The 54141-nt window shown below is 59.1% G+C and carries 41 protein-coding genes and 1 pseudogene; 12 read left to right on the forward strand and 30 right to left on the reverse strand.

The features are described 5' to 3' along the window. Positions 1 to 100: 100 nt before the first annotated feature. The 3 genes from feaR to ACW9IB_RS18560 form a co-directional block, all read right to left on the reverse strand. On the reverse strand, positions 101 to 1042 hold the full coding sequence (gene feaR, locus ACW9IB_RS18550) for a transcriptional regulator FeaR (protein WP_457367331.1): 942 nt from the start codon (positions 1040 to 1042) through the stop codon (positions 101 to 103). 113 nt (positions 1043 to 1155) lie between these two features. Then, complete coding sequence (locus ACW9IB_RS18555) at positions 1156 to 1722, reverse strand: DUF3156 family protein (protein WP_457367330.1); 567 nt, start codon at positions 1720 to 1722, stop codon at positions 1156 to 1158. After that, positions 1685 to 3184 carry an APC family permease gene (locus tag ACW9IB_RS18560; protein WP_457414835.1) on the reverse strand — a complete coding sequence of 500 codons (1500 nt, stop codon included), beginning with the start codon at positions 3182 to 3184 and terminating at the stop codon, positions 1685 to 1687. The genes ACW9IB_RS18555 and ACW9IB_RS18560 overlap by 38 nt, the downstream gene beginning before the upstream one ends. A 217-nt stretch (positions 3185 to 3401) precedes the next feature. Here ACW9IB_RS18560 and ACW9IB_RS18565 point away from each other — a divergent pair, with 217 nt between their 5' ends. After that, entirely contained in the window at positions 3402 to 4724 is a 1323-nt protein-coding gene (locus ACW9IB_RS18565; protein ID WP_457367328.1) for a hypothetical protein, read from the forward strand. Positions 4725 to 4756: 32 nt separating this feature from the next. Here the strand turns inward: ACW9IB_RS18565 and ACW9IB_RS18570 are convergent. Beyond that, positions 4757 to 5236 (reverse strand): annotated as a pseudogene (locus ACW9IB_RS18570) (flavin reductase family protein); the annotation flags it as partial. A gap of 57 nt (positions 5237 to 5293) precedes the next feature. Then, positions 5294 to 6463, reverse strand: coding sequence for a p-hydroxyphenylacetate 3-hydroxylase oxygenase component (locus ACW9IB_RS18575; protein ID WP_457414836.1), 1170 nt, complete (start codon positions 6461 to 6463; stop codon positions 5294 to 5296). A 249-nt stretch (positions 6464 to 6712) separates the two neighbouring features. Between ACW9IB_RS18575 and ACW9IB_RS18580 the strand changes: the two genes are divergently transcribed. Next, positions 6713 to 8200 (forward strand): aldehyde dehydrogenase family protein, encoded by a 1488-nt coding sequence (locus tag ACW9IB_RS18580; protein WP_457414838.1) that lies wholly within the window; start codon positions 6713 to 6715, stop codon positions 8198 to 8200. A gap of 321 nt (positions 8201 to 8521) precedes the next feature. Here the strand turns inward: ACW9IB_RS18580 and ACW9IB_RS18585 are convergent, their stop codons facing one another. The 4 genes from ACW9IB_RS18585 to ACW9IB_RS18600 all read right to left on the reverse strand — a co-directional run bounded on the left by ACW9IB_RS18585 (position 8522) and on the right by ACW9IB_RS18600 (position 11987). Further along, a complete protein-coding gene (locus ACW9IB_RS18585; protein ID WP_457414840.1) occupies positions 8522 to 9454 on the reverse strand; it encodes a flavin-nucleotide-binding protein in 933 nt (310 codons plus the stop codon). Positions 9455 to 9533: 79 nt separating this feature from the next. Beyond that, complete coding sequence (locus tag ACW9IB_RS18590) at positions 9534 to 10418, reverse strand: LysR family transcriptional regulator (RefSeq protein WP_457414841.1); 885 nt, start codon at positions 10416 to 10418, stop codon at positions 9534 to 9536. Further along, positions 10418 to 11338, reverse strand: a complete 921-nt coding sequence (locus tag ACW9IB_RS18595; RefSeq protein ID WP_457414843.1) for a LysR family transcriptional regulator — start codon at positions 11336 to 11338, stop codon at positions 10418 to 10420. The genes ACW9IB_RS18590 and ACW9IB_RS18595 overlap by 1 nt, the downstream gene beginning before the upstream one ends. 16 nt (positions 11339 to 11354) lie before the next feature. Continuing rightward, positions 11355 to 11987: a glutathione S-transferase family protein gene (locus ACW9IB_RS18600; RefSeq protein ID WP_457367322.1), complete on the reverse strand. Its 633-nt coding sequence runs from the start codon at positions 11985 to 11987 to the stop codon at positions 11355 to 11357. Positions 11988 to 12369: 382 nt separating this feature from the next. Here ACW9IB_RS18600 and ACW9IB_RS18605 point away from each other — a divergent pair, with 382 nt between their 5' ends. The 4 genes from ACW9IB_RS18605 to ACW9IB_RS18620 all read left to right on the forward strand — a co-directional run bounded on the left by ACW9IB_RS18605 (position 12370) and on the right by ACW9IB_RS18620 (position 20562). Next, the gene (locus tag ACW9IB_RS18605; protein WP_457414845.1) at positions 12370 to 16476 is read left to right on the forward strand and encodes a hypothetical protein; all 4107 of its coding nucleotides are present in this window, start codon (positions 12370 to 12372) and stop codon (positions 16474 to 16476) included. 34 nt (positions 16477 to 16510) lie between these two features. Continuing rightward, positions 16511 to 17347 (forward strand): 5'-nucleotidase, lipoprotein e(P4) family, encoded by an 837-nt coding sequence (locus ACW9IB_RS18610; protein ID WP_457414846.1) that lies wholly within the window; start codon positions 16511 to 16513, stop codon positions 17345 to 17347. A gap of 96 nt (positions 17348 to 17443) precedes the next feature. Next, the gene (locus ACW9IB_RS18615; RefSeq protein WP_457414847.1) at positions 17444 to 19783 is read left to right on the forward strand and encodes an AAA family ATPase; all 2340 of its coding nucleotides are present in this window, start codon (positions 17444 to 17446) and stop codon (positions 19781 to 19783) included. Continuing rightward, positions 19780 to 20562 (forward strand): HNH endonuclease, encoded by a 783-nt coding sequence (locus tag ACW9IB_RS18620; protein ID WP_457414849.1) that lies wholly within the window; start codon positions 19780 to 19782, stop codon positions 20560 to 20562. The genes ACW9IB_RS18615 and ACW9IB_RS18620 overlap by 4 nt, the downstream gene beginning before the upstream one ends. Before the next feature lie 52 nt (positions 20563 to 20614). On the opposite strand, the gene gspD is transcribed toward ACW9IB_RS18620, so the two are convergent. The 14 genes from gspD to ACW9IB_RS18690 all read right to left on the reverse strand — a co-directional run bounded on the left by gspD (position 20615) and on the right by ACW9IB_RS18690 (position 34476). Beyond that, a complete protein-coding gene (gspD, locus tag ACW9IB_RS18625) occupies positions 20615 to 22735 on the reverse strand; it encodes a type II secretion system secretin GspD (RefSeq protein WP_457414868.1) in 2121 nt (706 codons plus the stop codon). 5 nt (positions 22736 to 22740) lie between these two features. Then, positions 22741 to 23259 carry a hypothetical protein gene (locus tag ACW9IB_RS18630; RefSeq protein ID WP_457367317.1) on the reverse strand — a complete coding sequence of 173 codons (519 nt, stop codon included), beginning with the start codon at positions 23257 to 23259 and terminating at the stop codon, positions 22741 to 22743. Then, positions 23256 to 23855 carry a type II secretion system protein GspM gene (gspM, locus tag ACW9IB_RS18635; protein ID WP_457414850.1) on the reverse strand — a complete coding sequence of 200 codons (600 nt, stop codon included), beginning with the start codon at positions 23853 to 23855 and terminating at the stop codon, positions 23256 to 23258. Before gspM ends, ACW9IB_RS18630 begins: the two co-directional genes overlap by 4 nt. Continuing rightward, on the reverse strand, positions 23830 to 24822 hold the full coding sequence (locus tag ACW9IB_RS18640; RefSeq protein ID WP_457367315.1) for a type II secretion system protein GspL: 993 nt from the start codon (positions 24820 to 24822) through the stop codon (positions 23830 to 23832). Before ACW9IB_RS18640 ends, gspM begins: the two co-directional genes overlap by 26 nt. Next, positions 24819 to 25520, reverse strand: a complete 702-nt coding sequence (locus ACW9IB_RS18645) for a type II secretion system minor pseudopilin GspK (protein ID WP_457414851.1) — start codon at positions 25518 to 25520, stop codon at positions 24819 to 24821. The genes ACW9IB_RS18640 and ACW9IB_RS18645 overlap by 4 nt, the downstream gene beginning before the upstream one ends. Continuing rightward, a complete protein-coding gene (locus tag ACW9IB_RS18650) occupies positions 25517 to 26098 on the reverse strand; it encodes a prepilin-type N-terminal cleavage/methylation domain-containing protein (RefSeq protein ID WP_457414853.1) in 582 nt (193 codons plus the stop codon). Before ACW9IB_RS18650 ends, ACW9IB_RS18645 begins: the two co-directional genes overlap by 4 nt. Next, entirely contained in the window at positions 26095 to 26427 is a 333-nt protein-coding gene (locus ACW9IB_RS18655) for a type II secretion system protein (protein ID WP_457414855.1), read from the reverse strand. Before ACW9IB_RS18655 ends, ACW9IB_RS18650 begins: the two co-directional genes overlap by 4 nt. Continuing rightward, a complete protein-coding gene (locus ACW9IB_RS18660; RefSeq protein ID WP_457367311.1) occupies positions 26424 to 26849 on the reverse strand; it encodes a prepilin-type N-terminal cleavage/methylation domain-containing protein in 426 nt (141 codons plus the stop codon). The genes ACW9IB_RS18655 and ACW9IB_RS18660 overlap by 4 nt, the downstream gene beginning before the upstream one ends. Before the next feature lie 7 nt (positions 26850 to 26856). After that, a complete protein-coding gene (gene gspG, locus ACW9IB_RS18665; RefSeq protein WP_457367310.1) occupies positions 26857 to 27267 on the reverse strand; it encodes a type II secretion system major pseudopilin GspG in 411 nt (136 codons plus the stop codon). A 13-nt stretch (positions 27268 to 27280) separates the two neighbouring features. Further along, entirely contained in the window at positions 27281 to 28477 is a 1197-nt protein-coding gene (gene gspF / locus ACW9IB_RS18670; protein WP_457414856.1) for a type II secretion system inner membrane protein GspF, read from the reverse strand. Next, positions 28474 to 30171: a type II secretion system ATPase GspE gene (gspE, locus tag ACW9IB_RS18675; protein ID WP_457414857.1), complete on the reverse strand. Its 1698-nt coding sequence runs from the start codon at positions 30169 to 30171 to the stop codon at positions 28474 to 28476. Before gspE ends, gspF begins: the two co-directional genes overlap by 4 nt. 333 nt (positions 30172 to 30504) lie before the next feature. Next, positions 30505 to 32910: a TonB-dependent siderophore receptor gene (locus ACW9IB_RS18680; RefSeq protein WP_457414859.1), complete on the reverse strand. Its 2406-nt coding sequence runs from the start codon at positions 32908 to 32910 to the stop codon at positions 30505 to 30507. Between the two features lie 91 nt (positions 32911 to 33001). Further along, positions 33002 to 33697: an aquaporin Z gene (gene aqpZ / locus ACW9IB_RS18685; protein WP_457414860.1), complete on the reverse strand. Its 696-nt coding sequence runs from the start codon at positions 33695 to 33697 to the stop codon at positions 33002 to 33004. A gap of 167 nt (positions 33698 to 33864) precedes the next feature. Continuing rightward, on the reverse strand, positions 33865 to 34476 hold the full coding sequence (locus tag ACW9IB_RS18690; protein ID WP_457414861.1) for a glycoside hydrolase family 19 protein: 612 nt from the start codon (positions 34474 to 34476) through the stop codon (positions 33865 to 33867). 390 nt (positions 34477 to 34866) lie between these two features. On the opposite strand from ACW9IB_RS18690, the gene ACW9IB_RS18695 reads away from it, so the two are divergent. The 4 genes from ACW9IB_RS18695 to tnpB all read left to right on the forward strand — a co-directional run bounded on the left by ACW9IB_RS18695 (position 34867) and on the right by tnpB (position 40094). Beyond that, on the forward strand, positions 34867 to 36321 hold the full coding sequence (locus ACW9IB_RS18695; protein WP_457414863.1) for a tyrosine-type recombinase/integrase: 1455 nt from the start codon (positions 34867 to 34869) through the stop codon (positions 36319 to 36321). A 365-nt stretch (positions 36322 to 36686) separates the two neighbouring features. Then, complete coding sequence (locus tag ACW9IB_RS18700; protein WP_084317900.1) at positions 36687 to 39257, forward strand: AAA family ATPase; 2571 nt, start codon at positions 36687 to 36689, stop codon at positions 39255 to 39257. Between the two features lie 220 nt (positions 39258 to 39477). Next, positions 39478 to 39795, forward strand: coding sequence for an IS66-like element accessory protein TnpA (gene tnpA, locus ACW9IB_RS18705; protein ID WP_084317901.1), 318 nt, complete (start codon positions 39478 to 39480; stop codon positions 39793 to 39795). Positions 39796 to 39872: 77 nt separating this feature from the next. Next, the gene (gene tnpB, locus ACW9IB_RS18710) at positions 39873 to 40094 is read left to right on the forward strand and encodes an IS66 family insertion sequence element accessory protein TnpB (protein ID WP_139273005.1); all 222 of its coding nucleotides are present in this window, start codon (positions 39873 to 39875) and stop codon (positions 40092 to 40094) included. A 43-nt stretch (positions 40095 to 40137) separates the two neighbouring features. Here tnpB and ACW9IB_RS18715 read toward each other — a convergent pair whose 3' ends face one another. The 6 genes from ACW9IB_RS18715 to ACW9IB_RS18740 form a co-directional block, all read right to left on the reverse strand. Then, positions 40138 to 40701, reverse strand: coding sequence for a condensin complex protein MksE (locus ACW9IB_RS18715; protein WP_024678242.1), 564 nt, complete (start codon positions 40699 to 40701; stop codon positions 40138 to 40140). Next, positions 40685 to 42091 carry a hypothetical protein gene (locus tag ACW9IB_RS18720; RefSeq protein WP_084317902.1) on the reverse strand — a complete coding sequence of 469 codons (1407 nt, stop codon included), beginning with the start codon at positions 42089 to 42091 and terminating at the stop codon, positions 40685 to 40687. Before ACW9IB_RS18720 ends, ACW9IB_RS18715 begins: the two co-directional genes overlap by 17 nt. Next, complete coding sequence (locus tag ACW9IB_RS18725; protein ID WP_169717220.1) at positions 42088 to 45036, reverse strand: hypothetical protein; 2949 nt, start codon at positions 45034 to 45036, stop codon at positions 42088 to 42090. The genes ACW9IB_RS18720 and ACW9IB_RS18725 overlap by 4 nt, the downstream gene beginning before the upstream one ends. Before the next feature lie 2 nt (positions 45037 to 45038). Beyond that, a complete protein-coding gene (locus ACW9IB_RS18730; protein ID WP_084317904.1) occupies positions 45039 to 45911 on the reverse strand; it encodes a hypothetical protein in 873 nt (290 codons plus the stop codon). A gap of 546 nt (positions 45912 to 46457) precedes the next feature. Then, on the reverse strand, positions 46458 to 47174 hold the full coding sequence (locus tag ACW9IB_RS18735; protein ID WP_084317905.1) for a toll/interleukin-1 receptor domain-containing protein: 717 nt from the start codon (positions 47172 to 47174) through the stop codon (positions 46458 to 46460). A 75-nt stretch (positions 47175 to 47249) separates the two neighbouring features. Then, positions 47250 to 47396 carry a hypothetical protein gene (locus tag ACW9IB_RS18740; protein WP_162947744.1) on the reverse strand — a complete coding sequence of 49 codons (147 nt, stop codon included), beginning with the start codon at positions 47394 to 47396 and terminating at the stop codon, positions 47250 to 47252. Between the two features lie 374 nt (positions 47397 to 47770). Between ACW9IB_RS18740 and ACW9IB_RS18745 the strand changes: the two genes are divergently transcribed. Next, the gene (locus tag ACW9IB_RS18745; protein ID WP_084317906.1) at positions 47771 to 48682 is read left to right on the forward strand and encodes a helix-turn-helix transcriptional regulator; all 912 of its coding nucleotides are present in this window, start codon (positions 47771 to 47773) and stop codon (positions 48680 to 48682) included. A gap of 104 nt (positions 48683 to 48786) precedes the next feature. Here ACW9IB_RS18745 and ACW9IB_RS18750 read toward each other — a convergent pair whose 3' ends face one another. Beyond that, a complete protein-coding gene (locus ACW9IB_RS18750) occupies positions 48787 to 49035 on the reverse strand; it encodes a hypothetical protein (RefSeq protein WP_259244141.1) in 249 nt (82 codons plus the stop codon). Positions 49036 to 49695: 660 nt separating this feature from the next. Between ACW9IB_RS18750 and ACW9IB_RS18755 the strand changes: the two genes are divergently transcribed. Beyond that, positions 49696 to 53898, forward strand: a complete 4203-nt coding sequence (locus ACW9IB_RS18755) for a radical SAM protein (protein WP_457414867.1) — start codon at positions 49696 to 49698, stop codon at positions 53896 to 53898. Positions 53899 to 54141: the final 243 nt, after the last annotated feature.

The following is a 54141-nucleotide window of genomic DNA, read 5'->3' on the forward strand; positions in this document are numbered from 1 at the left end:
GGTGGTTCAGCCAACCTATTCTTTGACTGACACACCGCATTCGCGAGCAAGCCCGCTCCCACATTGGTTCTGTTTCGGTTTCAAGATCGCATACGCAGGTTCATGCCCCCACCGCCTGCATCCGGCTCGACCGGAAATCCTTGGGCGACTGTTCGAACTGCTTCTTGAACGAGCGGCTGAAATGCGCCGAGTCGGTAAACCCCCATTTGTAGGCAATCGAGGTGATCGACTCGCTGCGCAGGAACGGGTTGGTCAGGTCATCGGCACTGCGTTTGAGCCGGGCGCGCTGGATGTAGCGGCAGACGCTGTCGTCCTGCTCCTCGAACAGGCGGTACAAATGCCGCACCGAGATGTTCAGCCGATTGGCCAGGCCGATCGGGCTCAGGCCTGGCTGGCTCAGTGACTCGTCGATGACTTTCTGCACATAGCTGCGCAGGTTGGTGCCCTGCAACGAGGCCAGGGCTTCACGGCACTCATCGCCATGCTCCAGGGCCGAGCCCAACAGCGAGACGAACGCCGTTTGCAGGGCCTCCACTTCACCGCCGCCGTCTTCGGTGTCGTCCTTGCACAGTTGGTCCATCAGCACATGCAGCATGCGCCCGCAGGCCTTGGTCGAGGAGATCTTGCCGAAGGCCCGAGCCTCGCCGCCCAGGTGCTTGCAGACCTCGGGGCGCGAAAGCGACAGGGAGGCGTGTTCGATCAGGCCGAAGGGGGTGATTTCGATGGAGCCCACCGAGTCCATCAACAGCATCTCGCCGGGGGCCAATTGCAGGGTCTGGCCGTTCTGCACGATCTGCGAATAACCACTGCGCTGGCTGACCAGGAAACAATCCTGGTCATTGTCGTGATCAGCGTGGTGCGCCGGGCGTTTGATCAGCCCGGCATTGGTGCGCAGGATGGCCAGGCCGCGCGGGAGGTTGTGGATCTCGCCAATGAACAGCGAGCGGTTGAACGCCAGCTCTGTGTCGAAATGCCCGCACGCGTCGCGCAGTTCGCGGTTCCAGGTGTCGAGCCCATCGTGTACCTGCTGTGGAATGCTCATGGGGTGTCTCCGCAATGGCTTCTTTTTGTTGTTCTCGCGCAATAGTTAACATGTTATCTATATGCACGCAACACTTAACCTGACGGCCATTACGCAAGCATTAAGAGTGCCATTCAGAGGTGAGATAAAACCCGCTGCAAACCTGCCAGGCTCGTCAGCAAATGTTCGCGCTGTACGAGGCTCAAGGCGATGTAACGTCGGAATGCGGGCAGGCGATTGACCACCTCGCTGCCGCCCATGTGCTCCAGGCGCACGCACCATTGCTGGTCCTCGAGTTCGATGCGCAGGCGCTTGAAATCCAGAGGCATCAGCGCCTGGAACAGCTCGGTGTCCGCCTGCAATCGCGCCTGCAATTCACGGCCCAGCGCCTGGTTGCCCGAGCGGCGGCGCACGCGCAGCCCGCTGCGTCGAATCGCGCCGCCATGGTGCACCTCGAAGCTGCCGGTACCACCTGTCGAAGCAGGAATGCGCAGCACGAACTCGGTCAGCACCAGGTGCATCAGCCATTGCGACTCGGTGCGCTCGACAATCTCGAACGCCCGCCCCTCGATTTCCAGCGTCGCCAGCCCCAGGTTGCGCCGCAGGTGGGCCAGGGTCACCCCGGGCCGGTAACCGGTCGGGGCGCGGTCGGCGCGCAACAGTTCAAACAGTTTTTGCCGCAAAGTCGCCATAGCCATCATCAGCCTGCCCTGGTTGATTGCTGAATTCCTTCGCCAGCACCTCCTCCACGGAGGCCGGCTTGAACGGGTTGACCTTTTGCACCACGAGGGTCCAGAACAGCGCATACGCCGCCGTACCACCCAGCATCACGCCGAACGGTACGTAAATGTCGGCCGGGTTCATCCCGGGGGGTGTGATGAACCACATGCCCAGCAGGATGCCGATGCTCGACACAATCTGCGGCAGCGGAAACCACGGTGAGCGATACGCCCGTGGCAGGTCGGGCCGACGAATGCGCAGGCTGATCACCGACACCGTCACCAGCAGGTAGGCAAAGCTCCACGCGCACACCGCCGCCAGCACCAGGTGCAGGATGTTGTCGGTGTTGCCGCCCAGGTACAGCGCGTGCAGGCAGGGAATCAGCATCGCCACCAGAATGCACACCAGCGGCGTCTTGAAGCGCGGGTGCAGGTAGGTGAACACCTTGGGCAACGCCCCGTCCACCGCCATGCCGTAGAGAATGCGCGGCACGCCGGCCATCAAGGTGTTGATGGTGGCCGCGCCGGCAAACAGAAAGCCGATGCCCAGCCAAAGCGGTCCAATCTGCCCCATGACCTGTTCGGCGAACCGGGGAATGGCCATGGGCGTGTCCAGCAGGTGCACACCGGTGGCGGCGTCGAGTACCAGGTTTTCCACCTGGCGCTTCATCGCGGCGCCATAGATGAACATGCACGAAGCCACCCCCAGCAGCCCGAGCATCATCGCGCGCGGCATCACCTTGGCCGACTGGCGCAGGTCCGGCGCCAGCGGGGTGACGAACTCGCAACCGACGAACATGAACATCGCCATGCCCACCAGCGACAGCACCGTCACCAGGTCGGTGCCCACCAGCGATTCACCGAACCAGCCGTCCAGTTGCACCGCCGGCGCGGCGATCAGGCCCAGCACACCGAAGACCATCAGCGTGGTCCACATACCGAAGGTGAGGATGATTTCCGCCCGGCCAAACGCACTGACACCGAAGGCATTCAGCACGCCGAACACCACCACGAAGCCCACGCCCAGCAACCATGAGCCACCGGCCGATTCCGCCAGGGTATTGAGGTGTTCGAAGTTCACCAGCGCCATGACCCCGGACAGGATCGTCTCGGCGGTGCCGGCGAACACATGCACGATCAAGTAGGCCGACAAGGTGCCGGTGATCGCAAAGAACCGGCCCATGCCGCAGTTGATGTAGTCATACACCGAACCGGTGGTGGGCAATATCGAGGCGGCTTCGGAAAACGTCGTGGCCTGCGCCAGCATCATCACCACGGCAATCAGCATCGCCAGGGCAAACGCACCGCCACCGATGCCGAACCCCGTGGTGGCGGTGAGAATCACCGGGCTGGCCATGATCAGGCCGATGGTGCTGGCCAATGCGGTGGGGAAACCTACCGTGCCCCGGTTGAGGTGCGCGGTGAGTCGGTCGTTGATCGACATGGTGGGGTCCTCGAAAGCGGTTTTTTTTAGTGTGTTGGCACTCTGCGCCCCACCCGGGTTGGTCGTCTTGCCCCTGTCTGCCGCCGATTTTGTTGCTGCCTGCCACGCCACGCGGCCTGGCGGCCAGGGTCAATTCCCTGGCACGCAGAGGAAAGACTTGCCCCTGTGCCACTCGCCCTAATGCGCCCTCACTCTAACCAAGCTGGGGACAATAACAATGGAGCACTCACTGAAAAACCGTCGCTTGCGCCAGACGGTCGGCCTGGGCATCGCCCTGCTCGCCGGCCAGGTTCAGGCCATCGAGTTGTACGCCGATGCCGACACCAAAGTCACCGGCAACTTCCTTGCCGTATACGGTCTGTTCAACAGCCCGAAAAACTACGATGGTCGCACCGGCGGTTCCACTTGGCGCGAAGCGTTCATCAAGTACGGCCTGAGCGTGGACCAGAGCCTGGGCCACTTCGGCGGGGTGTACGGCACGGCCAACCTGGTGAGTTCCGGCACCTGGGGCGATGGCGATGCGTCCGGGGTCACGACGGGCAAGGAGCGCACCACCAAGTTCGACGAAGCCTTCGCCGGCTGGCGCTCCGGCGAGCTGTTCCCGGCGCTGGGCAAGGACGGCGTGGACCTGTCGTTTGGCCGGCAGATCATCACCCTGGGCGACGGTTTTATCGTCAACGATGACGGCCCCAACCTGGGCAAGGGCGTGGGCGACGGGCAGTTCAATCGCGGCGGCGCCTACTACATCGCCGCGCGCCATGCGTTCGACAAGACCGCGGTGATTCGCCTGGGCGGCAAGGACGGCGTGCACGGCAGCCTGATGTGGTTCAAATCCGACAACCCGGCCCAGGCCATGAGCGAAATGGCCGCCGGGACCCTGGAATACAGCGCCGCGCCAGGCACCCTGGGGCTCACTTACCTGCACGGTATCGATGTGGACGAACGCTACGCCACCGACCTGCAACGCCAGCGCAAGGGCATGAACCTCTACAGCGTGCGTGGCAGCGGCAGCGCCGGCATCGACAACGCGCACTTCGCCTTCGAACTGGCCCGCCAGGACCGTCGCGACAGCCAGCAAAATGCCGGCTACGCCGAAGCGGGCTACACCTTCGCCGACCTGCCCTGGTCGCCGGACCTGACCTACCGCTACGCGCGCTATTCAAAAGATTGGGACGGAATGTTCGCAGGTTTCAACCGTGGCTACGGCACCTGGGTCCAGGGCGAAGTGGCGGGCAACTATTCCGGCCCGTACAACAGCAACACGGCGGTGCAACACGTGGCGTTGAAGGTCAAGCCCGTGGAAAACCTCACCCTGGGCGCGTTGTTCTTCGACTACAACACCGTCAGCACCCGGGGCCAGTTGAACCTGGATGGCCGCGAGCTGGACCTGTACGCCGAATGGGCGGTGAACGAACACCTGATCATCACGCCGCTGCTCGGCCTCTACAAACCCGACAAGTCGGCAGAGACCGGCGGCAACCAGGTCGGCGGCAACGGCACCAACGTCTACAGTCAGTTGGTGGTGGCCGTGCCGTTCTGACCCCCCTCGGGCGCGCACGGACGCAGCGCCCGCACTTCCGCGTATGCGCCCTGGTGATACAACAGCGGCGAGCGGCCAAAATCGTCGAAGGCCACCACCTTGCCGATCATGATCCAGTGGTCGCCGCCGTCCACCTGCTGGTACTTCTCGCAATGAAACCGCGCCGAGCAATCGGCGAACACCGGTGATCCCCCTTCTCCCGGCTCGTACTCGATCAGGGCGAAGCGGTCGTCACGGGGGCGCGCGAAGTTATTGGACAGGTGCACCTGGTCGGCTGCCAGCACATTCACCGCGAAATGGCTGGCCTCCTCGAACACCGCGTGGCTGTTGGAACGTTTATCGATGCTCCACAGTACCAGCGGCGGGTCGAGGGATACCGAGTTGAAACTGTTGGCGGTCACGCCCACCTTGCGCCCGGAGGCAGTGGCGGCGGTGACGACGGTCACGCCAGTGGCGAAGTTGCCCAGGGCGCGGCGAAAGGCCCGTGGGTCGAAAAGGCGGCTGTCAGACATGCAAGGCTCCCGGGCACCGTCGAGGGGCGCCCTGATGGTTGTAGTGAAAAGTCGTTGTCACACCATGCTCGGGTCGGGCTCCAGGCCCATCAGCTCACGGCCAAGGATCTGCGCGCAGACGTCGTAGTCGGTATAGGCATGGGCACCGGTCATATGGGAGTCGCGGAACAGGCGCTGCATTTCGTTGTGTTCGAACCAGGCGTTGCCGCCGGCGGCGGCGAACAGCCGGTCGACGGCCTCGATGCACATCTTGGTGGCATAGGCCTGGTTGGTGCGCCAGAACGCCAGGGTTCCGCGGCTCGGATAACGCTGCGCGGCGCTGTGTTCGGCGTGTTCCTGCCAAGTCTTTTCGAGGAAGGCACGGGCGGCGGCCACCTGATGGGTGGACTCGGCCAGGCGCATCAAGGCCGGCGTCGCCGCGCCTACCGCTGCGCCGGTATAGGCACGCACGCGGTTTTTGGTTTTTTCGCGGAACACCTCGAGCATGCGCTCGGCCACGCCCAGGCTGACGGTGGAAAAACCACTGGCGAAATACGGACGGTACGGCGCGTAGAAAATCTGGCTGTCGGGGTAGAGGCCAAAACCTGCGGACTTGCCTTCCATCATGTCCCTGGCTTTCTGGATGCGGTGTTCGGGCACCCAGGCGTTGTCGATGATCAGGGTCTTGGTGCCGCTGCCTTTCATGCCGGCGGCGTGCCAGTCATCACGGATCTGGTAGTCGCTGCGCGGCAGCACGGCAAAGCAGTAATCCAGAGTGCCTTCGGCGTTCTGTCGACGGCAGCCGACAATCGCCCACTCGCCGTGGTCGCAGCCGCTGCTCCAGCCCATTTCACCGCTGAAATACACACCGCCCTCACCTTCCACTACCCGGCCAAACGGCGCGATGCTGCTGCTGGCGGTGGCATCCGGGTTATCGCCCCAGACCTCTGCCTGCAATTGCGCCGAGAACAGCGCCAACTGGTGACTGTGGGTGCACAGCAGGCTCATGGCCCAGGCCGTGCTCGCGCAACTGCCGGCGAGCAAGGCGATGCAATCGGCGAACTGCGGCAGCGACAGCTCCAGGCCACCGAAAGCCTTGGGTTGAAAAGCCCGGTGCAGGCCGATGCTTTTGAGCAGGGCGATGTTTTCATCCGGCACTTGGCGTTGTCGCTCGGCAAGGCTGGCGTTCGCGGCAATGATCGGCAAGAGAGGCTTGAGGTCTTCAAGGAGCGGGTTTGGCTTTTTCATGGACGGCCCTGCTTGTTATTAGTAGCCCGACGCTTGATCCCTCTGAAGGAACAGCGCGGGGTGCAGGGCCAGTATCGACCGCGTCGCCCAGGCCGAAAATGCACGTTCCACAGGCAAGGTTGTACTTTTCACAGGGCGCCGTCAGCGCGGTGGCAGCCACAGACATAGCCTGCGGCAGGCACAGACAAGCGCCTCGCCCCCGCGCTGGTTACCCTCGGTTTTTCCTTTGTGAACTGCCAGGACCCTGCCATGAGCGATCTTCCGCTGCTGCCCCACGTCGAAGCCTTTTTGCGTCGCCGCCATGGGCTGTTTATCGACGGCGTCACCGTACGCAGCCATGGCGACCAGACCCTGGCCGTGACCAACCCGGCCAACAATCAGGTGATCGCAAGGGTCGCGGACGCGGACCTGGCCGACATCGACCTCGCGGTCGACTCGGCCACCCGGGGTTTTGAGGTCTGGTCGCAAACCGCGCCCGCAGCGCGCGGCAACGTGCTGCTCAAACTCGCCGATTTGCTGGAGCGTCATCGCGAAGAACTGGCGCAGATCGAGACGTGCCAGTCGGGCAAGATCATCCAGGTTTCCCGCGCGTTCGAGGTCGACCAGGCCGCACACTTCCTGCGCTATTACGCCGGTTGGGCCACCAAACTCAGTGGTCAGACCCTTACGCCGTCGCTTCCCTCGTTCAACGGCGAACGCTACACCGCCTTCACCCTGCGTGAACCGGTAGGCGTGGTGGTGGGCATCGTGCCGTGGAATTTTTCCACCATGATCGCCATCTGGAAACTCGCGTCGGCCCTGGTGACCGGTTGCAGCATCATCATCAAGCCCAGCGAATTCACACCGCTGACGATCCTGCGCATCGCTGAACTGGCGATCGAGGCCGGGTTGCCGCCTGGCGTGCTCAATGTGCTCACCGGCGGTGGGCATGTGGGCAGGGGCCTGGTGGAACACCCGGGCACCCACAAGGTGTCGTTCACCGGTTCCGTGCCCACCGGCATTGCCGTCGGACGCAGCGCCATGGGCGCCGGCCTGACCCGTGCGACCCTGGAACTGGGGGGCAAAAATGCCGCCGGTTTCCTGCCCGACATGGACCTGGACAAGATCGTGGAGGGCGTCATCGAAGCGGGTTTCCTGCACTCCGGGCAAATCTGCGCCGCCGCCGAGCGCTTCTACGTGCACCGCTCGCAGATCGAGGCGGTGCTGGAAAAACTCAAGCAGCGCCTCAGCCGTCTGACCATCGGTTCGCCGCTGGACGAACGCACCGAATTCGGCCCGGTGACCCATCGCCAGCACCAGCTGAAACTGCTCGGTTACTGCGCCCAGGCCCGCGCCGAACACAACACGATCATCCATGGCGGCACCCTGATCGACCGTCCCGGCTGCTACATCGAACCCACGGTGATCCTGGCCAACAGCCCCAGTGACACCCTGCTCAACGAAGAAACCTTCGGCCCCATCGCCACCTTCCTGCCCTACGACAGCGAAGACGAACTGCTGGCACTGATGAACCATGGCCCCTACGGCCTGAGCGCCAGCCTGTGGACCAACGACCTGGGCAAGGCCCTGCGCAGCGTGCCGACTCTCCGGGCAGGCACCGTATGGGTGAACATGCACACCCTGCTCGACCCGGCGGTACCGTTTGGGGGCAATCGTTCTTCAGGGATGGGCCGCGAGTTCGGCAGCGCATTCATCGAGGACTACACCGAGCTCAAGTCGGTGATGATTCGGTATTGAGCTGAATCCCCTTCCTGTAGTGAGCGGGCTTGTCCCGTGCTGGGGCGCAGCGGCCCTGAAACCAGGCGCCGCATGGGTATCAGGAAAAATGCGGCGGGCTTGTTGGGGCTGCTTCGCAGCCCAGCGCGGGCGGTGCGACGATTCGACAAGCCCGCTCACTACAAAAAACGCGTCCTTCCCACATCCATCTGGCTCAACACAGAACCACTGTGGTGAGCAGGCTTGTCCTGCGCTGAGGCGCGCAGCGGCCCCAAACCGGGCGCCGCATGGGTATCAGGAAAAACGCGGCGGGCTTGTTGGGGCTCATCATGGGAGCTTGGCTTACCACGATCCCTGGGCCAGGCTGTGCGGCGAAAATTCGCTGAACTGCCAGCGCAGCGCCAGCGCCGCCGGGCGGCGGACCAGCTGTTCCACGGTCACGGTCCACAGACGGTGTGCGCCTTCGAATGCCGCCACTTCCGGCCCGTCGAGGATCAGCGAGGTGCGCCCGAACAGTTGCAGCACGTCCCCCGACTCGAAGTCGATGAACAGCAGCCCCGCCACCGGGTTGACCTGCAGGTTGCCAAGGGTGTTGAAGAACATGTTGCCGGTGAAGTCGGGGATGGTCAGCACGTTGCCGTCGACCCGCACGAAGCCGGTATTGCCGCCACGGTGGGACACATCCACCGAGCGCTCGCCGTCGTTGTCCACGTAGGTGGCGACGAAAAACGTGTCAGCCTGGCGGATCAGCGATTGAGCCGCCCCATCGAGGCCGCTGACGCGTTCAACCTGGGTGCCGGGTTTACGCGCAATCGAATCCACCGGCCGCAGTTGGATGTACTTGGGGCAGTTGCCGTAGGTGTGCACCACGTCCACGGAAAAACCCTCGTGATCCAGGTTGCCGATGTGGCCGTTCATGCGGTTGCGGCGGCGGGTATTCAAGTCGATGCCCAGCAAGCCCACCGAAGCGCCGGGGTGCAACGCCCCGTGTGCCGGGTCGCTGCTGGACGGCAGGCTGTCGATCTGCAACGTCTGCGGGTCCGGTGAGTGCACGAACCCCGGCGCACCCTCCACCAGGGTGGCCCACGGCACGCCCTGCTCATCCACCGCGCCCAGCACCAGGTAAGGCAGCAACGGGTAGAAATCCCGGTGCTGCTCGGGCAGATGGTCGCGAATCACTTTGGGCCCGACCACGGCCATGCGGTCGACGACGCCGGCGCTTTCCTGCAATTGCAGTTCACCGGCATGCCAGGGGGAGCGTTCGATCGGGTTCATGGCAGTCACCTCAAGTTGGATGGGCCCATGCTGCACCCTGCCCGCCGCCGGAGGAATGCACACGGCAGGCAATCCACTGTTACGCCAACTGAAATGCCGGGTGCTCGCGCAGTGCCGTTACGCAATGATCGACAAAACTGCGCACCCGCATCGGCGCATTGCGACCCTCGCGGTAGACCACGTGCACCGGCAACGCCGGCAGTTCATAGGCAGGAAGTACCCGTTGCAACTGGCCATTGAGCAGATGCTCGTGAACCGCGTAACTCTGGCAACGAATCAGCCCGGCGCCATGCACCGCCGCATTGATCGCGCCCTGTACCGTGGCGCAACTGAGCCGTGCACGTGCCCTGAGCTGTCCGCCCTGGAAGTCCCAGTGCACCTGGTCGGCACTGGCGATCAGACGGTGTTGCTTGAGGTCTTCGGGGTGCCGGGGCTCGCCCTTGGCCGCCAGGTAAGCCGGGCTGGCGCAGAGGACATACTTGATATGCCCCACAGGCCGTGCGATCAGCGATGAACTGGGCAGCTCACCGACCAGAATCGCCACGTCCAGCCCTTCTTCGTGCAGGTTCGGGTAATAGTCGTGATAACGGGTGACCAGGCTGACGTCGGGGTACTGATCCATATAGCCGGCCAGGATCGGCGCCATCACGTAGCGGCTGAACAGAAACGGCAGGAACACCCGCACATTGCCCTGGGCCTGCACGTGCAAGCCCTTGGCCGAGGCTTCGGCGGCGTCCACGGCGGCGAGCAGGCGCACGCAGTCGCCCATGTAGGCGTTGCCGGCGTCGGTCAGGCTTACACCCCGGGTACTGCGTTGCAGCAACGGGACTCGCAGGCGTGCTTCGAGCCGCGCAATCGCACGCACCAGGGTCGGGCCGGAGACGTCGGCATCACGCGCCGCCGAAGCCAGGCTGGTGTGCCCGGCCAGGGCCGCGAACAGTTGCATGTCGCGATAACGTTCCATCAGTCGGGCCGCTTGGGCGACGGGTTCAGCGCGATATCCTGGCTGAGGCGATGGGTGAGGAAATCCACAAACGTATTGACCTTGGCCGGTACGCGACCGTTCTTGAAGTACACCACCTGGATCGGCAGCGGTGCCGGCTCGAACGCTTCCAGCACGATCTCCAACTCACCCGCCGCCACGGCCGCCGCGATCTGGTAGGACAGCACCCGCGTCATGCCCCAACCCAGGCGGGCCAGGTTGATCGCGGCGTTGTTGGCCGTAACCACCAGACGCGGTTCGATGGTCACGGTCAGCGGCTGGCCGTCATCGACAAATTGCCACTCGCTCACCAGCAGGCTGGAGGACGACGTGGCGATCTTGGCTTCACGCAGTTGCGAAGGGTGTGAAGGCCGCCCGTGTCGGTCGAGGTAAGCCGGCGATGCGCACACCACCCGGCGTACCTCGCCGACCTTGATCGCATGTTGCCCGGGCTCGTGCAAATGGCCGATGCGCAGGGCCACGTCCACACCCTCGTCAGTCATGTTGACCACACGATCGACCAGCAGCGCATTGAGGTTCACCAGCGGAAAACGGTCGAGGTAATCCCCCAGCACCGGGGCCACGAACAGCTCGCCGAACAGCACCGGCGCGGTCACCGTGAGGTGGCCGCAGGGGATGGAATAACTGCCCGCCGCCGCCTCCTCGGCCTCATCGAGTTCGGCGAGGATGCGTCGGCAGTCTTCCAGGTAACGCTGGCCGGCTTCGGTCAGGTGCAGGCTGCGGGTGGTGCGCGCCAGCAACTGCGTGCCGATGCGCTCTTCCATGGCGGCGATGGCCCGGGTCACACTGGGCGGCGAGGTTTTCAGGCGGCGCGCGGCGGCGGCGAAGCCCTCCTCCTCGGCCACCGCCAGGAATACCTGCATTTCATGAAATCGATCCATCGGCGCCTCTGAAAAATTACTGGGATTGCAGACCGACCGGCGTGCGAACCATGCCGACGAAACCTGGCAGGGCTTCGATGCTGGCGAGCCAGGCGCGTACATGAGGGTAGTCGGCCAGCGACACATTGCCTTCCGGCGCGTGGGACACATAGGTGTAGAAAGCAACGTCGGCGATGGTCGGTTGCTCGCTGGCCAGGAAACGGCTCTGGCTCAGTTGCTGCTCCAGCAGTTGCAACAGCGCGTGGGAACGGCTGATGGCCGCCACGGTGTCGAGTTCGGCACCGAAGACCACCGCCAGGCGTGCGGACGCAGGCCCGGCATGCAGTTGGCCGGCAGCGGTCGACAACCAACGCTGTACGCGAGCCTGCCCGACCGGATCGCTGGGCAGCCATTGGCCCTTGCCGTACTTCGTGGCGAGGTAGACCAGAATGGCATTGGAGTCGGCCAGGACAGTGCCGTTGTCATTGATCGCCGGCACTTGGCCGAAGCTGTTGATCTCGGCAATGAATTGCGCGGTTTTGTGGGCACCCTGCTTGAGGTCCACCAGCACGAATTCACTGGGCAGGCCCAGCAGGGACAGCATCAGTTCCACCCGATGGGAGTGGCCGGACAAAGGAAAACCGTAGAGTTTGATCGCAGGCTGGGACATGGGAAGCTCCAGAGAGTGGGTGGTTGACGACGGGCATGTTCCCCTGCTGCGCTGATCGATGGAATCACCAGGATTTACAATCCAGCATTTCATTCGACGAAACAATCACTCACCGAACCATTCCAGGATGAGCGTGATCTTCAGCGGCCCGTCCGGTTCCGCCCGCATGAAGTCATCGTAGCCCCCCCGGCGCCTGACACCGCGCCAGAATATACACCGGAACCTGGCGCCACAACGAAACCCCACGCGGCGATGCCCGCTGGCTTGCCTCCACAAGTCCGCTTTTACAACCCCATTTCTCCATTTGAGTGGCCGGCAAATCGAGTATGCTTTGCCGCTTTCGATTGCTCGCCAATCGTCACGTTCATGATGGAGTCGCTGCATGCCCAACCTGGATCAGGGCCAACCTGTGCCGATGGACGATACGCCCGTGCGTGTGCCTGACAGCCTGCTCAGCGACCAACTGGACAAGGTTTTGGCCAAGCCTGCGCTGGACGCAGTGCCTTGGAAGGTGCCGGTCGAGGTGCTGGACGACAGGGAGTTCGAGCTGCTGGCTTACCGTTTGTTCCAGGACGGCCAGGGCTCCCATGCAAAGACCCAGTGCAACCTGGGCATCGACCACGACGACACGGCCTTGATGCAAGGTTCGGGCGATATGGGCCGCGACGTGACGCTCTATCGCAAAGGCACTGCGGTCGGGGCTGTGCAATGCAAGCACTATGCAAAGCCATTCGAGCAACCCGACGCCCTGCGCCAGATCTGCCGGTTCATTCTGGCGGCCCGACAGCATCCCGAACTGATGCCGGACCCGCAGAACTTCACCTATGTGCTGATGCTGTCCAGGTCGGCCAACGACAAAACCTCGTCGCTGTTCCGCGAGACAACAACCACCCTGAAGAACAATCCCGACCTGTTGCCCAACGCAGTGCGCGAAGCGCGCGAGGCGTTCAAGAAATTGCAGGCGGTAAGCGAGGCCGAATCGCTGGCCTATGCACGGGACATTCTGGGCAAGATCAAGCTCAAACTGGTTCAGGGCATTGACCTGGCCATCTGGCTCACACAGCGCGACGCCATCTTCGCCAGCTTCTTTCAAACCCGCGTGGTGGTGGACAGGGACGAGGTGCTGGCGCATCTGCTGGATATCAAAAACGCCCTGCGGGGCGATTTCTCCATTGCGTTTCTGGACCGCGCCCGGGATACCTCCGCGCTGGCCATCGCCCGGGCCAACGAGCAGGATGGCGGTCACCGGCAGATCATGCTGGAAGAGGTGTACACCCCGCGAAGCCTCGAAGCCGAGATCGACCGAAGGATCGAAGCTGTGGACCTGGCGTCGGGCGAAGGCACACTGATCGCAGTCATTGCACCCGCCGGCTTCGGCAAGAGCAGCCTGCTCTGGGGGTGCCACCGCCGCTGGAGTGCGCGTGGCGATACCGCAACCCTGACGCTGGCGGCAACGCAACTCGCCACCTTGATCGAGCAGGGGCAGTTCGACAGGGTCCGCGGCACCCTGCTGAACCGTGCGGCCACCCTGCGCGATGGTGGTGTTCGCTTCGTGGTGTACCTGGATACCTTCGACGTACTGATGCACAGCGTGGAACTGTCCACACCCGCATTGGCGCTGCTTTACGAGCTCGTGGAGCACGGGGCCTCGCTGGTGTTCTCCACCAGACCGGAAGAAGTGGCCGACATCAAGTTCGAGAAACTGACGCAGCAAGCCGTCAGGCTATACCTGGGTGAATACGACCCCGAGGAATTCGCCCAGGCATTGAAGACCTATTGCGCGGCGTTCTACCCGAATGCAGACGCCAACGCGCAAGCTGCCCTGCATGCGACGCGACTGACAGACCTCGTTGCCCTGGGCCGCCCGGCTCGGGAGGTTTGCCTCAACCCTTTGGCGTTGCGCATGCTGTTCGAAATCTACGCGCCTGCCGAAGTCCCGGAGAACATCAACTCCGCACAGTTGTATTGGCAATATTTCAAGGAGCGGGTCGCCGGGGATCAACGCGCGGGCATTCCCAAAGCCGCCAGCGCCGGCAAGGACCTTTCAGAGGCAGCCAAAAAAATTGCCCTGGCCATGTTTTCATTACGCGTTCCCGCGCTCAGCCAGCAGAAATTCAATCAGGCGGAGAAACTGGGGATCACCGAGCACGACCGCGCCGAACTGATCAGCCGTCACCTGCTGCGGCGAACCGCCTCACGGGTAGAGTTCTTTCACCAGACGTTCTTCGAATACATCGCGGGCCTGGCATTGGCCGAACAATCGGGCTACGACCCGGCTCACTGCATGGATGACCTGCTGACCCACGCCGATGACAGTTTCGAACTGCCCATTCGTGAACACCAGCTCTGGCACTGCGCCCACCAGCACACATTCGAACCCCATGCGATGGACGCCACGCTTGAGGCCTTGCTCAATCAGTCCCATCCCGGACCGCAAGGTGCAGCCCTGCGTCTGCATATGATGAGTGAAGATGGTTATGAGCCGGCGCGTGCGTATGTGCTGAACAAGGCACGCGAGGGTTCTGTCGAGGTCCTGAAACGTTACTGCCAGTTGATCCATCACTTGGCACCGACCCGGGCCGGTGAAGTCCATTCAATAATCCTGGCCAGCCAGGCTTATCAGAGTTGGGAGGTCGTGAACTGGACATCAAGAATGATGATCTGGCTGTCGCCCCTCGACTGGCCGGCGTGCAAGGCTTTGATTGATGATGATCTGGTAAGTCGCTTGCGCCATGCAGCAAAAGACAGCGGGTATCTTGTTCAGATCGTGACGAATATTCTTCGGGGAGGATTGCGCACGGATGCCGACCTTGTATTGAACATTGCCATAAGCTGCCTGCACCAGTTAAGAGAAAAAGAAACGACTCTGGACTTCCTTGCCCATTGTGCCAAAACCATTAATGAGGACCAGGCGCGTTATCTGGCGACTCAATTACTGCGGTGGAGTGGAAAAAACGCACTGTCTCTTGTGCCTGCCGCAACGCGTTGCCTGGTGACCTTGTGGTCACGATTTCCAAAGCTGTGCGACATACAGGGCGACAGCCTGCCACTGATTGAAAGCACCACCCTAAGGTTGCAGCTGTCTACCCTGGCACAGCTTGATTGCACAGGTTTCAAGCACATTCATTGCCAATTGCTCGCCCGGCTGGATCTCAATCAGAAGCCTGGGGCCCTTCGCGTCCTGCTTGGCCAATTTGTAACTCCGCTGTTGCGCCAGTCAGCCTCTACTTGTGTAACACGGACGCTGGCGATCCAGCAATGTGAACGATTGCTGGAGAACATCGAGATAACGAACACCAGCGGACAGTGGAGCCAATCAGAAGCAGCAAGATGCACGCTGCATTTTGTGGGGCAATTGAAAATACGAGGTGAATGCCCTCCCTCCCTGGAAGCATTCATTACGCAACTGTCTACCCAAGACTGGCTGGACAGTAGAAGCCTCGCGCATCTTTTGCCCATAGCACTGAGCGATGAGGTCATCACCGCTCAGGGTGCATTCGCCACCATCATGGCAACCCCGAAAGACTATCCGCACCACATGGCGGCATTGCGTAAATGGCTGCCAAAGCTCATTCGCACCCCCCACCATCTAGGTATGACCTTGAATCTGGCGGTCGTCGATAAAGCCAGGAGCACGGCGATCTCCGCACTGATCCAAGCGTCCGGATCGGAGGATTGGCAAGGTATGCACGCCGCAGCGTTGCCATACGCCCAGAAGCTGCGGTACCTCTGCCTGGAAGCTGCGACTTCTCATCGCGATGACGAGCGTAAATCCGTCTATCTGTTGCTTGAGTTGCTGATCAAACACGCGCTGATTGACGTTGAAGATGTCGGGTATACCCAACTACTTGAGTGGGCGCTCAATGAAACGCAGCGCCACACCAGAGCCCAACCCGCGTCTCAGGTATTGCTGGTTACCGGCACCACCATGATGACCGCCGAACACACCATCCTGATGCTCTTGAACGCCACGGAAGGTCAGCCCGCCGAGCTGAACGTCCATCTGATCCACCAATTGCAGAGAACCTTGAGCATGCAGGGTTTGCAGTTGAGTGACAGCGTACTGGATAAACTGGTCGAATTTGCCTTGCAACCTGAGCCAACACAATCACAAGTGTGTTTGATGGGCCGGGTGATGGATATACATCTATTTGACAAAAACTGGGCGCGTGCAGACCAGACTGCATTAGCCCTTCTTCGCAGCCCCTCCATCGGCCCTCTCAGTTCCATGCAAAAGGGCCGACTGGGCCATCAGTTGGACAAAACCTTCCAGCGGCTCTACCGCCAATTGTCCGTCACCGAACTCCAGGCCCACTTCGCGGCCTTGCATCATCTGGATGCGCTGCTGGGTCGGCTGGTGGTCGTTGCCTTCTGCAAGGCCGACCGCCCGGACCGGGATATCCTGGCGCAACAACTGATTGATGACAAAAAGATCCATTCGACCCTGCGAACCATCGTCCATGACTACCGACAGCACCGCTGGGTGTGATACCCGGCGCGGCTCCTTTCCGAGGCTGCCCTCCATGCGTAACCTGATCTTCGCCAGCGTCTGCCTGCTGTCCTCGGCGCTCACCGGCTGCCAGCAGACTCCACCGCCCGACGACCAACTCGACGCCGTGCTCTGGACCCAGACTTCCATCGAACACGAGCTGATCTACCGCCAGTTGTTCGCCAACGCCACCCGCCAACTGGACGTGGCCCTGGCCGATCCAGGCTGGGACGCGCTGCCCTTCCCGCCCCGTAACCTGAAGGGGCTGCCGCCGGCGGTGGTGGTGGATATCGATGAAACCCTGCTCGACAACGTGCCGCTCAACGCCCGCGATGTGGTCAACAATCAGGTCTATTCCTACGACCGCTGGAACACCTGGGTCGACCAGGCCAAGGCCCAGGCGTTGCCGGGCTCGGTGGCCTTCCTGCAAGCCGCCCGGCAAAAAGGCATCACGGTCTACTACCTCACCAACCGCGAACACAGCCAGGTCGCGGCCACCGTCGCCAACCTGCGCCTGCGCGGGTTTCCGGTGGAGCGCGACGAACAGGTACTCGCCGCCAGCACACCCACCGGCCATTGCGAAAGCGCCGGCTACGGCAAGGATTGCCGCCGCCAGTGGGTGGCCGCCCATGCGCGGGTGCTGCTGATGGCCGGCGATTCCCTGGGCGACTTCGTGCAGGCCGAACACAACAGCCTCGACGCCCAGCGCAAGGCGGTGGCGCCTTACCTGAACTGGCTGGGCCAGCGCTGGTTCCTGCTGCCCAACCCGACTTACGGCAGCTGGTACAGCGCACCGTATGGGGATGACGAGAAGTTGCCGTTCGAACGCAAACGGCTGATGAAACAGAAGGCGCTGCAATTGCAGGAGTGATGGCGTTGGGGGTGGCGATATGCAAGATGATACTATTGAGCCACTACCCCATATCTGCCTAACACCGTTAGCGCGCAACGCCTCAGGGATCATCACATGCTTGATGAAAGAGACCTACAAGCCAACTTGTTGCTCAAGGACCTCAAAAAACAACAGACTCTTTTTACCCAGCTCCAGGGTCATCAATTCCATCGTTTGGTGCTCTATATACTAGCGATCGCTTCCAACGCCATTAGCCCTCGTGTGCTGCTTAGAGCGCGAGCCGAACTAGATCAGCCCGTCCTGGGCGACGATATTTCCGAGCGCGTGGATGCCTTGATGTTCGCGTGTGAGTTCGAAGCGCGCGAGACCGAAGAAATCATTTCCGTATTGCATAGCCGCGCCTTCACCAGTCTGGCCAGCAGAATCGTCAAACACATAGCGAGTAAATCCAACGATGAAATCGTGCATGTGTTCGATTTTATTTTTCTACAAGCCGTGCACCACGCTTATGGCGTAGATCCACGCCATCCTTCTATCGTCGCAGCCTTAACCAATGGATTGTTACCTGCCGAACACGGGCTGATCGATGCTTTCCCTTACTCGGGTGAGCCTTTTGTTGTCGAGCGCCGCCGACACACGAAAGCCGAGTACTTTCATCTTCCAGCCGCGTTTGGTTATGGCGATCTAGTAAGTCTGCGATTACTCCTGCACGGGTTGAAGTCCACTCCTGTCTACACTCCGGAACTGGCCAGCGTCATAGGCCTGACAGTAATCGACGCTTTGCCGTCGCTGGACGCTCTTCAAGGCGAAACGCTCCAGACACTCTCACAACTTATCGACGACGAAGACTTGAGCAAAAGGACGCTCGTAATCGTCAGGAACACCGACAAGGTGCCAAGGTCAATTATCAGCAGCCTAAAACGCTTCGACTTGCTGGAAGCGGTCATTGACCTGGCCAGTTACGATACACAAGGGCAGCAGATTCGAATCAGCGCCTGGCTACTAAACACCGAAAAAGCTTTCGCCGACCGCACGCTTTGTCTGGATGTGAGTCCGCTGGCGAACCTCTCCAACGATGTGGATGCGCTATCGGCGGCCTGGTTCGCCGCCGCCGTCGTGGACCTCTGGAGCAGCCGTTATCAGTTTCGGCTGGGACGCTACCCTGAAGTCAAGGCAGGTCCTTTGAAAGGCCTGTTCACCCAGATGTTCGACAAAGGGTATGTGGACATTCCTGGCGTGTGCGAGCTATTGCCGTCCAGCGATGTGCTGAGGCAGAAACTCACCGCCACCACCCTTCTGCAAAAACCTCCAACACCGCCCGAATGGTCGTTGCTGGATCAACGCCCTCTGCTCCATCTGCTGACGAATTCCACCGCGCCGTTCTGTGCCTACGTGATTGGCAACAACGGTGTGGGCAAGAGCCTGCTGCTGGCATCCCTGATCAGTGTTCTGGACGACAAAAGAATCCCTTCGGCCGGGCTCGCATTCGGGCTGTCGGACCGATTTCCCTTGAGGAAAAAGGCGTCCGATGAAAGCCTGTTCGCGTATTTGGGCAACCGCACCGCCAGCACCGGCCATTCGTATCAGCAGGCGTCACGTGCACTGACCAGGCAACTGATTCAGGTATACACCAGCCCCTCACGACTCGCGCTCTTCTCTCTTGCGCTGGATCAGCTTGAGTTCAAGCATCAGCAATACCTGGTCCCCGTCGACGTATCGGACAGGCAATTGAGCCATGGCGGACAGGCGCAGAATGTCTGGCCGCTGTCATCAATTCCCGAGGACAATCAACCCTTGCGGGATGAAACCAGACAACGCGGCTATGAGTTGGCGCTGATACGCAAGAAAAGCAACGACCTCGTCCGCTTCAGCCAGCTGAGTTCCGGCGAGCAGCAGATCATCACGCTGTTCAGCAAGATCGCCGCCCACGCCAAACCCGGCATGGTGTTCCTGATCGACGAGCCCGAGATCAGCCTGCATGTACAGTGGCAGCAAGCCTTGCCTGGCCTGTTGAGCGAGATCGCCAGACAGGCCGAGTGCAGCTTCGTGATCGCCACCCACTCCCCAACCCTGGTCGCCAATGCCCAGGCACCCGACACCCACTGCTTTCTGGCCAGGGACCAGGCGTTGACGAGCATTCCCCTGGAACACCGCCACTCCGTCGAGACCATCCTGCTGGAAGGGTTCAAGGTCTATACGCCACATAACCGCGAGGTCCATGAGCGCTGCGCAGCCCTGGTGTCACGCGCCATCCAGTTGACGAACCAGGCGGCTCGCGTGGACACCGTCCAAAGGGATGAGATGACCGCCACACTGGACGAAATGGCCAAGACCATGACAGACAGCGCCAAGAACAAGGGACGACGCTTCGAGCAAGACTTGAGCCTGATCGAGCAGGCCAAACGTGCGATTAACGAAACCTATGCCCTCGCGGACCAGGGAGAACGTGCATGACCTTCTGCACACTGCCCTCGCCCCGTGACATGACCCGTGAATATCAGGCCTACCGAGCCCAGCCCCACGAAAAACAGAAACTGCGTGCCAGTGCCTTGCAGGTCATCCGCACGTTCCGAAAACAGGCGCAGACCCGGGACAATACCGTGTGGGCGCGCTTCAGTGCCTACGTACACCCGGTCACATCCGAGGTCAGCGGCGTAAAAATCAAACGGGCCCTGCGGCTTTTCCTGACGCGTCGTCAAGAGCACCGCTGCTGCTACTGTCGCCGCTGGTTGATGAACAACGCGTATGCCAGCCCGATCGAACACATCCTGCCCAAAAGCACGTACCCACAGTTCGCCTTGCAGTTCTGGAACCTGGCGCTGTCGTGCTACCACTGCAACGAGCTGAAGAAAAAAGACGATTGGGGCCGATTCGCAGCGCACCATCCCCACTATCCGCAACCGGCGGCGGCGGCACACTTTTTTCATCCCCGGTACCACGACTACAACGAGCATGTGCGTTTCTTTCGGATCGAATCCAACCACGGCTATTTGAGCGCCTTCAATGGCATCACCGACCAGGGCCGGCATTTGTGCACCCACTTGCTGTGCAAAATCGCCGGCAAGGAAAGCCTGTGCCAAAGCACACCGGCGGTGGCAGAGTTCCTGGCGGTGATGGAAGCGTTCCAGGGCTCCCCGGAGGAACCGCCACGTACCGCGCTTGAAGCCTTCCGGGCAGAACTGGATAACGCAATCATGGCTCGGCTCGACGATGCAGGTGCCACTGCCGCCTGATCTTTTTCAGGCACACCGCCCACTTATCGAACCCCTCGAAGACTTAAACCGCTTACTGCCCCGGCCGCAGCAACTGCATCTGCTGGCGATAATCATCCGTCACCTGGCGCGCCTGGCTGCTGCTGGTGATCACCTTTGGCGTGATCAGCACGATCAGCTCGGTACGGTCCTTGGACTTGCTGGTGTTGCCGAACAGCCAGCGCAAGCCGGGGATCTTGCCCAGGTAGGGCACGGCGCTGACGTTGTCGGCGTTGTCCTGTTTGATCAGGCCGCCGAGCAACACGGTCTGGCCGCTCTGCACGGCGACCTGGGTCGATACCGAGCGGGTGGAGATGCGCGGGTTGACCGGGGTGTCGCTGTTGGCCGCAGGGTTTTCGGCGTCGCTGACCTGCTGCTGGATATCCATGTACACCAGGCCGCCCGGGTTGATGCGCGGCACCACGTCGAGGATCACGCCGGTCTGCACGTATTCGACACTGCTGAGGGTGGTGTCGGCGTCGCCGGTATTGACCGTGGTCTGGTTGATCGGGATGTTGTCGCCCACCTGAATCTGCGCCGGCTGGTTGTTCATCACCACCAGTGACGGGGCTGACAGCACCTGGGTGCGACCGTTTTTTTCCAGGGCATGCAGCGCCACTTGCAGGTTGGAGCTGACGAAGGAATAAAACAGTGAATCCGTCGCCCCCAGCCCTGCTCCGCCACCACCCAGCGCACCCTGGCTGCCGGAAGCGTTGGCCACAGTGGTGCTGGCGGAATTGCCCGCCAGACGGCCCAGGTACCACTGCACGCCAAGGTCCAGCTCGCCACTGAGCTTGACCTCGAGGATGCGCGTCTCGATCTGCACTTGCAGCGGCGGGTTGTCGAGGCGCTTGATCGCCGCTTCGATCTCTTTCCACTGCGCCGGACGGGTGCGGACCAGCAACTGGTTGCTGCTCTTCTGCGCGGTGATGCGGGTGCCCGCTTCCAGGCTGTTGGTCGGCGCGGCTTCGGGCGAATCCTCCACCTCGGGCGCCTCCTCCCGGGGCACCGGCGGCGTGTTCTGCACGCCTGACGTGTTGAGCGATGACAGCGTGGTGGTGCGCAACCCCGGCGCGACCCTGGCGGGCGTGTCGTCCTTGATCGCACCGGTGCCGTAGATTTGCCGCAGGTACTTGGCCAGGTCCGACGCCTTCATGTTGCGCACGTCGTAGACATACATCTGCGGCTCGTTGCCGCCGCCTTCGTCGATGGTGCGAATCCAGTCGCCCACTTCGCTCAGGTACTGCGGCTGGGAGGAAATCGCCACCACCGAATTGGTCCGCTCCACCGGCAAGAACCGCAACATCCCCGCCAGAGGCACGCCGCTGTCAGGGCCGAACAGGGCTTGCAGTTGGGGCATCAATTCGGCCACCGAGGCGCGTTGCAGGCCGAACACGCCCACCGACATGCCTTTGAGCCAGTCCACGTCGAAGGTATCGATGGTGTCCTGGTAGTTGGCCAGTTCGTCCGGCGTACCGGCCAGGCTCAGGACATTGCGCGCCGGGTCCACCAGCAGGAAGGCGTTCTCGCGGGCAAACGGCTTGAGCAGTTTCTGCATTTCGGTGGCCGAGATGTAGCGCAGCGGAAACAGCCGCGCCGACAGCCCGCTGGAAGGCTGGGCCACGTGCATCTGCGGCACCAGCTTGCCCGCCACCGCCTCGCTGGCCGGCAGGATCACATAGCGCGGGCCCTGGCGGATCATGGCGTTGTCGGTCCAGGACAGCAGGGTTTCAAGGATCGACAGGGCCTGTTGTTTGTCCACCGGTTTTGAGGTGGAAAAACTCACATTGCCCTTCACGCCCTGGGCGATGCTGTAGTTCTCGTGCAGCAGGTCGCCCATCACGCTGTTGATCACCGCCTCGATGGGCTGGTCGGCGAAATTGAACACGATGTCGCCCTCTTGCGCCTTCGGTTCAGCGCCTGCGCCGGAGGTGCGCACGAACTGTTGGTTGCCCCGAATCAACTGGCGCTGCGCAGGTGTCTTGATTGCCGGCGCGGGGCCGGGCGCTACGCTTGGCTCGCTCGGCGGACGTTGTGCGCCGGTACCTTGCAGGGCTTCGTGCAATAGGTCTTCGTCCGGGTCGAGGCGGTCGGGAAAGGCACCACAGCCACCCAGGGCAAGGGCGGTGGCCAGGCAAAACGTGGAAACGCGCAGATCGATCAAGGGAGGGGCTCGCGGGGCAAAGTAGTCGGGGGGCGGGTGGACGGCGGCGGCAAACGCTTGGCGTAGAGGCCCAGGGTTTGGCTGCGGCCATCCAGGGCGAAACGGGCGGATTGCGGGGTGAGGTGTTCCAGGCGCCAGCCATTGGGCAGCGTCTGGCCCAGTCGCAAGGTCAGGGTCTTGCCGTCGGCCTGCTTGAGCATTGCCATTTGCAGGTTGCCGGTGATCATGATCCCGCTGAGCGTCAGGTTGGCCAGGCGCGTGGCCTGGGCCTTGCCACTCAGGCGGTCGGGGCTGCGATCCGGGCTGAACAGAGGCGCTTGCCATGTGGTGGCGAGCGCCTGCAACGGTACGCTGGGGGCTACCTGCACCCGCGCGGAAACAGGCGCTTCGCCAGTCGGCTCGGGCAACCATTGCGGCTCATCGCCGAGGCTGCTGAGGATCACCGCCATCAACACGCCCAGCCCGGCGGCCAGGCCGAGCAGGCCCCACTCCAGGGGGCGCAACACACCGATCATCGCGCCACCTGCGGTTGCAGGTAGCCACGCACCAGCAGGTGCACCACCAGCTTGCCCGCACCGCCGCTGACGGGTGCCTCGCGGCCACGGCGAATGCGCAACTCGTCCACGAACAGAAACGGCGGCTGGTATTCGAGTTCGTGCAGCACCGCTTCGAGGGGTTCGATGGCGCAGTCGAGGGTCAGGCTGACCTTCACTTGGCGATACGGCTCGCCATCATCCTGCTCGGCGGTGATGGGTTTGCGCTGGGTCAGGCTGCACCCGCCGCCGAGGTTGGCGTGGCTGTTGATCAGGTCGGCAAGGCGTTGCATCAGATCGGCGGCGACCACGTCGGGGTCATCCCCCGGCAACAGGCTGGTGCTGCTGGCCGGGTCCTGGCGAGCCTGTTCGAGCTGCTGGCGCAGGGCATCGCCCTGGCGCAACACGCCGGCGTAGCGTTGCTGCTGTTCGCGCAACTGTTCGGCCTGTTCGCCCATGGCGCGCAAGGGTCCGGCGAACCAGCTGTCGATCAACAGCCAGTACGCCGCGCCGACCACTGCCGCGAGGACCAGCAAGGCCCCGCCACGGCGTTCACGGGGTGTGAGGGTGCGGCGCATCGGCAGCCTCCTGACGCAGGTGGGCGCGCAAGGCAAACTGGTCCTTGCCGGTGCGCGCATCAGGTTGAATCACCCCTTCGAACTGGGCATTTTCCAGGCGCTGGCAGCTTTTGATTCGGGTAATCAGCGCGCTGGCCTTGGCGCTCTGGCCAGAAAAGGTGATCTCGCCCTCTTTGACGTCCAGTTGGTCGAGCCAGGTGTCGGCGGGCAGGCAGGTAGTGAGGTCATTGAGCAGCGCGGCCAGGGGCGGTTGCGCCAGTTTGCGCCGGTTGAGGTACTGCGCCGCGCCACGGGTGTTGAGCAGTTGCTGGCGCAAAGCGTGCACCTCGGCGACCTGGGCTTTTTGCTGCTGGACGGTGGCCTGCATGGCATCGAGCACGCGCTGGCGGTCGTTGAGCCACAGCAACATCGCGGTGATCAGCAAGGCGCCACACAGCCACGGCAGACTACGCTGCAAGCCTTTGCCCGCCGAGCGTTGACGCGGGCGCAACGGTGCCGGCAGCAGGTCGATGCCCAGTCCGGCCACATCCACCCGGTGGGGGCGCAGGCCGAGTACGGCGCAGTCGCTGAGGATCCGGTCCAGGCGTTCGCGCAGGATCGCCACCAGCATCACATCCAGGTGGTCCGCCGTGCGATGCTCCTGGCGGGCGACGAAATACAGTTGGTCGGCGTCGAACGGGGTATAGCGGTCCAACTCATACCCCACCACCGCCGTGAGGTTACGCGCTGCGGCCAGGGGCAATTGCACGGTTTGCAGCAGCACCGCGTCGCGGTTCAGGGACAGCACCTGGCGCGCGCTGCCCGCTGCAACCGGTTCCTTCAACGGCCAATGGTGTATCTGCTCCGCTGGCTCGCGCAGTGCCAGCCAGCCAGGCAGGCACCCGCGCAGTTCGACGAGCCACAGGCGCCATGCCTGCTGCAGCAGGCTGCCGCGCCACTGCCGGGCGATGGGTTCGAGTCGATTCATTCTTGCCAACGCAACACCCGATAGGGTTGTGCGCTGTCCTCCGTGGGGTTCAGTAAAACCGTGACTTGCAGGTGCGCGCGATAACCGCCCGGGCGCTCGGCGCGGCTGTCGACCATCAGCACAACGCCGGGGTCGGAACCTTCGGCGTGCGCCTGCGGCAGGTTCAATGCCTGGCGCATCAAAGGGCTGGCGAACGCGGGATCGGGGCGGTCCAGGTCGCTCCACAAGGTGAGTTCCGGGAGCAGGCGGCTGTAGAGGGATTGGCTCATACCGGGCAATGGACGCAGTTCTTCCAGCACCCGAAACGGTGCCGCGCCCTGGTTGCGCCGCGTGTCGAGCGCCTTGGCCAACTGGCTGGCCTGGGCCGGTGTGGCGCCGCAGGCCAGGGCCAGGTGCATGAAGTCCTGCCCGTCGGCGTTGATCAGGTACAGCTTGCCGCGCTCGCTGCGCAGGCTGACGTGCAGTTGCGCGTCATCGAAGGCCAGTGCCATTTCCCGGCCATCCGCGACCCAGCGCCGGTCAGCCATGACCTGCGCGATGCCGGCTTCGGCGGCCAGCACGGTCTGGGTGTGCTGGCGCAACCACAGGGCCTGGCGGCTTTCCAGTTGCACCCAACCGACCAGACCACCGAGCAGCACACTGAGCAACGCCAGCGCCCACAGCACCAGCAACAGCGCGGCGCCGCGCTGACGTGTCATTCCTCCACGCTCCCGCCCGACAGATTCAAGCGCAGGGCGATCACTTGGGTGACCCACGGCACGGGGCCGTTGACGGCAGTGGCAATACGCACGGCCTGGGGCAGCCGCCTGGGCCACGGCCATTCGCTGAGCCATCCGGTGGGCTGGCCCAGCGGCGACACACCGCGATAACTGAACTGCACGCCGCCGAGGTTTCTGAGCAGTACTTGCGGTTCGCGGTGGGAGAACGAGACTTGCAAGTCCTGGTCGACCTGCTGCACACAAAACCGGTGGATGCCGCCACCGAGTACACCCGGCAGGGTCGAGACGAATTGCAGCTGCTCAGCCGTACCGTTGAAAAAACCCTCCATCGGGTGATCGTCGTCTTCGACCACCAACGGCAGTGCCTCGCTGATGGCCGTGCGCAAAAACTGTTGCGCTGCGCGCACTTCATCCAGGCTCACCGTGTACCCCTGAGCCTTGGACACCGCACGATTGGTCCCCAGCAACGCGCTGCCCACCAGCACCAGCAACACGCTGAGCAGGCTCAGCGCCACGAGGATTTCCAGCAAGGTGAAGCCCTGCTCGGCGCGCTTCACAGCCGCGCCTTCAAGGTACTGAAACGGGCCTCGTGGAGCCCCTCGCGCAGGCTCAAGTCCAGGCGAAACAGGTGTGGCTGCTGGCGGGTGCTGGTCAGTTGCCAGTGCACGCCATCCAGTTCGCCTTGAGTGACTCCGCTGCTCAAACGCCCCGCCGCTTGCTGATCGAAAATCGTCAGGGCCGCGTGGGTAAGTCGGTCACTGCGCGCCACTTGCGCCAAGGAACGGGCGCTCTGACCGAAGGCGACCAGCAACACCGTGCTGCACACCGCCATCAGCGTCAGGGCGGCGAGCATTTCGAGCAGGGTGAATCCCTTTTCGCGCGTCATGGCAGCGCCCTGGACTGCACGCTGCCGGTGAGCCAGCCGATATCGATGCGCCAACGCCGGCTACCGTTGGCCACCAGCAGGTTGCCGCCGGTGGAGCTGCCATCGGGGTAGAACTCGATGGCCGAGCCCAACTGGTCGGCCGTGTGCAGGGTGACGCGCAGTTGTCGCGGCCACTGTTGCGTCGCGCGCCCGGGGGCCTGGAATGTCAGGTTGTGCAGGTCGAATTCGGTGCGGGCCGCCTGGCCGCCAATGATCGCGTCAGCCCGTGTCGCGCGCAGCGCCTCGACCATCTGCCCGACCACGCGCCGCTCCAGGGCCACCTGCAATCCCTGGCGCACCCCAAGTCCGAGCAACCCGGCAGCCAGGCCGATCAACAGGATGACCACCAGCATTTCCAGCAAGGTGAAGCCGCGCTGGGCCATGACCGGTTTACTCCCAGTTGCCCAGGTCGGCGCTGTAGCCTTCGCCGCCCGGTTGGCCGTCCTGGCCGTAGAAGATCAGGTCAAAGGCGCCATGCTCACCGGGGAAGCGATAACCGAAGGCGTGGCCGAACGGGTCCTTGAGGTCGGAGGGTTTGGCATAGGGGCCGGCCCAACTGGAAGCGTTCGCCGGCTTGTCCACCAGTTGCTGCAGGTTATTGGGCGGTGAGCCGATATCCAGGGCATAGCTGTCGACCTTCATGCTCAGGCTGGCCAACTGGGCCTTGCCCGCGCCATATTTGCCCTTGTCCACGTTGCCGCCGACCTGGCGCACCACGATGGTCGCGACAATGCCCAGCAGCACGATCACCGCAAGCATTTCCAGCAAGGTAAAACCGCGTTGGCGGCGCGAGAGGTTCATGGCGCAGGCTCCTTCATATATGGCTGGTAAGGCTCATCAGCGGCAGCATGATGGCGAGCATGATCACCGCCACCAGCACTGCCATGACCACGGTCAGGCTGGGCACCAGCGCGGCGAGCAGGCGCTCGATGCCACGCTTGGCTTCCATGTCGAAAATGTCGGCGACCTTGAGCAGCATGCTGTCCAGTTCACCGGCTTGCTCACCGACCTCGATCATTTGCAGGGCCAGGTCGGGCAACAACGGCTGTACGCCAAAGGCGCTGGCCAGGGTGCCGCCACCCTTGACCGATTCCGCCGCCGTCGCTACCTGGGCCTGCAGGGCGCGATTGGTGCAGACTTGCCGCGCGATCACCAGCGCCGGCAATAACGCCACGCCATTGCCGAGCAAGGTGCCAAGGGTGCGCGCCAGCCGCGCCGCCTCGACCCGTTGCAGCAGCGGGCCGGTCACGCGAATGCCCAGCAGATGCCGGTCGAACCGCTCCCGGCGGCGCGGGTCCCGCAGGCTGGCGAGCAGCGCCCAGACGGCGACGATCAAAGCGCCCAGGACGAGCAGGCCGTAATGCCCAAGGAACTCACCGAGGGCCAGGATCACGTCGGTGATCAGTGGAATCGGCACGCCCAGGTCCTGGAAAATCGGCACGAATTGCGGCACCACGTACGCCAGCAACAGCACCAGGGAACCCAACACGCCGACCACCAGGAACGCCGGATAGATCAGCGCGTTGGTCACTTCACCCCGCAGCAACTGGCTGCGGGCCAGATAGTCACCGAGTTGGTGCAAGGTGCTTTCGAGCGCGCCACCGGCTTCACCGGCGCGCACCATGCTCAGGTACAACGGGGAAAAGCTTTCGCCCTCCTCGCTCAGCGCCACCGACAAGGGTTTGCCGGCCTTGACGTGATCGCGGATGCGTTCGATCAGCGCGCGAACCCGGGGTTGACCAGGCTGGCGCAGCAGCAGGCCCAGGGAGCGCTCCAGCGGCTGTCCCGCCCCCAGCAACGTCGCCAGTTGCTGGGTGAAACTCACCAATGTCGCGCCTTGCAATGGCTTGCGCGTGCTGCGCAGCAGGGAGCTGCCTGCCGTTTCGATGTGCAACAACAACCAGCCGCGCTGTTGCAGAACCGCAATCGCGGCCGCCTGGTCGCCGGCTTCGAGCGTGCCCTGCTGGGTCACCCCCTGGCTGTCCAGGGCGCGGAATTTGAACAGGCTCACCCGCCCTCTCCACGGGTGACGCGCAGCACTTCTTCCAGGGAGGTGATGCCTGCCAGCGCCTGGCGCAAACCGTCTTCATACAGGGTGCGCAGTCCGCTTCGGCGCGCGGCCTGTTCCAGGGTGGCGGCGTCGGCGTGGCGCATCAGCAGGCTGCGCAGATCGTCGTTCATCACCAGCAATTCGGTGATGGCGCTGCGGCCGTGATAGGCGCCCTGGTAGAGCAGGATCGGACGTTGTTCGGTGAAGCGATCCAGACCGTGCTCCGCGATGAGTTCCGGTGGTGCTTCGAAGGCGACGCGAGTGGCCGGGTCCAGGCGTCGCACCAGGCGTTGCGCAAGAATGCCGCTGACCGTCGAGGCGATCAGGTAGCTCTCCACGCCCATGTCCAGCAGGCGCGTGATGCTGGCGGCGGCGCTGTTGGTGTGCAAGGTGGACAACACCAGATGGCCGGTGAGGGACGATTGGATGGCAATGCGGCAGGTTTCCAGGTCGCGGATTTCGCCGATCATGATCACGTCCGGGTCCTGGCGCACGATGGAACGCAGCGCACCGGCGAAGTCCAGGCCGATGGCGGGTTTGACCTGGATCTGGTTGATGCCTTCGAGCTGGTATTCCACCGGGTCTTCCACGGTGATGATCTTGCGTTCGGCGGTATTGAGCCGCGACAGTGCGGTGTAGAGCGTGGTGGTCTTGCCGGACCCGGTGGGCCCGGTGACCAGCAGGATGCCGTGGGGTCGTTCCAGCAGGTCCAGGAACGCGGCAAGACGCTGGCCGTCGAAACCCAGGTTGGGGAAGTCGAACTGCACGGTCTGGCGGTCGAGCAGGCGCATCACCACCGATTCGCCGAAGCTGGTGGGCACCGTGGACACGCGCAAATCCAATTCCTTGCCTTGGATGCGCAGCATGATGCGCCCGTCCTGGGGCAGGCGCCGTTCGGCGATGTCCAGGCGCGCCATGATCTTCACCCGCGAGATCACCGCCGCCGACGAGCTCGCCGGCGGAGCCTCGGCGTCATGCAGCACGCCGTCGATGCGGTAGCGCACCTTGAGCTGGTTCTCGAAGGGTTCGATATGAATGTCCGAGGCGCGCTGTTCCACGGCACGTTGCAGGATCAGGTTGACCAGCCGAATCACCGGCGCTTCCGAGGCCATGTCCTTGAGGTGTTCGATGTCCTCCAGCGAGCCGCCCTGCTCATCGAGGTTTTCGATCAGGGTACCCATGGCCGAACGCCCCTGGCCGTAATAGCGCTCGATCAGCGTGTCGACTTCCGTGCGCGGGCCAACGGCCAGCCACACCGGTACTTCGCAGGCATAGGCCAACGCCTGGAACGGATAAGCCTGTGCCGGGTTGGCCGCCAGCACACGCAGGCCATCACCGTTCCAGCCCATGGGCACGACCTGGTAGTGACGCATGAAACGCTCGCTCAACACCGGCAGGGGCTCAAGCACAGGCGGCGCGGCGTCAGCCAGCAGCAGCGGCGCGCCCAGCAACGCAGCCCAGGCACGGGCCAGTTCGACTTCGGAAACCAGCCCCAGGCGCGTGAGCAAGCCCAGCAGGTCGCCCCCCTCGGTGGATAAACGCCGGGCGCGCTCCAGGTCGAGGGTTTTCAACCCGGCGTGCTGCATCAACCACGCGCACACTTGATCGGTGTGCGGGATCTGCAGATGGCAGGCATCGATAGGCAATGACGACATGGTGTGGGGGTGTCTGGTTGCGCGAAAGTATGGCTAATTGCAACTAATGGCACTGTAGATACAGTGCCATTAGTTCGCTATGCCGCAGCCGAAGTTGACTCGGGTTATCGACTGGAAGTTGTAACGCTAGTTCCTGAATTAAGGAAACAAACTGAAAAGAATAGGCGATGGCTGTCCCGGTTTCCCGGTGCATGCACTGATTTAGAGCAGCCCGCACCCCTATCGGACTATTCGTTAGTTGCAATTAGCCACTTCGCTGATTATTCAAGGGTGAAACTTTACCCATCCCCCTGACAATTACGGCACTGTTTTATCAGCGCCCTCTGTACGCACTCAGAAGTCGACCGTTGCGGAGAGCAAATAAGTGCGGGGTGTCGACAAGGTCAGGCCCGGTTCGCTGTCATCCGAGGCGCCGGCAGAACTCCAGTAACGCTTGTTCGCGACGTTCTCGACGTTGGCCCGCAGGGTGACGTGCTTGTCGTCGACCTTGAACCCGTAGCGCGCGCCCACATCCATGCGATTCCAGGCATCGATTTGCTTGACGTTGGCCTGGTCCAGGTATTGCGAGCTGGAATAGATGCCCCGGCTGGTCAGGGTCAGTCCCTCAAGGGTGGGCACGTCCCATTCGGCGCCGAGGTTGACGTTGTATTTGGGCGTGGCCGGCGCACGGTTGCCGTCGAAAGTGCCATTGGTGGTGTGGGTCAATTCGCTGTCGATGTACATCACCCCGCCCAGCAGGCGGAAACCCTTGAGCGGTTCGCCGAACAGACTCAGTTCCACGCCCTGGTTCTGCCGCTTGCCGTTGGGGCCGAATACCCGCGAGGTGGCATTGGTTTCATAGGCCGGCTGCTTGATGCGGAACAGCGCTGCCGTGACCGCGAAGGCGCCAGCGTCATACTTGGCACCCACTTCCACCTGACGGCTGATGAAGGGCGGGAAGATTTCGTCCTCATTGACCGAGGTAGAGGGCGCGATCTTGCCCTGGCTCAGCCCTTCCATGTAGTTGGCATAGAGCGACAACGTGTCGGTGGCCTTGAACAGCAGGCCGCCGGAGGGCGAGACTTTTTCCTCGTCGTAGGCGGTGTCACCTTTGATGCCGTCCGCCCAGTCGTCCACCTTCACACGCTGCCAACGCGCGCCGAGGGTCAACAGCAGGCGGTCATCGAAGAAACCCAGGGTGTCGGAAAGGGCCACGCCGCTGAAGCGGTTTTCGGTGTAGACCCTGGAGTCAAAACGGGTAGGCCGCGAGGGTGTCGGCGTTTGCACCGGGTTGTAGAGGTTGCTCGGTGCCGCCGCATACCGGGCGCCGCCGTTTTCGAAGTCCATGTAGAAGTAGCTGGCGGCCAGGTTGATTTCATGGCTGACGGGCCCGGTATGAAACCAGTTGCGCACGCCGGCGGTGGCGGTGCGCACGTTCTCGTCGCGGGTGAAGTCCCGGGGCTGCACACTGAAATCCCCGGCGTTGTTGGTGACGGACACGGCGTGGCGCAGGAAGTCATGGTTGCTTTTGCGTGCACCCACGCCGCCATACAGCATCACGTTGTCGCTGAGGTCGAACTCGCCATTGAGCGTGCCGAAGGTGTCGTGGGTGCTGGCCTTGCTCCAGTGTTGCGCATAGTTGCGATGCACAGCGTTGGCGCTCGGCACCCGGGCATTCGGACCGACCTGCACGCGCTCCTGGGGCGCATCGGTGTCACGCTCGGTGCGGCCGATGTCGGTGGAAAGGCGCAGGCGCTCGCCGCGAAAATCCAGGCCGAGCACGGCCATTTCACGGTCGACGGTCTGGTGATCCCAGTCGGTGTCGCCGGCCTGCTTCACACCGTTGAAGCGCAGGCCGAACTGATTGCCCTCGCCGAAACGCCGCCCCACATCCACCGCACCACCGGCCTGGCTGCCGGAGGCCCAACTGCCGGTCAACGAGGTGATGGGGGTGTCGATAGCGCGCTTGGGTACCACATTGATGCCGCCGCCGACGCTGCCACGGGGCGAAATGCCGTTGATCAACTGGGTCGGGCCCTTGAGGATGTCGACGCGGTCGGCCATTTCCATATCGATGGTGTAGGTGGGCAATACGCCGTACAGACCGTTGTAGGCCACATCGCTGTTGAACAGGCTGAAACCGCGAATGGTGAACTGCTCGTAGCGCCCGCCGGCCGGGTTGGTGGCGCGCACCGAAGGGTCGCTGGCGATCAGGTCGCCGAGGGTGCGGGCCTGCTGGTTCTTCACCGTTTCCTGGGTGTAGGTGGTGATGCTGAAGGGCGTTTCCATGAAATCCCGGGTGCCCAGCAGACCCTGGGAGCCACGCCGCGCCACCTGGCCGCCGGTGTAGCTGTCGCCGTCGGCCAGGCCGGTGGTGCCAACAATGGCGGTGGGCGCGAGTTGCAGGCTGCCGCCCTGGGGCACCGGCACCAACCCATAGGCCCGCTCGCCCATGACCTGCAATTGCAGGCCCGAGCCTTGCAACAAACGCGCGAAGCCCTCCTCCACGGCGAACTCACCCGACAACCCCGTGCTGCTACGCCCGCTGACCAGCGCCGGGTCCACCGACAGGCTGACCTCCGCCAGCCCGGCGAAGCGGGTGAGCGCTGCGCCGAGGCTGCCAGCCGGAACCTGATAGCTGCGCCGGGTGGCGGAGTCTTCGGCCAGGCTGGCCGGGACGAACAGCGGGCTGGCACTGAGGCTCAGCAGCAGGCTCAGGTTGAGTAGCGGGCGCAAGCGTAACGGGAGGACTGCGGACATGGGGGGAAGCTCTCGATTTTATTCACTTGCCTGGAATGACCGACGAAGTGAAAAAAAGGGACAGGCTCTTCGCCCCCGGGCTAAAAAAACTTCAGTGCTTCGACGCCAGCAACCAACGATGAACCAGGCCGCCGACAGCGCCACCGAGCAACGGTACCGCCCAGAACACCCACAACTGGGAAACCGCCCAGCCGCCCTGGAACAACGCTACACCGGTGCTGCGTGCCGGATTGACCGAGGTATTGCTCACCGGAATGCTGATCAAGTGAATCAGGGTCAGCGCCAGGCCAATGGCGATGGGTGCAAAACCGGCCGGTGCTTTTTTATCGGTGGCCCCCAGAATGATCAACAGGAAAAACGCGGTCAGCACGAATTCGGTGACCACCACCGACAGGAACGTGAAGCCACCAGGTGAATGCTCGCCATAGCCATTGGTGGCAAAACCCGCGGTCACATCGAAGCCTGCCTTGCCGCTGGCGATAAAATACAACACAGCCCCCGCAGCAATGGCACCCAGCACTTGGCTGATGATGTAAGGCACCACATCCTTCAGCTCGATACGCCCACCGGCCAACAGGCCAATGGTGACCGCCGGGTTGAAATGGCCGCCGGAAATATGCCCCATCGCATACGCCATGGTCAGTACCGTCAAGCCAAACGCCAGCGACACACCCACAAAACCGATACCCAGTTCAGGGAACGCGGCGGCCAGCACCGCACTGCCGCAGCCACCCAACACCAGCCAGAACGTGCCGAGAAATTCGGCAGCAAGACGCTTTGTCATCATGAGACTCCTCCAGTGAATTCAAAACGTGGAGGCTAATGAGTGGACGCTCGCGCAAGCTGTAGGAAAAATCCCGCATTAGGCTGATGAATATAACCTTCACTATCAACCGGGATATCGAACGCTCAAGGAACACAGCAGCGTGGGATAAGGGAACGTTCGGCCTCCCTTCAGGCCAGTACCGCCAAGGCGTGTCGATACAGTGCGAGCCGATCGGACTCACCGTTGAGCCCACCATTGACCCTCTCTGTGATCGGTTGGAGCTGATTGAGGTCGGCCAGCTCATTCAAACCGTTGACGCTCCAGAACCGCGCTGCCGACAAGGCGGCATTTTCCGGCTGTTCGAGTAGCTCCGGATGGGTCAGCAAATCAAGACCCAGGGCATCGCCAATCGACTTGTAATTGCAGAGCCCCGTGATCTGGATCAACCCACGTCCCCGGTATTTCCAACCATCGCCTGACGCCTGCGGGCCGTTGCCCAAATGGGAGGCGTAAGCAATGTTGGCGATGGCTTCGGGGTTGCGCGCGACACGCTCAGCCAACGCCGGGTCAAAGCGGGACGGCCAGCTCGCCAAAAGGGCCTCTGCACTGTAGTCGAGGTTTTCCACCACCACGCACAGTTGTTCCGACTCGTGGCCTACCTGTGCAATGAAGGCGGCGGCTCGCAGCGGGGTATCGATGCCGAAGCGCGCCATGGCCATGTTGAGTGGGTCGATGTAACGGCAGGCCTCGTTACTGGAGCGGGGAAGGATTTGTTGGATTTGATCGGCTGTTATCAGCATTTTTCCAGTCTCCAGGCGTTGCGCGGGTGGGCGCTATGACTGGATGAACGCTGGGCGTGGGAAAGTGTGAATGTGGCAGGTGCAGTCTGAAAAGCAGATGGGCGCCGAGGGCCCGGATGGGTGTTGTAGAGTCATAAATGCAAAAGGGGACCCAGTACTTGCGTACTGGGTCCCCTCTTAAAATATGGTCGGGACGGAGTGATTCGAACACTCGACCCCTAGCACCCCATCTCCTTTTTCATACTTCTTGAAAGCTTCCAGAATTTTACTCTGGATTTTTCCAAGCTAGTATTTACTTGAGCTCCAGCGGTGTTCTGCTCTACAAGAGTCCAGTAACGTCCATCAAGAGCCGACGTTTTTGTGGGGGTAAAAGTAGGGGGAACCCATTTTATGGCAAAAATCACCATCAAAGAACTCGAGTCGCTGACCGCCAACGATGCAGGCCGAATCCTCCGGGAAGATGGCAATCTCGCGGGTCGAATTTCCCTGCGTAAGGACGGCGTGTCGGTCAGCTTTTTCTATCGCTATCGGTGGGGCGACCAGAACAAAGAATACGCCTGCGGGTCCTGGCCACGCAAATCCCTGACGGACATTCGCAAGGCCCGCAACCAGGCACGGGCACTCATTGATGAGCAAATCAATCCCAACGAGCACAAGAAAACTGCCAAGGCACAGGCATACGCCGCGGCTAACGTAGAGGCCGAACAAGTAAAAACGACGAAGGTGCAAACGCTGACCGTCCAGGATCTGGCCAAGGCCTGGCTGTTGGATGGCGTCGCGCGTAAAGATGGCAATGCCGAGTTGCAACGACGCTTTAACAAGGACCTTTTGCCAGCACTCGGCAAGACCGCAGTGAGCAGCGTCTCCGAACACGATGTTCGGGCGCTGATCCGCACCGTGGTCAACCGCGGCGCTCACCGGCAAGCCATCAGTTTCTTCGCCGACCTTTCCCAGATGTTTAGCTGGGCTAGAAAGCGCCAACCTTGGCGGGTCTTATTGATCGAGGGTGATCCAACTGAGCTGGTCGACATCTCCCCTCTGATCCCAGCTCACTACGAGGCAGAAAGAAGCCGCATCCTTTCCCCGGCGGAGCTGTTGGAACTGCACAATCGTTTCCAGCAAATGACCGCCGATTACGACGCCCTCCCCGCGGGACAAAAATACGACGGCATTCGGCCGCTAAAGAAGGAAACGCAGCTCGCGCTCTGGATTAGCCTGGGCACGCTGTGCCGGATTGGTGAATTGCTGCAGGCCGAATGGAAAAATATCGATCTGGACCAGCAGACCTGGTTCCTCCCCAGTGAAAACGTCAAGGGCACCCGGGGCAAGAAGCAGGACCACCATGTCTTCCTCTCCCCCTTTGCCCTGCATTTCTTTCAGGAACTCAAAACCCTGACGGGAGATTCACAGTGGTGTTTTCCCAACAAGCAGGATGAAGGGCATGTGGACGTGAAAGTGGTGAGCAAGCAGGTCGGTGACCGCCAGGCTCGCTTCAAAAACCGCAAGGCCCTCTCTAGACGGCGTCATGACAATACCCTGGTCCTGGCCGACGGCCAGAACGGCGACTGGACGCCGCACGACCTGCGCCGTACGGGCGCAACCATGATGCAGGCTTTGGGGGACAGCCTGGACGTCATCGATCGCTGCCAAAACCATGTGCTGGCCGGTTCTAGGGTGAGACGCCACTACCTGCATCACGACTATGCCGAAGAGAAGAAACGTGCCTGGAATCTGCTGGGCGATCGACTCAGTGCTGTGTTGTCCTCCGCCTACGAGCACCCTCCGGCCGAGTCGATGATTTCTTTCCCAGCCTATACCGAGAATGGATTGCTACCGACTTCATAAGTCGGCATCTTCAGTACTGAGTAATCATAGTTTCGTATGACATCGCCGAGCGCGCTATTTGGCTCGATTTCTGCCCATCATGACCGGCAAAAGTCGGCCAGCAGTTGCCAGTCGCACGTCTAAAAAAGTAGCGGCGATTCAGCCGCTGGCAACGAGCCAAAAGCAGGCACTCAACGCGTCTACTAAACCGGGGACGATTCACCTTGCGTAGTTAAACGAACTCCCACTTGTGCGGCAGCAACAGTGTAAGCCAGCCGCACATCATGGACGCAGCGCGAAGACTGCAATTTTAAAAGTGCGCGCTAAATTGCTAAGCTAATGGCACTCTGCTAGCGTCTCCTGACTTATAATCAGAAGGGAATCGTATGGACGCGCAGGGACAGGTACGCATCTGGCTACTTGAGCAGCCGGACTGGCTTCAGGAGGCTGCTGATCGGCTGCTTAAAAACGGTGATCTCACCCAGGATGACATTTCCCAGATTGCCGCACTGTTAAAAACGCCGTCAGGGCAGGCCGTCTCGAAACATCGAACATTCGATGAGCTAACACACGCTCCAGCTGGCTCTGTGCTCCGATTGCGAAGTATTGCAGACGTCACAGGAATTGAGAGCCTTGGTCCCAGGGCGCCTTTAGACTTTGGTACCGGCAATTTAACGGTTATCTACGGGCATAATGGGTCCGGCAAGTCCTGTTACACGAGGATTCTGAAAAAAGCGACAGGCAAAGCTCGCGCCAGTGATCTCAAACCAAACGTTTTCCAAGCGGCTCCAGCTTCCAGCAAATGCACCCTCAGCTTTGAACTGGATCAGTCATCGGAAAGCGTTGAATGGCATATCACCCACCCCGCGATTGAACAATTGCGGGAGATAGACATCTTCGATAGTGAAGAGGCGCTCCATTACCTGAAAAGCGAAAGCGCGGCCACGTACAGCCCGCCCATCATGGGTTTGTTCGAGAAGCTGGCCAATGCGACTGATTCGGTTAGGGACACCTTGCAGGCTGAACAAGATCAGCTTGTGAGCCAGCTCCCGGCTATCCCCGCTACCCTCAAAGACACGAGCGCCGGCAAGAGCTATCAAGGCCTTAGCGCGCTGGCACCATCAGCTGTCGATAATCTTTTACGCTGGACTCCAGAGAACGCAGGTAGTTTAGAAGCGCTCAATGAACGACTGAAGACCAGTGATCCCTCATCGCTTGCGAAACAGAAACGCGACACCTGCGTCCAAGTAACCAATATCGTCAAAGGCATCAAGATAGCCGTGGCGGCGTTCGGCGCTGAGCAGATCCAAACTATCCGCACTCAGCGATCAAACGCCCGTGACAAACGACGTATTGCGATCGAAGGCGCGCAGGCCAAATCAGCGATTTTAGAAGGCGTCGGTACGCCGACATGGAAAGCAATGTGGGAGGCGGCTCGCGCATATTCCCAAACGCCGTATCCGGACCAGCATTATCCAGTTACCGTGGACGGGCGCTGCGTGCTCTGCCATCAAGAACTATCGGCTAAAGCCCAAGATCGACTCAACGATTTCGAGCTGTTTGTACAAAGCCGCCTGGAAACAGATGCAAAGTCTGCCGAGCAAACTTACAGCGAAACTCTCCGTATGCTTCCTAACAGCCCGACGGAGGCCGAGGTACAGACGCAGTGCACTGCGGCAGCTTTGACCACGCCTGAGTGGATGGCAGCAGTGTGGGGCTTTTGGAGAGGTGTCGGAGAATCGAGGAAAGCCCTGCTGGATCACGAGCAGTCAGGCTTGGCGGGTACGGTCCCCGATGTAGCCGCGAATCTCCTTGTACTTGAACAATTCGCGCAGCAGCTGACTTTGGAAGCAGACCAATTCGATCAAGATGCGCTTCAGTTCGACAGGCCGAAAGCTGTCGCTGATAAAACCTCATTGGAGGCTAGCCAATGGGTTTCGCAGCAAAGTGAAGCAGTCAGGAAGGAACAACAGAGGCTCAAGGACCACAAGCTGCTCGACAAGCTGAAGACTAGTGCAAGCTCTCGTCGTATCTCTAACAAGGCAACCGAAATCTCCGAAAGCGTGGTTACCGAGTTATACGTCAAGCGCTTCAATGATGAGCTGCGTGCTCTAGGTGCCACCCGAATTCAGGTTGAGTTGATAAAGACCAGAACCACTCGGGGTAGAGTGCTTCATCAACTCAAACTCAAAGCTCTCAAAAATGGTGATCACTCGCCTGACAAAGTGTTGAGCGAAGGTGAGCGTAGGATCATATCCCTTGCAGCTTTCCTTGCGGACGTTACCGACAAACCAGGTGTCGCCCCTTTCATTTTCGATGACCCAATCTCGTCGCTAGATCATGATTTCGAATGGAAAGTCGCATGCCGATTAGCTGAATTGGCTAAAGAACGGCAGGTCCTTATTTTTACGCACAGGCTTTCGCTTTACGGAGCGATGGATGACGTTGCCAAGAAAGTTGGTGATTCTTGGAAGAAGGATAACTTCCAGCAAATGTGCATCGAGTCCTTTGGTGGAGCATCAGGACACCCTGCTGATCAAGCAGTGTGGAATAGCTCGACGAAGACCGCAAACAACATCCTGCTGACTCGCGTCAGGGACGCCAAGAAAGCGGGCGAAGATTCAGGTGCAACTGCTTACTATGCCTTAGCTCAAGGTATCTGTAGCGATTTCAGGAAATTAATCGAAAGGTCGGTTGAAGATGACCTTCTGTTTAAAATCGTCGTACGCCATAGGCGCGGCATTTCCACAGATGGTCGTCTGCCTGCCCTTCTCGGGATCACCCGTGAGGATCTTCAAAAAATTGACGAGTTGATGACCAAATACAGCTGCTTTGAGCACAGCCAGTCTGATGAGATGCCGGTACAAGCTCCAGAAGAGCCCGAACTGAAAGCCGACATTGAATCGCTCAAGCAGTGGCGAGATGACTTGGAAGGCCGAAGGAAAAAGGCAGCTTAAACTCAGAAACCACGCAGAACAATCATCTGATTGCGCCGCTTGGCGAGCGGCGCAATCAACACGATTAACGGATTGACCGTTCGCTGACGACGACTTGGGGTAACCATCCGGGCATCCCACCTTGCGCTGAGGTGTAAGCGAACGGTGAACACGCCTACCGATCTCCCAAATTAAGGGCGATGGTGTCCGCTTATTTTTAAGCGGACGCGATAGCCCTTAAATGCGCCAACGAAGCTCTTACTCCAAGTCGTTCAAAGCCCAGGTTGTCCAGGAATGCCTGCAGCCCGGCGCCTCCATTTCCAGCGTGGCCATCAGTCATGGCATCAATGCCAACGTGATCCGTAACTGGCTACCACTTTTCCGAGATCAACTACCCGCAACCCTGTCGGCGTTTGTTCCGGTAAAGGTCGCCCCGAAAAGGCAGGCCGAGTCATCGGTGATCATCGAGCTGCCATTTGGCGAGCACACCATCACGGTGAAATGGCCATCTTCCGATCCCGAAGGATGTGTCAGTTTTGTCCGTGGACTTGCTTCGTGATCCGCATCGACGCAATTTGGCTGGCCACCGAACCGATGGATATTCGCTCCGGCACCGAGTAAGCGCTCGCCCGGGTCGTGGCTGTCTTCGGTGCGGCGCAGCCGCACTGTGCTTATCTCTTTGCCAACCGCCGAGGCAATCGCATGAAGGTGTTGGTGCACGACGGACTAGGCGTTTGGTTGGCGGCACGGTGTCTGCATCAGAGGAGGTTTTCCTGGCCGAGTAATCGGCATGGCGACCTAATGGAGCTGAATTCTGAGCAGCTCCAGGCATTGGTGGTATCTATGTCGAGGATGTGATGGAGGGTAAAGAAACCATCTACCAATTGATAAAGCCGGAAACTCAAGCCACCATAACTGCACCTGGTTCAGCATTACTGTACTTAAATACGTCGTCAAAGAACGCTAATCCAGCATGAGTCAATACCAGATTGCCTTTTGCATTCCTGTAGGCGATCCCACGCTGCTCGAGATTTTTCCTAACTGCAGATGCAAGAGCCTCCCCTTTCATGTTGCTGGCAGACATGACATCTTGTTTGTCTTCTCCCTTCCCGATCTCCTCCATGATCCCATCAGACACACCAGCTTCCCCGTCGCGCAGAATATCAAGCTGGTAGCCCTGTTCATGCAGTCCGCGAGCAAGGATCAACAGCAGAACCTGTATTTTCCTGACCACCTCGCTGTACTCCTCATCGCGCTCGACTGAACGGATGTAGATAAAGCCATTCCGCATCACCAACTCAAACCCGATGTTCAAGTACAAGGGCTTGTAGCTCTGATCGTAGTTATTGAGCATCTCTTCGAAGAGCGGGTTGGGTTTTATTTCACCATTCTCGTAGGTGTCTTTGTTGATCACCTTCCCCGACATCAACTCTTTGTAGATGGCTTGGCTAAGCTGTTGTCTCACTGCCCTGCTCCTCGATCCTCAATTTGTAATAGGTCAACTTCTGCCTGTCATCCTCAATCACCCCTAACTGGAATCGAGGGGTTAGCACAATGTCCTCTCGGTGCTTTAGCCAAGACACGCCTTCCACTAGGTCAGCAATTTCGTAGTCGCTGATCTGCTGGGCCAGATGTGCGTGAAGCGACGCATGGGCGTCAGGCCCAACCTGAACATGCCACTCATCTATCAGCCTTCCAATTAGTTTTCTGCGCACGTCTAAAGCACGCCTGGCTTTGAGCACGTCCTCTCCCACTGGCTCAACAGACGTTGTTGTTACTTGGGTATTTTTAAGTGAATCCAGGCTACTCCGCAGATGCTCCTGAATGTGAAGCCAATGGTCTACGTTGTGCCATTCAATCTTGCTATCGGCTCTCTGCCTCTTCATGCCTTTGAAGGTAGAGAAACGCTCCAGTACCTCATGATCTTTAGGGATGAGGTTGCCCCTTAGTTTCCCGTCATGGAGCTCCCGACAGGCAGCCAGTAGATCGTTGAAAACACTCTCAACCTGGTCGTACTCACGACGCTGACGTTCATTCTGATGCACGTAGCGCTGCAGAGACTTGCTGATGACCTCCACGTCGTAGCGATAGGAGCGAATGGATGCCACTGCATAGAGAACCTGCTGACCCAATTTTGGCAACTTGGCATCGCGGAACATCTCGGATATCCGCAGCAAGGCAGTGAGTGCCGGCAGGCCTTTCTTCAGAGGTTCCCTCTCGTTGAGGAACTGCAATGTGGGGAGAACATGCCTACCGTAGATTCGGGTGATCGCCTGCAAAGCACCGCGAGCCTGCTTCACCTCGTCGAGGTTCTCAAGGCTCATCACTTCGACGATCTCCGCCAGGCGAAGAGTCTGCCCCTGAAGACTGTCCACGTTCTCCTTGATCTTCCCTTGAGCGTAGCGGATGCGTTCCCGGAGTAGCTTAAGCTCATCCTCGAACGTGTCGTTCCCCTGCTCAATCACTGTCAAATCGCGAAGCTTTTCAAGACTATCATTGAAGCTGTCGCACAGCGCCTCAAGATCGGCGCTACTCAGCTGTCGAAGACGCGATCTATCAAAGTGGCGAAATAACTCGATCAAAAACGGGGCGAAGGCAATGACTCCTCGCTTGGTGTCATGGTGCAATATCAGGCTTGCTCGGACGAGGTTACGCACGTCGAAGGCCGCTTCAATTTTTTGCCGATCGGACTTACTGTCTCCCAGCGAATCAAGCAGCTTCATCACTTGGGACTCGTACAGGCGAGTTGACACTTCTTCGCCAGCCGAGCCTTCATCCATGATGTCGATAAGATCAAGAAAAATGTGCTTATGCTCGATCATGAGCATGACCGTTTTGTCTGCTGCAACGATCATCCGGCAGTGATCTCCGCAACAGCATCGGCGGGATCTTTCTTTGTTCTCAGCGACTCGCTTTCACCTGTGTAGATCACTCGACGTAAGTGGCTGTATGCCCTGTCGGTGGCGAGAAAATGCGAAAGGTCGATGTAGTTTTCGATTACTTTCGCGATAGTAGACGTCGGCTCCGGCGTTGCCCCGAACAGCACGAACCCTTCTGACTCAGCGATGCCACGCGCAGCCTTCAGATTCAAGTGGCTCAGATTCGACAGCTCATCCATTACCAATGGCAAACAGATCTGTGTATTCGCAACCAGCAGCCTACGCAGAAGAATCGATAGCAGGCGGCAGTTAATCATTGCCGTAGTACCGTTGGATTGATCCTCTTCGGTGTACTTGTCATGCCCACGCTTGCGGTACCGATATCCAACCCGATCAATCAGTAGGCTCATATCCAGGGTGGTCCCCCGACGGCCACCGTTAACAAAGAACTCGGTACAGAAAGCTCGTAATCGTTCATACAAGCGCTTCTCGTGGAGCCCGGTTGTCATGAGGTTTATGGAGTCAATATCGACCAACAGCTCTTCGAAATGGGGATTCAATACGCAGTAAATCTCGATCGCCTCGAGGTCAGACACACTGAACTCCGAGAGCTGGTCATCTACCTCTTTCTCGAACTCCTTGATCATCCTTCTGGCGTGTTTGATTTCGTCGATTTGAATAGAGGTATTCGAGTTATGCGCGGTGACCTTGGCCTGGTAGGTCTGCTGCTCACCTTCCAAGGTGCCAAACATCGCCGCGAAAGCTCTCCGACAGCTACGCATCCGACTCAAGTCATGGAAAGCATGGTAGCCAAAGTCTCTGCCCTCTTCGCCCAGCAAGTTACGTTTCAGCAGTTCATCCAAGGCCACTTGCAGAGCTTCTCTGCTCTTGGCTACCTCAGAAGCGAACTGGGAAATCTCCTTGATCTGGCTAGGGTGAAAGAAAGTATCGCGAGCTTTCAGCTTCATTTCGCGGATCGAAAGGAATCCTAAAGTGATCTCAGCTACGTTCCGGATCTGCTCAAGGTAATTGCGCAGATCTTCGTTTTCCTTCCTGACCCTGGCGAGCACTTCTTTTGCGCGCTCAACCTGTACCGCTAGGTCCTCCAGCTCGCCGGCGGCATCCGCCACACTCTCATGTAGCTTGGCCAACTCTACCGTCTGTTCCCCCACCTCAAGTTCCAATGCTTTCTGCTGCTCGCGCATGTAGCCATGCCGACTGAGTAGTTGAACCTCTTCATCAATTTCAATCCGCTCGCGGGTCAGCTTCTTAGCTTTCTCCTTGGCCTGCTCAGCAGTCAACTTACTGTCATCGTTTAGGCGCTGAATGAGGTCATCACAGTCCTTGATATCGTCATCCAGTTTGATCAGGTCTTGCTCGTGCTGCTTCCTTGCTCTGGTCGGGTCGAAAGACATGAAACCAAATGAGGTCTCCTGGCTCAGGAAGCTGATGAAAGAACCTCGCTCCTGGAATAGGCAGCCAAACTCTTTGATGGCTTGCTTCTGGTCAGAGTTGAGTCGAGGAGTCAACTTGGTGAACAGCGTAGAGTTCAAGCTACTCAGAACCGACGCACTGTGACGATCGACCTGCTCGAGAACAGTTTCCACATGTTCATCAAGAATTTTTCGGAGTTGGTCGCGCTGATGGAAAAGACTGTTCTTATTCCTGATCGCCTGGGCTAGTTGTTCAGCGCTCTGAACCTTGTTTGTCAGGGTCTCGATCTCTGCGGTCAACTCTGCGGAGAGATCGGATAAAAGCTCGCGGACCTCATGCTCTGTTGTGCCAGGGTAACGCCGAAGAATCTCGCTGACCTTGAATAGCTGCTTTTGGACACCGTCCAGATCCTTATGCCGGAGACTCAGTGCTCCAGCCAGCTTCAGATACTCAGCCTTGACCAGACCGTGGTGCTGTCTCTTAGCTGAGTGAGCCACATCAAGAGCCTGATATCTCTCGGATGCTGCCTTAACATCATCAAGAATGCTGGACTGCCTTTCAGCCAAGGCATGCTCAACATCGACGATACTCTGAACGATCAGTTCGGATTTCGTCTCAAACAGTTGGAACTGGTTATCAAAGCTCTCCCAAGACCTCCGCGCGCTTTCTATGTCCGCCAGGCGATCGCCTTCTTTTTTCAGGTTCTCATAGTCATCGAGGATCTCGCTCAGGCTGACACTCAGCTCTGCATTCTTACGGTCCTTATCCCCCTCGATGATCGTAGCGATAGTATCCGGCAGAGTGCGGCTGTCCTTCGCCCCAATGTCGAAGGCCAGGTGGATTAGCATCTTCCACGCTTCGATCTCGCGTGCTGTACCGCCATTCCTAAGAGGCAGCAAGCAGAATCGGCCCTCCTCACGATTAAGAGCCTGTTGACCGAAGAGCCGCTGGCGAATGACAGCACCGTCGTTCATTGCCTCCCCGCCCCGAGCTCGGAGATCCGAAAGCACACCAGAAAGTGAGATGCCTTCTATCGGAGCCCCCATGCCTCCATTGATGGGCGACTCAAGGTCCCAAAACATGTGCTGGATATCGGCATACATGCAAGGTACTGCCATACGGCCGTATGAGAATGGTCGATTCCCTCGGTGCAGGACCAAACAGAACGGGCCGTGCATGTTCTCTGCTTCGAGGATGATGAAGGAGTGGTTTTCCGGGAAATAGTAGCTGTAGCTAGCATCAGTCGAGTAGTACGTCCCGGCCGGCCCCTTGAAGGCGAATTTCTTAGCGCAGCTCTTGAAGTTCTCGTGTGGCAGCAAAAAAAGCTTCAATGCATTCAGCATCGAGGTCTTTCCGAGGTTGTTCTGGCCACACAAAGCGGTGTGCTTGTCCACGCGGATTACGGTGTAGGCATAGGCAGCACTGTTAACAAAAATCAGCCTGTGGAATTTGTATACATCCTGGAACGCAGAGGAATCGCTCAACATCATCAGTCCCTTGTCGTTGTCGACATCAAATAGGTTTCCTGCTCTAGCGCTTTTTGGCTGTCTCGCATAAGTCCGATCAGCTCATTGGTTTCCTTGGATAGACCAACGAACTCAAGGAGATCTTGTCTCGTTTGCTGATTTAGTGAGTATTTGGAAGCGCTTAACCGGTGTGCGATATCATCAGGGTACACAAACACGACCCGGTGCCCGTCTGGCAGCCCTTTGAGAAGGGTTCGATACATTGTCAGTCCACCTAAGTCGACATCAAAAAGGCAGTACAGCCTCTGGTATTGGCTGAGAAATGGCATATTCAGTCTGTTGGTGATCTGATTACCGGCGCTGAAAATGACATCGAAACTTTCACTTTGCTCAGCTACGCCACAGTCGGCCAGGATGTCGACGGTCTGTTTGAGAGCTAGGAAATTCTCGAGATTTTCCACCAGCAACGCCGCTGGCCGGAGAGTGTTAGGTGCTTCCCATCCATGCTTGCTCAGAAGAACTACGCTTGGATGAGGATGGACCATGCTTCGTGTTATCAAAAGCGAGCCGCTTACTGCTGCTGCGTGGCTACTTCCGTCCAAAGCAGCACCAATACGACCCGCAACTTCTGATGGAGCGTGTTCACGAATCAGCTCCGCAAAGCGATCCTCACGCAAGACAGCCACCTGATAGCTGCTCTTTCCAATTTTCGACGTTGAAAACGTATCGAACAGATAGCCAGCACCTTTGCCATGCTTCTTCAATTCCTTAGCAAAAGCCTCAAAGTTGATCGGCTGACCAGAGCTGATTGAGTTCAGATAGGTGTAGATCCTCGACATTGCATCCCTTGCGCTCTGCGAAACAAGTGAAACCATAAGGTTTCTTGGCTGAAGCATATACCGCTCGTCGCGGCTACCGAGCTAAACGGCCCACCCGATTGAGCTGCCGCATACATGATGCGCCAGTCACCGAGCAGCTCTATTTCTCTGAAAGCATTCCAACGCATCCTTTGGGTTATTCGCAGAACACACCTGATGCAATGCCCGTTGGACTTCATACTCAGCGTATTCCTTTACCATCAACCCACACCTCCTTAGAAATTCCATTCGGACCATCACCATAAAGGCATATTGAAATCACTCCCCCTCCATGGAGAATCGCCTGCACTACTTTTCCACCATGGATAGCCGTCTCGTGTAACGCCTTCGCGGGTAAAAGTATCCAAACAATACCGTTGGGTGACTGCCTAAAAATTGCTGCTGCAACTCGACCGTTGACGGCATCCTCAGACTGCCTTCAGCTTTTGACAACAGGCAGCAATAGGCCCGAATCGGTCTCTTAGTCGGAGCTAACAGCCCTGCCGAAGGCAGGTCTGTTAAACCGTAGAGGATAAAATGTACGAGCATCCGCATCTGAATGCCGAAACTGTGTGAGCAAAAGAGCTAGAGCGCTACCAGCTCGGCGATTTTTGCCGCAACCACCGCCATTGAATCTTCTGCAGTGTCCAAGCCGCTTCGGGAGGCGAGCAAGGGACTTACATTGCGGAGAGCTTCATACGTCGTGTTGTGCACAATGGGAACGAGCTGGTTACCCGCCAGGAGTGCCGAAAGTTCTTTGTCAGCAACACTCTCTTTGGGAAGGCGCGTCAGCAACGCGGGAGTGACCAGCACAAGCCCAATTCGCGAATTCGCTAAGCCCTTGTCGATTGTGCGCATCATTGGAACACCGAGACCTAGGTCCCTCTCGCTAAACCAAACTTTGACACCAGCCGCCACGAGCAACTCGTGCAGCTCTTTGGCAGGTCCGTGCCGATCGTCCCATGCGTGGCACAGGAAGACGTCACGAAGGTCAGGTTGCTCCGCTGCTCGCGTCTCAACGGTTTCGCGAATTGGAGTGAGGGACTGCACCTGGGCCGGTGAGTACGATACGGATGAACCTGGTCTCGACCAGCGCGGCTTTGAACTGCTGCTGGACCCGCCACCACCACCGCCGCCACTGTTAGCATGGCTACCTCCATTGCCGACCGAGGAGGAGTAGGACGAGCCATAACCGTCATAGCGAGAACTACTGCGGGAACTGGTGCGATAGCGGCATGCAGGACAGGCAGCGGCAGCGGCCGCTGAGTTATGTCCACGTACTGGTGCTGTACATCTAGACATGTCGTAATCCTTTTATATGGGGAGCGACTAGCCCCAGGGCACAAAACGTGCCCTGAGCTCTGTTAAGCGACTAAATCAACTGCTCGTTTTTGGTCGAATGACAATGCGGAACGGTTGGCCGTTAGCACGTCGAATCACCTTCCCCGATTTGGTGGTGATCGTCATGCGATAAATGACCTCGCCTTCCGCCTCGGGCTTTTCGAACATCTCAAGCTGGGACATAAAATGTCTCCTATGAGGTGGCTCGAACACAGAACTCGCTCCCTTGCGGAGGGAGCCCATAGGGGCTACCATCCACAAGCTTTTTCCACAAAGCGCGAGAGACATCTGGAACCAATTCAGACGTCTTTTCCCAAAGGCCGGTCAAGTTCGTACCTTGACCGGCCTTTCTGTTTCTGGCGTTCTGACATCCCATCCAAGCGTACTTTTTGAATCGCCTAAGGTGCTATGGATAGATATGTATCACAACCATAAACAAACCATATCATAATCATTTTGATGACGTCAAGCACTCGTGTGTTATCATTGTTGCTAGATGCGCCCGATCAGATATTGGATATTCAGCAGGACAGGTAAGAAGGCAAGACGGAGAGCAAATGATTGATTTGAGCGAATACAGCCAAGCGCAACGGGAGCGCCTGGTGTACATAGATTTTCGCCTGTACTTCACGGGGGCCGTTTCACGAACTGATCTCATGGATCGTTTCGGGGTGGGCGCGGCGGCTGCCACCCGCGACTTCGCGCAGTATCGGGAGATTGCTCCTGAGAACACTGAGCTGGACACTGTGACCAAGCATTATGCGATACGCGAGACGTTCTCGCCTCTAATCGTGCACTCGCCTGAGCGCGTGCTCACGGCGCTTTCCCAAGGGTACGGATACGGTCTAGATGGAGAGAAGCCACTCATTCTGAACGAATCCATTTCGCTGCTCAGCAAGCCAAAGGTAGAGGTTTTGGCGCCGATCTCGCGCGCGATCAGCCTCAACCAGGTGGTAAAAATCAGCTATACCTCGGGGTCGGGCGAGTCTGAGCGGGAAATCGTGCCGTTCGCGGTCAGCTGCGATGGCTTGCGCTGGCACGTCCGAGCGTACGATCGGAAACGCCAGAAATTTGTGGACTTCGTTTTGGCTCGAATCGGTACGGCTCAGACTCAGTGGGGGGCTAAACCCAAGAACGACGAAAACCAAAAGCACGATGATCAGTGGAATAGAATGCTGGATCTCCCGCTCGTGCCGCACCCTGATAAGAATTATGCGCAGATTGTGATGCTCGACTACGAGATGCCTGGCGGTGTGCTCAGACTTCGAGTGCGCGCAGCGATGGCTGGGTACGTCCTACAGCAATACCACGTGGACTGCTCACCCGACCACAGCATTGAAGACAATGCATACCGCCTATGGCTCAGTGATCCCTTGGCTCTCTATGGGGTAGAAAGCTCAATGTTCGCGCCGGGATACAGAAGCCCAAATGGAGACTTGGGCGGGAGCGATAAAGTTGGAGCCAGTTGAACGAGCTGCGCTTTGAATGCTTGACCTAGATCTCAGTAACAGAGGGGTTCTTGGGGCTCATTGTGCTGGGGCGACCATAGATTTTATGGCTCCCCCTCAAGGCATCAGCTAAACCGACTCAGCAGCTCATACCCCACGTAGGCCATCATCGATCCGAAAAACACGGCCAAAGTGATCGTCAGCTGACGTAGCTTGGCTTGGCTCTGATCAAGGCGGGCGGTCAGGGCGCCAGTATGCTGATTCAACGCCCCGATGATTCTGGCCTGCCCGTCGGACAGTGTGTCAACCAGCACCTTACTGGCCTGCAGTTTTTGGTCTGACTGCGCTTGTGACTGTAGTGAGGCGTCTTTCATGCTATTGAACAGGACTTGATGCACAGCAAGAGTGGCCTTGTGTTGGTGCTCCAAGCGTTGGCTAATCTCTGCTACAGCTGCTTTCAAACCAGAGGCTATTCACGCAGACACCGAATTGACCCACGTGCCGACGCAAGACTGCCCCACCTCCAAATTGGTACAAATCCAGCGTAGGCGAAGGTTCGAGAGGAGTCAGATTGGATCAGTGGCATTTCGGCAACTGGATCAAATCGGCGTCGCACGAACATGTAGTGCTCTAGAAAGTCGCCGTTCCGTCGTATCACTAGTCGTTTCATCAAGCGAAGTGTGCCTCGCCAGCACGCGAGCCTTCGGGCATGATCAGTTCGGAACTGCAATCGTGTTGTTCGAGCGCTGACGCCAGGATGAATACGCATGGAATGCTTCCACATCGACGAAAGTGGCTACACCGGATTCAACTTACTCAATCCTGAGCAACGCGTTCAGGGAGCGACTGCCGTAGCCATCACAGGTGATGAGGTGCCACGACTTAAAGAACATTCCGTTCCGGACAATGATTCCGGAATCAGGCCTTGCGCCGATGAATAACCTAACTGAATCAACAGCAGCCCTACTCTATGGTCCCTTACGCGCTAAGCGCCGCGGTTAACCGCCAATACATCACAAATTCTAGGAGCCAAAATGGCGTACGTGGTGGCTATGCTTGCAACCCGCTGGGGAAGCGAGCTGGGTGGATTAAACGTCTTCAACAAAGGCTTAGCGGAAGGTATGACTCAGGCCCTGCCGAAAGGCAGCAAGACGATCTGCTTTGTAAATCAACAGCCAATTGTGGACAGCAGTTCAGTCGCCATCGAACTTATCGAACATACGACGTTCAACGCTTCCACGCTCATGGAGGACATTGCCAAACGCTGCAAAGAGTTCGAGCCAGAAACGTTACTGGGAGTACTAGTGGTTGGACACGATTCCATAACAGGTCGGGTGGCCATCGACTGCGCCAAGGAGCTTAGTGAGCACCTTGGAAGTGGATTTAACGTCAAATCCGCCGTGATTGGTCACATGGACTACTCGGCGTACGCCTTCATGAAAAGTCAGAGCATGCAGGATGTGGTCAATCGCTCCACAATACAGCGAGACATCATCGCGACCGCAGATTGTGCTTTTGCGGTGGGCCCACTATTACAGCGCAACTTCGCATCAGCACGAAGCGCTACGCACCGCCCAAGATCGCCAGTTAGGCCATTAATACCGGGCGTAGACAAAGTTGATTTTCAGACACACGACTCCCGCGTTGACCTGCACATTTTTATCTCGGGACGTCTTAACCGTGACGATGACCCAATAAAAAACTCGGTATTAGCTGTTCATGCGTTGGCAAAGGCATACGAGCGTGGACGTGCAATCAATGCTGAAGTGTGGCGCGCGCGTGGTCAATTATTCGCCTGGGGAGTTGACCCCGATTCTGATCAAACCGCGCTAGACGAGTTAAAGGAGATAGGCAGTAGGGGCGCAGCATTTGCGTTACACGCTGAACCGTTCTCTGACGATCAGGTAGCTCTGCGTCGTCGATTAGCCCGTTGCCATGTTGCACTGATGCCGTCGTGGCATGAGGGGTTCGGACTGAGCGGTTGGGAAGCCCTTTGTGCAGGCGTCCCGCTCGTGTGTTCGGCTCAGTCGGGGCTCGCTATGCTGCTCGAAGATCTGAAGCAGCAATTCCCAGAGATGACATTCAGCAGTGTCGAATTCGTCAATATCGGGGGCAGCACGACCTCAGGCACCCCCAATCCAGCGGACATCGAGAGTTTTGCCGACGTGTTGCTCGAGATCATGACTGACCTCGAAGAGCGTAAGAAGGCTGCTATTGAGCTGGCAAAACTAATCAAACGTGAATTCAGCTGGAAGCGCTGCGCTTCCGACTTACTTGAGGGCACTGGCTGGTACTTACCTGGATCCGTTCATTGGGCATCCCGACAGGCCGTGGGGCAAAAGCAGGAGGAGTCTCGTCTTGTGTTGGAGCGTATTCTCAGTGATCTACACCATCTGGATCTCGAAGAGGATTGGGGCGATTTAACGACTGCGTTCAACAACCTTAGTGATGCCGGCAAGAGCGTCAATGAAGAGAGTAAAGCCGAGCTGCTTATGAAGCTGCGCGCTATCGGCAGCACTATTGGCAATCGCATGGCCGCCACGAGTCCAACGGAAGAAGCTGCGAGAGAGTCTGGACGTATGGACGTGTGTTGGCGCTTCATGGCGGCATGCTCCAACATATGCTTAAGCTTTAGGGAGTTTTCGGAGTCCTTTCCAGAGGCCATGCTGCAGGTGATCTGGAAGGATGAATTTTTAATAAAGGAATTGTTTTACTACGCCTCAGACTTTGCCGAAGAGTTCTCGCACCAGGCGAGCGAGATTGCACCAAAGTTCTTCAAGCCTACACAGTTACCCGGTGCGGCGACCTCATTTCCCACTCGGCTTGCACGCCTTGCCAGCAAATATCCAGAACTCAAGCAGCTCTTTACAAATATTGAAAGTGACCCAGCATTCGCGCTCGAACACGCGCGCTGCGTGAAAGTAACACGAGAGGCGCATGACATTGCTCTAGCAATCGTAGGCGACCCTGGACTTGCGTCGACAGCACTAGCATTAATGGCGTTGGGCTTAGAACCGGCCCGACAGGTGGCCGATCAGACTGTCACTTTTTTCAAGAACTATTATCCGGATGCGGGCAAGGTCAAGGGTCATTGGCGTGGTGACAAGCGCGTCTTTGCAGCGCTTGCTACAGCAAGCCTCCCGACGCAGGTGCTTCTCAAGGTCCTGCATAGCATGGCCCTTGATGAAGATGAGAGTATTCGTTGGGCTGCATTGCATCTCGCGTTCTCACACACCTTGCGGCGACGGCTGGACGCTGCCATTGCTGCAGGGAGCCTCTGCATCGAAAGCTCCCTTAACGAGGAGCTAGGTAAAATTGTGGACATGGCTGTCGGAGCCGACAAGGGCCATCCATGGCTACATCGGGAATTCCTGACTCATTATTTGGAGGAGCGTGCATCGGCTTCAGAGGCCGGTAATCCAACTCTTTTGAGCGTCTTGGATTTTCCCGTGGCCAGATGGTTGATTGGTCCCGTCGTGGGTGGGACAGCGCCTCAACTCCGCGGCCGGACCCATCCGGAAGTGGCTGATACACGTACCGACACCCTACAGGTTGTGAAACGCATACTGCTCGTGTTGCCCCCCATCGACGATGATGAGTCGGGCGCATCACGAACTAGCACTCCTGCGCTAGGCCTGGGCCTGCTGGCGTCTCATCTCGCAGCGCAAGGCCACGACGTGCAGATCGCTGACTGCCACAGGTTCCCGAAGCTGCGCGCTGAAGTGTTGAGCCTGGCGCGAACTTTCGATCTGATTGGATTCAACACTGTGTTTTCCACCATAAGATCAACAATGAATATGCTCGTCGATATTCGCAACCGGACACATAGTACGACGCTGGTAATTGGTGGTCCGGCAGCCAAGCTCAATGCCTGGCAGTTCTCTATGGTGCACACGGAGGACGCCCAGGCAAGCTGGGACTTTGCCGTTTCGACCAATGCAGTAGAGAATCTGTCTACACTAGTGGCGAGTTTGAAAACTTCAGGACAGTGGCCTGCAGCGCAAGGCATTACTGCCAACCTCAAGAGCTGGAACGTCATAGGTCGCGGCATCCAACGATGCAACACGCCGCAGCAACCATCGCTGGAATCGCCGGGGACTGCATGGTCGGATGTTTTGCTTGATCGCCGGATCTATCGCGTCGGCGATAGCCAATATGAGCCGGCCCGAACAAGGTCGAAGTCGCAGACGTTCCATGAGGCTCATCTGGTCATGTCGCAGGGGTGCGACTGGAACTGCGCCTTCTGTACTGAACGCAGGGATAAGAGCGGAGGTGAGCAACGCCGCAAAGTCGGACATGTACTCGCCGAAATTCGCAATCTATCTCTGCAGCACCAAGATATTCGGATTCAGTTCATTGATGACAACTTGCTACCGCAGATAGCTTCGGATGCGAAAAAGGGCGACAACAATGCCAGATACTCTGGGCTCGCATGGGCTAGCGAGTTTCTAGATGGCCTAGAAAAAATCAAGAAAACGACTGGTGATTCTTTTGGCTGGCGTGGAATCTTCCGCCTTGAGGACTTTTTTTCCTACGATCTGGAACTCGACGACTTCATAGACCGATTGCAACGCTCAGGATGTCGCATGCTCGCATTTGGCGTTGAGCATGGGAGCGAGGATCAACGGAGAAAAAATAAGGCAGCGAGTGAACTCGTCACCAATGCCAAAATTTCAGAACTGTTCCTTCGACTTCACTCAAAGGACATTCTCACAAAAGCCTATTTCATGCTTGGCGGCCCATGGGAGACGCAGGAAACTGCACTGCAGACCATTGATTTTGCCGTTCAGAGCGGCGTGACGCTGGCATATTTCGCGCTATATAAAGATTTCGCTAAGGCTACTAGTGTTCTGAGCAAAGAGCAGCAAGTAGGAGATCCAAAAGCTAAAGGCTATATTTATTACGATCGACTGGCGCTAGATTGGGACCAAGCATTCGCTCACGCACAAGCATTCCCTGACGAAATGAGTGGGCATTGCGCAATGACTAGCGGCCCTATAACTCCGGAGGAGCTGGAGTGCTACCGGCAGCTTTCAGCACTGGGCTTCCAATTTACGGACTTGGTCAAGTACAACGACTTTCACAATGAGGACTCCGATGGCGGCAATCTCCTACGCAGCATGACATGGGGCTCACCGTCGGAATACTTCAATACTGTACAACAAGCCTACCGGAAGTTTTACTTACGACAGAAATTTGTTGAAGACTACGGTATATTACTGGCGCACGGTTACTGACTTTAACCTTGAGTTTTGTATTTACGGCTCAATAAAATATTTTAGCAGACAGAATCCGACATACGCTTTCGGCACTTTGAAAGAAGCCGTCGACAATCAAATCTGAGAAGGTATCGTGACTTAAGTAGAACCGCCTCAAATCAACAGTTGGTGCTCAGGATAGATCACTCTCTCAAGTATTAGTTTGAAGAGAGTGATTTCGTATGCTCGGGGTACCCTACAGGCAGGCCTGAGCCGCGAAGC

This window comes from Pseudomonas sp. SDO524_S393 (assembly GCF_054071875.1).

Excerpts from the sequence above, each read along its gene's own strand:
- feaR (WP_457367331.1), bottom strand. The coding sequence starts at position 1,042 with ATGAGCATTCCACAGCAGGTACACGATGGGCTCGACACCTGGAACCGC.
- ACW9IB_RS18555 (WP_457367330.1), bottom strand. The coding sequence starts at position 1,722 with ATGATGGCTATGGCGACTTTGCGGCAAAAACTGTTTGAACTGTTGCGC.
- ACW9IB_RS18560 (WP_457414835.1), bottom strand. The coding sequence starts at position 3,184 with ATGTCGATCAACGACCGACTCACCGCGCACCTCAACCGGGGCACGGTA.
- ACW9IB_RS18565 (WP_457367328.1), top strand. The coding sequence starts at position 3,402 with ATGGAGCACTCACTGAAAAACCGTCGCTTGCGCCAGACGGTCGGCCTG.
- ACW9IB_RS18575 (WP_457414836.1), bottom strand. The coding sequence starts at position 6,463 with ATGAAAAAGCCAAACCCGCTCCTTGAAGACCTCAAGCCTCTCTTGCCG.
- ACW9IB_RS18580 (WP_457414838.1), top strand. The coding sequence starts at position 6,713 with ATGAGCGATCTTCCGCTGCTGCCCCACGTCGAAGCCTTTTTGCGTCGC.
- ACW9IB_RS18585 (WP_457414840.1), bottom strand. The coding sequence starts at position 9,454 with ATGAACCCGATCGAACGCTCCCCCTGGCATGCCGGTGAACTGCAATTG.
- ACW9IB_RS18590 (WP_457414841.1), bottom strand. The coding sequence starts at position 10,418 with ATGGAACGTTATCGCGACATGCAACTGTTCGCGGCCCTGGCCGGGCAC.
- ACW9IB_RS18595 (WP_457414843.1), bottom strand. The coding sequence starts at position 11,338 with ATGGATCGATTTCATGAAATGCAGGTATTCCTGGCGGTGGCCGAGGAG.
- ACW9IB_RS18600 (WP_457367322.1), bottom strand. The coding sequence starts at position 11,987 with ATGTCCCAGCCTGCGATCAAACTCTACGGTTTTCCTTTGTCCGGCCAC.
- ACW9IB_RS18605 (WP_457414845.1), top strand. The coding sequence starts at position 12,370 with ATGCCCAACCTGGATCAGGGCCAACCTGTGCCGATGGACGATACGCCC.
- ACW9IB_RS18610 (WP_457414846.1), top strand. The coding sequence starts at position 16,511 with ATGCGTAACCTGATCTTCGCCAGCGTCTGCCTGCTGTCCTCGGCGCTC.
- ACW9IB_RS18615 (WP_457414847.1), top strand. The coding sequence starts at position 17,444 with ATGCTTGATGAAAGAGACCTACAAGCCAACTTGTTGCTCAAGGACCTC.
- ACW9IB_RS18620 (WP_457414849.1), top strand. The coding sequence starts at position 19,780 with ATGACCTTCTGCACACTGCCCTCGCCCCGTGACATGACCCGTGAATAT.
- ACW9IB_RS18630 (WP_457367317.1), bottom strand. The coding sequence starts at position 23,259 with ATGATCGGTGTGTTGCGCCCCCTGGAGTGGGGCCTGCTCGGCCTGGCC.
- gspM (WP_457414850.1), bottom strand. The coding sequence starts at position 23,855 with ATGCGCCGCACCCTCACACCCCGTGAACGCCGTGGCGGGGCCTTGCTG.
- ACW9IB_RS18640 (WP_457367315.1), bottom strand. The coding sequence starts at position 24,822 with ATGAATCGACTCGAACCCATCGCCCGGCAGTGGCGCGGCAGCCTGCTG.
- ACW9IB_RS18645 (WP_457414851.1), bottom strand. The coding sequence starts at position 25,520 with ATGACACGTCAGCGCGGCGCCGCGCTGTTGCTGGTGCTGTGGGCGCTG.
- ACW9IB_RS18655 (WP_457414855.1), bottom strand. The coding sequence starts at position 26,427 with ATGACGCGCGAAAAGGGATTCACCCTGCTCGAAATGCTCGCCGCCCTG.
- ACW9IB_RS18660 (WP_457367311.1), bottom strand. The coding sequence starts at position 26,849 with ATGGCCCAGCGCGGCTTCACCTTGCTGGAAATGCTGGTGGTCATCCTG.
- gspG (WP_457367310.1), bottom strand. The coding sequence starts at position 27,267 with ATGAACCTCTCGCGCCGCCAACGCGGTTTTACCTTGCTGGAAATGCTT.
- gspE (WP_457414857.1), bottom strand. The coding sequence starts at position 30,171 with ATGTCGTCATTGCCTATCGATGCCTGCCATCTGCAGATCCCGCACACC.
- ACW9IB_RS18680 (WP_457414859.1), bottom strand. The coding sequence starts at position 32,910 with ATGTCCGCAGTCCTCCCGTTACGCTTGCGCCCGCTACTCAACCTGAGC.
- aqpZ (WP_457414860.1), bottom strand. The coding sequence starts at position 33,697 with ATGATGACAAAGCGTCTTGCTGCCGAATTTCTCGGCACGTTCTGGCTG.
- ACW9IB_RS18690 (WP_457414861.1), bottom strand. The coding sequence starts at position 34,476 with ATGCTGATAACAGCCGATCAAATCCAACAAATCCTTCCCCGCTCCAGT.
- ACW9IB_RS18695 (WP_457414863.1), top strand. The coding sequence starts at position 34,867 with ATGGCAAAAATCACCATCAAAGAACTCGAGTCGCTGACCGCCAACGAT.
- ACW9IB_RS18700 (WP_084317900.1), top strand. The coding sequence starts at position 36,687 with ATGGACGCGCAGGGACAGGTACGCATCTGGCTACTTGAGCAGCCGGAC.
- tnpA (WP_084317901.1), top strand. The coding sequence starts at position 39,478 with ATGCGCCAACGAAGCTCTTACTCCAAGTCGTTCAAAGCCCAGGTTGTC.
- ACW9IB_RS18720 (WP_084317902.1), bottom strand. The coding sequence starts at position 42,091 with ATGATCGTTGCAGCAGACAAAACGGTCATGCTCATGATCGAGCATAAG.
- ACW9IB_RS18725 (WP_169717220.1), bottom strand. The coding sequence starts at position 45,036 with ATGTTGAGCGATTCCTCTGCGTTCCAGGATGTATACAAATTCCACAGG.
- ACW9IB_RS18730 (WP_084317904.1), bottom strand. The coding sequence starts at position 45,911 with ATGCTTCAGCCAAGAAACCTTATGGTTTCACTTGTTTCGCAGAGCGCA.
- ACW9IB_RS18735 (WP_084317905.1), bottom strand. The coding sequence starts at position 47,174 with ATGTCTAGATGTACAGCACCAGTACGTGGACATAACTCAGCGGCCGCT.
- ACW9IB_RS18740 (WP_162947744.1), bottom strand. The coding sequence starts at position 47,396 with ATGTCCCAGCTTGAGATGTTCGAAAAGCCCGAGGCGGAAGGCGAGGTC.
- ACW9IB_RS18745 (WP_084317906.1), top strand. The coding sequence starts at position 47,771 with ATGATTGATTTGAGCGAATACAGCCAAGCGCAACGGGAGCGCCTGGTG.
- ACW9IB_RS18750 (WP_259244141.1), bottom strand. The coding sequence starts at position 49,035 with ATGAAAGACGCCTCACTACAGTCACAAGCGCAGTCAGACCAAAAACTG.
- ACW9IB_RS18755 (WP_457414867.1), top strand. The coding sequence starts at position 49,696 with ATGGCGTACGTGGTGGCTATGCTTGCAACCCGCTGGGGAAGCGAGCTG.